The following is a 57,671-nucleotide window of genomic DNA, read 5'->3' on the forward strand; positions in this document are numbered from 1 at the left end:
CAGAGATAGTCTACAAAACCGACTAACTCCGGTGAAACGGAGCCAGTAGCCCAGAATCCCCTGCCGTCCCATGGCATCGCAAGGCGTTCAGCATTATTTCAGTTGATAAAATCATCAAAACGCAGTATCATTCATTAATAATGATTCTCAATCGCAATTGGTGATTTAAGGAGTGAAATGCGCATGGAAGAGAACGAATTGTTTGATGTAACGGTTATTGGCGGGGGTCCAGCGGGTCTGTACTCAGCTTTCTATAGTGGGCTTCGTGAAATGAAGACCAAAATTATCGAGTTTCAACCGCATCTTGGCGGAAAAATACATGTGTATCCGGAAAAAATGATTTGGGACGTAGGCGGCGTAACGCCGACTCCTGGAGCGAAGCTGATCAATCAGCTTGTCGAGCAAGGACTTACGTTCAGCCCGGAGGTTGTGTTGAATGAGAAAGTGGAAGCTATCGCTAAAAACGAAGAGGATATCTTCGTCATGCGCACAACATCAGGTCAAATGCACTATTCCAAAACCGTGATCGTCGCTGTCGGATCTGGCATCCTTAACCCGAAAAAGCTGGAGATCGAAGGCGCAGAGCGCTACGAAGTTTCGAATTTGAACTACACGGTGAAGTCGCTTGAGCGCTTCAAGAACAAGACTGTCGTCATCTCAGGTGGCGGTAACTCGGCTGTCGATTGGGCGAATGAATTGGAGCCTGTCGCCAAGCAGGTCATTCTCAGCTACCGCAAAGAGCAGCTAACGGGACACGAAGCCCAAGTGAAGCAGTTACAGAACAGCTCCGTGATCTGCCACTTAAATACCTCCATTACGAAGTTATTTGCTGCTGGTGAGGACGCCTCTATTGAACGTGTTGAGCTGACGAATCATGAAACGGAAGAAGTTTCATCTGTGTTGGTGGATGAAGTGATTATCAACCATGGCTATGATCGTGACACGACCTTGCTAGAAAATAGTGAAATCGAGATCGCAAGAGCGGAGAATTACTATATCGCGGGTAATGCGAACAGCGAATCCTCTGTGCCAGGACTATATGCAGCTGGCGACATTCTTCATCATCCAGGCAAAGTGCATCTGATCGCGGGAGCCTTCCAAGACGCGGCGAATGCGGTGAATAAAGCCAAACTGTACATTCAGCCTACAGCAGAGAAGTTCGGAATGGTTTCTTCGCATAATCAAGCCTTTAAGAAGCGCAATAAAGAGTTAGTGAAGCAAATGTTTCAATCGTAATCTGGATAAGCTACATACAGAAAGTTAAACAGGCACCCTGCGGGGTGCTTTTTATCGTTCAATCTCATTGTCGGTCTCCAGACGGAGGTAAATCCTGACGAGTGGCCGTATAATTTCTGTAGAACTTGTCATCGAAAGGGGCATTACGATATGAATGCTGAAACACTCATCGGTTATGGAATCGGTGCTGTCGTTATTATTTTAGTTATTTGGTTAAGAACGCGTGGGAAAGCGAAGCCAATTCGGAATAAAGGAAGAGGCATGCTGATTCCAGTTTTCCTGCTGCTCATTGTGTTTGGGATTAGTATTAACTCACTGACACATATACCGGATCATCCTTTTCATATACCGGCTATTTGGGAGCTGCTATGTGCAGGCGTGCTCGGCGTTGCGTTAGGCAGTATTATGCTGTATCACACAGGATATGAGAAGCGGGAGGACGGTTTGGTCTATTCGAAGCCTAACCCTAATTTCAAATATGTGATCATTGCTGTTATCGCGGTCCGTTTGATATTATCCCAGTATTTCAAGGGTTTGGATCCGTCGGAATTTGCTGTGTTAACGATGGTCATGGCGTATTTATACATTTGCGTGTGGCGGATTGGTAGCTTTCTCAAGTACAGGAGAGTTAGCGCTGGTTAAAAATACATGCGTTTAGGAGCACCCCTAGGGTGCTCTTTTCTCATATCGCAAAATTCCCTCGCGGCCATCGACTTTGCTATAATAAAAAGAACTACATAATAAGCAGGTGATGTCTCATGCTAGTGATCAAGTCAACTGAAGTGCAAGAGCTGCTTGCGATGCCAGCCTGTATTGAAATCATGGAAGCGGTCCTCGCCGATTTGGTGAATGGACATGCTGTGCAGGCATTACGATCCGTTGTTCCGCTGGAAGGCGGCAATGTGATGGGGCTGATGCCGACCTATTTAAAAAGAGATGAGAAGGTTGGCGCCAAAGTGATCACCGTGTTTCCGGGGAATCATGGCAAAGGCTTCCCTTCGCATCAAGGCTTTGTCTCACTGTTCAATTCGACCAATGGTCAATTGGAGGCGATTGTCGATGGCACCCGAATCACTGCCATCCGAACTGCAGCGGTCAGCGCAGCAGCAACGAAGTTGCTGGCGAAGCCCGAGGCCGCGACCCTTGCCGTGATCGGCACGGGCGAGCAAGCCCGCACGCACATCGAGGCGATGCTGCTCGTGCGCCCGATCACGAAGATCCAGGTATGGGGGCCGAACCCGGCCCATGCCGAGCGATTGAGAGCCGAGACGGTAAGCCGCTATCCGGCTGTCCTCGTCTCGATTGCATCCTCCGCAGAGGAAGCCGTGGCGGATGCGGATATCATCTGCACGGTGACGGCGTCGACGACGCCGATCGTGCAGGGGGCCTGGATCAAGGCAGGCGCGCATGTGAATGCCGTCGGCGCCTGCCGAGCCAAAGACCGCGAGCTCGATACCGCGCTGGTGCGCCGGGCTGAGCTGTTCGTGGATCGCACAGAGTCCGCTGTGAACGAAGCGGGTGATTACCTGATCCCTCTCCAGGAGGGAGCCATTAGTGATGATCATATTTTAGCTGAAATTGGTGAGATATTGGTGGGCTTGAAAGAAGGAAGACGCTCCGCCACGTCTATCACGCTGTTCAAATCATTAGGGCTTGCTTGCGAGGATCTGGCAGCGGCCACCTATATCTACAAGGAAGCGACACGCACGAACAAAGGAACCCACATTGACTTCTAGGAGTGAGCATCGATGAATTCGACAGAAGGATTATACCCATTTAACCTTACACCAGAACAAGAGGAACGCGCACGGGAGCTGCATGAGAGCTCGATAATTATTGATCTTTTGTTCCAGGGGCCATTGTCCCCTAAGGCGATTCCGGATGCAGTGTCTGAGAGTGTTCGCGAGGCGTGTGAGCCGTACAAAGAGGATGCATGGACATACAGCGCGATGCCAAGCAAAATCATTCACGACATGGCGGCTCGCGGAGAGATCTCCGAGTTCAAAGACGAGTGGTACCGTTCGGGTATCACGGCTGGTAATCGGCAGTTGGACGTGTCTAGTGTGGATAAGATCCTGATCAGCATGGGCGATATTCAGCGTCAATTCGATGCGAACGAGTGGCTTGTAAAGGCTGTGACGGCAGAGCAGATTCGCGCAGCGAAGGCAAGCGGGCTCAAAGCAGGGATCGTAACCGCTCAGGAAACAGACGGCCTAGGCAAAAATCTTGAGTTGCTCGAGGCGATGTACAATTTTGGGCTGAGAGTGCTGCAGCTAACGTATAACAATCAGAATTATATTGCTTCCGGCTGTATGGAAGAGGCGAACGGCGGTGTGAGCAAGTTCGGAACGCGTTTTATTAGCAAAATGAATGAGCTAGGCATCATTGTCGACACAAGTCATTGCGGTAAACAAACGACGCTGGACGCGTGCCGGCTTTCGAAGGCGCCAGTGATTGCTTCGCATACGGGTGTTGAAGCGATTTACGATCATAAGCGCTGCAAAAGCGATGAAGAATTCCAGGCCATTGCCGCAACGGGCGGCGTAATTGGCGTGTTTGCGATGCCGTGGTTCGTCCACGGGGATCCGAACGATACGACGATTGAGCATGTGCTCGATCATATGGATTACCTCGTCCGACTGGTCGGCGTGGACCATGTCGGCATTGGCACAGACTGGCCGATGAGTGATGTGGCGTGGTCGTTGGTCTATTTTAAAGAGCATATTGCGCCTCGTATCGGCTTTGCCAAAGGGGATGGACCCTCGACGGAAACGGTGAAGGGGCTTGAGAAGTATAGCTATTTTATTAATTTTACCCGTGGCTTAGTGGCAAGAGGTTATTCGGATGAGGATGTTCGCAAAATGATGGGCGGAAACTGGCTGCGCGTGTTTGAAGCGGTGTGCGGATAGGAGATGGCAGAGATGACTACGGGGACGACGGTTTATAAGCTGTATGCGGCGGGCGTGTATGAGGGGACGATTCGTTTTACAGAGAGTGCCATTATGCATGCCAAAGTGGATGCACGTCGGCGGACACAGATGCAGGAGAATGTGTTGGCGGAGCAGGCTGGGTTTATCCTTCCTTTGCACAAAATTAGTGTGAATCAGTCTCATTATGCGGGTGCGGAGTGGCAGGGTGAGGAGGTCGTGCTGGGAAATGGCGATGTGTTTCAGAAGCATATCCAATACACAGGTGAAGTAGCGGGCAGAGAGGTCGTTGGGCAAGTATGGGCATTGCGTAAGGATACTGCGCTCGATATCGTGACTGTGGATGGGGGCATCGTGGCTTATGTGGCACCTAACCGATACGGCATGGAAGTGCTGGTCGTGGAGGGTTATGAGGCATTGACACCGCTTGTGGAGTATGCGGATCCGTTATTATCTGCTGCGCAGTATGGTGTGGATGATCTGGGAACTGATCTGGTGCCGATGCGCGATGGCGTTCGTTTGGCAACGGATGTGTATTTGCCTGAGGGTGTGGCACCAGGTACGAAGCTGCCGACCATTCTGATTCGTACGTGCTATGACCGCAATCTGCGGAAGACGTTTTTTACGCGGTGGGCGAACAAAGGCTATGCCGTCGTCAATCAGGATGTTCGCGGGCGTGCGGATTCCGAAGGGGAGCTTGTGCCGTTCTTCTATGAGCGCGACGATAGCGCGGACACGATCGATTGGATCGTGGCGCAGGACTGGTCCGACGGAAATGTGGGCATGTGGGGCGCGTCGTACTTGGGGTATGTGGTCACCGCTGCTGCGACTAGCGGGCACCCGAATTTGAAGGCCGTCGTGAACGAAGTGAACGTCGGTTCTCCGTTCGTGGATACGGTGCGCAAGGGCGGCACCGTGTGTTCGTGGCCTTTGCTGTGCTGGACGTTGGCGCAGTCGGTGGGGACGCGGACGGATTTTGACATCTTCGGTGGGCGGACAGTTAGCCCCGAGAAGGCTGTCGACGCGAGACCGATCCGCGAAATTCCGCAGCAGATGATCGGGAAGGCTTCAGGTCCGTGGGACATTTGGAGTGAGCATCCAGAGTATGATGATTTCTGGCGCAATTGCACGTATAGCGAGCGCGGAGAGCATGTGAAAGCACCGATGTTTGTGATCTCCGGTTGGTACGATGGCGACAGTGCCGGCGTGTCGGAGACATGGCGGATGCTCACCAAGCATGATGTGCCGAACCGCAAAATCTGGCTCGGACCCTGGGAGCACGGCCCGAATCGTGCCCGTGATCTGCTGGATACCAGCTTCGGTAAGGATGCTGTTGTGTATAACTACGATGTGAACGTGCTGCGCTGGTTTGATCGGTTTTTGAAAGGCATAGCCAATGGCATCGAGCAGGAGCCGCGCGCTAGGTATTATGTGGTCGGCACCAACGAGTGGCGGACCTCCGATGATTGGACGCCGAGCGAGGCGACGGCGACGAAATGGTATCTGGGCAGCGGCGGACGAGCCAACTCGAGCCTTGGCGATGGCTTGCTGACACTCGGGGAACAGACGCAACAGGCTGAGTCGGACTCCTACGTGTACAACCCGGAGGAGCCTGTCGTGGACAGCGGTGAGCGCGAGCCGGAGAACATGCGGAAGCATGAGCTGCGCAGCGACATCCTCGTGTACACAAGCGAGGTGTTGGCGGAGGCCGTGACCGTGGCGGGCGAGCTGTCTTGCGAACTGTACGCGTCGAGTACAGGCGTGGACACGGACTGGGTTGTGACCTTGAGCGATGTGGACCCGAAGGGGAACTCCATCAAGCTGTCCAACTACATCGTGCGCGCGAAGTACCGTGGCGGCTTGGATGCGCCGGAGCTGCTCACGCCGGGGAAGGTCGAGAAGTTTGCGATTTTTATGCAAAATATCGCACATACCTTCCCGGTCGGGCATCGCTTACGATTTACGGTGACTTCGTCTAGTAAAATGATCGCGTTCCCGAACACGAATACCGGCTTGAATCCATATGAGGATCCGCAGCCGGTTGTGGTGACGCAGAAGATCTATCACTCGGAGACATATCCGAGCCATGTAAATCTGCCGATTTTGGCTAACTAGTAGAGAAGAAAAGACACCTTATTGGTATCTTTTTCTATTTCCTGAGGGTATGTTGTCTTAATCGAATAAATTCTAAAATTTGAGTAAGTTCACGAAAATGAGTATTAGGCCCTCTATATGTATTATTCTGAATATGGAACGGATCATGGACGGTAATGTGAGCTGGAGTACGAATCGTTCTAGCATCACTCGCAAGACCCTGTGCACCATTTCGAATTTCCTGAATGATATCTGCAAAGTTTTTTTCGATAAAAATAAAGTTACTCTTTGGTAATCCTAAACTCAAGTGTTTGCCTCCTTAGCAGGTGTTTCCAAACTTGAGCGTCTGTCTCTTCTTCAGGAGTAAGTTCATTTTTAGCGCCGAGAGTTGCTTCATATTCACCATTATATTTATGTTCATATATCGCGATTTGGCGTGTATAGTAGCTTAAATTGTCTTCTTGCTGATGCTGTTGTTCATGCTCTAGTTCTTGCTGTTCCCACATTTTAACCACATCGTCCACTTTGAGTTTTTTTCCGGCAGCTGTAATGTACAAGGTATCTCCAGAAATACGATTATGCTTGTGGTCACCTGCTCGTTCAATACCTTCAAAGCGTCCTTGATCTAACCAATTATGGATCGAAACGACGGAAACTCCGAAATATTTTGATAGCTCCTTTACGCTATAATCTTTCGTCGACTCTGTCATGACCTGTTTGTTTGTATAAGCCTGTGTTAGAGCATGCTGTAATAAGTTTGAAAATTGCTCTTTAAACACTTCTGTATTCTCAAAAATAGACTCATCCAGCGATTGCACGAGCGTAGCATTGTTCTGGACAGAATGTGCTAGGACTTTAAACAGCAGAACACTATTGTCATAACTACGATCAAGGAGCTCAACTACGATTTCTTGTGCATTCTTACTAAATAAGTTTTTTTCCGCATAGGTTATCGGCATTAACATCACCCCATACCTCCATATTAATGCTTTTAGCTATGTTTTCAATTAATTTAAATTAGATTTAAATTAATTTAAAGTTATTGGTTATTATTATTCAAAAAGGTTAAGTTTAAACCTATCTATTCATATTTAAATTGGAAACCTTCCCAGCCACCAACCCTGCCCGATGAACAATCGCAATATATACGATATCCGCAATCGTCACTAACACGCACATGATGGTAAGTAGAAAAGAGTCCGGGTACAACGAGTAGCAGAGGATAGATGCGCACAAGGTGCCGATCATTTTGTAGTAGGCGATGTAGATCGTCTGGCCTTTGAGGCCTTGTGTGAAAGGCAGTTTGATAAACAAGATCGACATCATCAGATTGATGCCAAAGGCCGTGTATTTCCCCTCCTGATCATGAAACTCGACGACCATGCCGACATGGAGCAGCAGAGAAATGACAAGTAAAGAGAAAATCGCAGGCAGGAGCAGACGTGGCGGAAACTGGCGTTTGGCAAAATAGACACCTTGAAACAGAATGACACAGTCCAGCAGAAACCAGACCAGCGAAATGACCATCTGCAGCGGGTGAAATGGCATCACGAATGCGAATAGAAACTCCCACGTGATATTGGCGCATATAGCTGCTAGTGGCATGCCGCAGGCGCGATCCTTGAACCCTTGGATAATGATGAGAATATAGGTGATGGTCCAGAAAATAGCTAGTCCATATTGCAAGAAAAGCTCCATTTGATTAGATAGCAAGTGCTGCATCGCCATAGTGGGAAAGCACATCCTTTCGCGGGTGTCTCTCTCCATTTCTATGTACAAGCATTGAGAAAAAGAAGGGGTCATTGTGGATAACTTTTACCTCAAACATTAATTTGTTATAAACAAGTCCACCGCAACATTCCGTCAATCCACCAACAGCTATCACTACCTCCATCATCTGCAGACCACCATAAACAAACTAGCTAGCTCTAACACCACTTATTCACCATATGCACCTATAAAAAGTAAAAATCCTGCTAGCTCGCATTGCCTCATCAAGCTGCATCCGGAGGATTAGATGGAAAAACTCCATCTAAATTCTCTCAAAAACACTGATTTTCTGTTTTAACTGTAAAATAGGTAGTTAATTTCACTGATATGGGCGAATTAGCGAGAAAAGACTGGAATTAACTGTAGGAAATCCAGTTGTTCTCTCAAATCGGCTAGTTTCTATGAAATTAACTGTAGGTTTTACAGTTAATCGTTCGGGGGTGGTGGTTGCCTCGCGCTCCCTGCCCCCATTTCTATGACCGTTTTGTGACTAAAAATGGAAAAGTGTTAGCTTAACTCATACTGTGTTAATAGATTCTATTGAATTCTCTTTACATTTTACCGATAAGATAGGCTTGGGATACAGAGAGAGAATACTCATAAATTGAAATTTCGGAGGACTTAGATGCAAGCGACAGCTAGATTAGAAGAGTGGATGAGACGTACACAGGTAAAAATGAATTTGAAACAAAAACTGATTGGTTCCTTTGCAGTCGTTCTACTGTTTATGGGTATTTTGGGTCTTACCGATATGGTAAGAATGAAAAATATGAAGCAGGATATGACGGATATTGCTCAGAATTGGATGGTTGGAACTCAGCTGATTCAGGAATTCAGTTATTTGACCGAGCATTTTGCGAAGGATTTAGTAGGTGTTAATAATCAGAAGGATGCTTCAGTGAAGCTAGAGTTAACGCGTGATATTCAAGCGACGATCGTCAAAGGGGACAAGACGATAGACAGCTACGGCAACTCGTTAGCTAATGAAGAAGATAAGAAGAATTACAACATGATTCTAGAACAATGGGGTAATCTAAAAAGCAACTACCTCAAGTACAGCAAGGCAACAGATGAGATTGAATTAATTAGACTCTATGACGAGCTCACACAAAGCTATAATTTCGTACAAACGATATGTCGCAAAATGGTTGCCTTCAACCAACAAGGCGCAGATGATAGTGTGGAAAAGAATGCAGTTGCCTATCGCAGCAGCATCATAAGCGGTATTAGTCTATTGATCGTTGCTGTATTGTTATCCGTTGCGATAACATGGGTGATTGTCCGTAACATTACGAGACCCGTTATTGCCGCATCTCACGTGCTGGATCGTATGGCAGAAGGGGATTTGACGGCTTCGGAGCTGCGTTTTAGTAATAAAGACGAAATTGGCGTCCTCGTTCAAGCGGTAAATGGGATGATACGTCAAATGCGCGAAGTTATGAGCCGTATGCAGGAATCCTCCAGCGCGGTGGCTTCTTCCTCGGAGCAGTTATATGCCAGCTCGGAGCAAAATAGCGAAGCCTCCCAGCATGTCGCTGTGGATATTCAGACCATTGCTACAGAAGCAGAAACGCAGCGCATCAACGCGCTGGAATGTGCTCGCGCAATGGATGAAATCACGATAGGCGTACAGCGTATTGCTGAAACGACGTCAGACGTTTCTGATTTGTCAGTCCATGCATCCGAGCAAGCACGCAACGGTCAAGCGGATGTTCAGCATGTGACGACGAGCATGAATGCCTTAAGTAGTGTGGTTACACAGGCGAATCAAACCATTCGCCAGCTAGCCGAGCACTCGCAGAATATCGGGAAAGTCTCGCAAATGATCGGCGAGGTTGCGACTCAGACGAACCTTCTGGCCTTGAATGCAGCCATTGAAGCCGCTCGTGCGGGTGAAGCAGGCAAAGGCTTCGCGGTTGTCGCAGAAGAGGTTCGCAAGCTAGCTACACAAACAGGGGAGTCGGTTGGTGCAATTAGAGGTGTGGTTACCAGCATTCAAAGGGATACACAAGAAGCGGTTAAAGCTATGGATGCCGGACTAGTTGAGGTGCAAAAAGGCCTTCAATCCGTCGATCGCACGGAACTCAGCTTCCAAGCCATTGTTCGCTCCGCAGACGAAGTGGCTTCCAAGATTCAGGAAACAGCAGCCGCTGCGCAGCAAATGGCGGCAAGCTCGCAGCAAGTCGCCGCAACGGTCACCAACATGGAGCACGTAGCGAAGATCACCTCGGAGTTGTCGCAGAGTGTTGCTGGGGCGACTGAAGAGCAGCTGGCTTCTTCACAGGAGGTTACGTCATCTTCCCAGATGCTCGCAAGCATCGCCCAAGACTTACAAGACGTGATCAATACATACAAAATGAGCTAATATACATACAACAGACACGAAAGACACCCAAGCGGTGTCTTTTCTCATCGCTGCATTTGCGTAGAGCGATCTCCATGATTTAAACTAGCAAGGCATGGAAAAATAACATTAACCAAGGATGGAATTCCATATGAATATGATTACGAATCAGTTTTCGATGAATGATTTGAAAAAGTTTAAGCACGAAATTACACGCTTTATGATGACTTATAAGTTTGCGCTGGATGAAATGGAGACGAGAATCGATATCCTCGTTCAAGAATTCGAGATGCTGCATGAATATAACCCAATTGAACACACGAAATCTCGGTTGAAATCGCCTGAAGGTATTTTTCAAAAGCTGATGAGAAAAGGCGGAGAGCTCTCTTTCGAAGGCATTAAGGGCAGCGTGAAGGACATTGCCGGACTGCGAATTACCTGCTCGTTCGTGTCCGATATTTATGTCATTTCCAAGATGCTGAGAAATCAGAATGACCTTCATATTTTGAGCGAAAAAGACTATATTAAAAATCCAAAGCCCAATGGCTACCAAAGCTTACATTTGCTCATTGAAGTGCCTGTACATATGTCGGACCGCGAAGAGCGCGTCTGTATGGAAGTGCAAATTCGTACGATTGCCATGGACTGTTGGGCGAGTCTGGAGCATAAAATATTTTATAAATTCAATGAAGGCAACCAAGCTGTACCCGCTCGTCTCTTAGAAGAGTTAAAGCAAGCAGCGGCTTCAGCGGCGGCACTCGATTCACAGATGGAACGGCTGCATGCGGAGATCAGTGTGATTAAGGAAGAGCAGGCGGATATCGCCGAAGATGCTTTGAATCAAATCATGATAAGCAATCAGAAATTTGCGTTGCCGAAAGCACTGCTGGCGCTCATGAGTGAAGAGGAGTCCTAGGTGGCAGATGAAGGTAATTGGGTGAAGTGGGTGTTTTCGTGCTATAATAGAAGGATCGGATTGAGAAGGGTGCGAAAACATGCAATCATTTGAAGACTGGAATCAAAAGGTGAAGACAACCTTCAACGCGACTAGCAATGAAGCGGTGCTCACGGTAATGGAAGCGGGTAAAATCTTAGGTTTGTCGAAAGATCAGATGAAGCAATATGTGGACAAAAACAATTTGACGAAAGTGCCGATCATGCGAAGTGTGCACCGTTATCTATTATTAGAGAGTGAGATTACTCAGATTGTGGGGAAATAAGTAGATGAAGGTTCAGAATTATGTCAATCATCGACGTATGCATCCGTTGTATCACTATTTCTTTTCGTTGTTGGCAGTAGGCTTAGTGGTTCTATCCATTATGCAGCTTGTTAGTGCCTTAAAGGCCAACGATCAGGTCCTGCCAGCAGTCATTTTTGTCCTCATAGCTGTTATTGTGGTTGTGATTTTTTTGCTTATCCGTACCTACCCAATCAAGGCTCAGGATCGGGCGATTCGGGCAGAAGAGAACCTTCGGCACTTTGTGCTGACACAGAAACTGTTAGATAAGAAGTTGACGATGGGACAAATTGCGGCTTTGCGTTTTGCATCGGATGAAGAGTTTCCTGCACTTTGTAAGAAGGCAGCTGCGGAGCGGATGACTCCGGATGCGATTAAGAAAGCAGTACGCAGCTGGAGAGGCGACAATTTCAGAATTTAATTAAATGTCTACTAGCGGAAGACACATCTACGGATGATGTCTTTTTTTGTGTGTTCTTACGTCATTTTGTTGAAAATGTAGTTATTTTTTCCTAGGACTTCTGGTACAATTTTAGGAAAGAGTCATGATCGTTTAATTTTTAGAATGAGGTGCCGTGTGAGCAGCAGTATTAGTAAAACGTATCGATCCTTTTTAAATAAAATGAGTGAGGATAAGAAGGAATACAGGAAAGTATTTCTGTTATTTGCCTATTTGTTCTTCGTGGTATCGGCATCAACAATCGGACGAACGGCGGCGGATACACTCTTCCTAAGTCGGTTCGACAATTCCTATTTGTCCCTGATGTACTTGCCACAGGCACTCGTTATGATTACAGCAGGTATCGTGTTCCAACGTTTCTCGCCTAAGGTACGTTTAGAAACTCTCCTCAAGCTGATGATTCCGCTGATCTCGGCTTTCGTGCTGATCTCTAGATTCGGTGTAGGACTCGAGCTGCGCTGGGTGTTTCCTGTCATTTACATCGGATACGATGTGTTCAATTTCCTGATGATTGTCTGCTTCTGGCAGTTCGCCACATCGGTAATGGACCAACGGAAAGCGAAGCAAATGATCGGCCTCGTAGGCAGCGGGGGGATTATGGGCGGGATTTTGAGCGGCTTCGGCCTCAAGGTTCTTGTTCCGCTCGTCGGAACGGCGAATTTAATCTATGTATATGCCGGACTGCAATTACTTGGTCTTGTCGTGGTATTTGTTATCTTGGGCATGACCAAAGATCAGGGTGATTCGAAGCCAGCGCAGGCACGCAAAGCCTCGTCTAAGTCGTCATCTGTCCAGCAAAAAGGCGGCCTTTTCGCGAGTGTGCCTCATCTCAAATATGTCGCGATTCTGGCTGCTGCACTCGTCGTTTCGCTAACCTTAATTGATTATCAGTTCAAGGTCATTCTGCGAGGCACCTTGCAAAATGAAGCATTAGCCGGCTTCATGGGAAGCTTCTACGGCTTCTCGGGGTTGATCGCCCTCTGTGTGCAATTGTTCGTTTCAGGGCGTGTGATTACACGATTCGGTGTGATGACGGCGCTGTTAATTTTCCCGATTGCTCTCTTCGCAGGAAGTCTGGGGATTCTGGTATTGCCGGTCCTGGCTATGGCGGTTGTGGTCAAAGGAAGCGATAAAGTCGTTGGTGACACGATTTACTCCTCCGTGAGCCAATTGGTGATGTTCCCCGTTCCTCCGGAATGGCGGAATAAAGCGAAGGGCTTCTTGGACGGGATCGTCCGTAATGGTGCCAAAGGACTTGCAGCCATCTGCCTTCTCCTCGTTACACGATTCGTAGCCCCTGAGAAGTTGAGTTATATCGTATTAGTTTTGCTCGTTGTGGGGATTTTTGCGGGCATCAAGGTAAAGAAAGCCTACTTAACAACGCTCTTATCCAATCTCAAAACAGGCGGCGACGACCTGCAAAAGGTCGAGCTTAACCTCATGGATTCCGTGACTCGGCAAATCCTGATCGATGCACTGAACGGTTCGGACAAGCAGCAAGCGCTGTATGCTTTCGGTCTTTTGAAGGAGACGAGCTCGTTTGATCTAACGCCGCATTTGGACGGTTTACTGCGTCATGCCATACCCGAAATTCGCTTAGAAGCCTTGGCGTATGTGGAGATGAAGGTGCCGGAAGGTTTTGAGCCTGTTTTGCAGGAACTGATTGCATCGGAACATGTACAAGTCAGAGCCAAGGCTATTATCGCGCTCTCTGCTTATGCGGAAGAAGATTATGTTGATGAGATTACTGTGTATTTGGAAGACCCTTCTGTCGAGGTTCAAGCAGCAACGATTGCGGGCTTAGTCAAATACTACAGTATTGAAGGCATGTTCCGCGCGGTTGGAAAGCTGAAAGACATGATGGAGAGCGGACACGAAGAGGAACGGATCGCCATGGCCGCGTTATTCGGACAAATCCGTGTGAAAAACTTCTACAAGCCACTTATCTCCCTTTTGCAGGATAACAGTCCGTTGGTTCGAATTCGTGCTTTGGAGTCCGCAGCGATCCTGCACGTGCCTCCATTACTTGTACCCATTATAGGTATGTTAAAAGATAGCAAAACCCGGCGCTACGCCATCGACGCGCTCGCTGCGTACGACGAAGATGATGTGCTGCCACAGCTGGCGCCCTATTTGGAGCAGCAGGAAATTAGCTTGTATTTGCCTGCAGTGTTTGAAAGGATCGCTACCCAACGTGCGATGGACATGTTGTTTGCTTGTTATGAGAAATCACCATACGCTTTGCGTGACCGAATCTTAGAGTCATTGCAACGCATGAGTAAGCAATTGCCTCAGCCGGATAGCCGCAAGGTGGAGGCGTACATTTTCCAAGAGCTTGCGCTGTATGCCCAGTTCGCTGAGCATGGCTCATGCGTTGTTGGTGAAGATGACTATGCGGAAATAGAGAAGATGATCGGCGAAATTCGTACGGCCATTACAAGACGTGTGTTTTTATTGTTGGCGCTTCTAAAAGATGGGCAAACCATGCAGGCCGTGTATCTGGACTGGTCGGAAGGAGATTCGCGTCAGCAGGCCAATGCCGAAGAGGTTATTGATCAGACGCTTCAAGGGACTTTGCGTACAGAGATGGCCAAATTCATGGCAGGCTCTCGCAAGCTGTCCAAGGTAGCCGCAAGCAAGGTTGAGCTGAATTTGCATATGAGCTGGCTAGCTGAACAAGGTGATGAATGGCTGACTCAAACGATCCAGTACCACACACTTCGGAAGTCGGATGCAGTGGTGAACGTCGAGCTCGCAGATCTCATGCATCGTGTGCAATTGCTTCGTCGTGTATCGTTATTCCAGGGACTCACGAGCAGAGACTTATCTGTTATCGCCAAGCGATTGCATAAATTGGCCGTCGAACAAGGCGATACGATCATTAAAGAGGGCGATCCAGGCGACTCGCTTATGCTGGTAGATGAGGGCAGAGCTGGTGTCTACCGCGACAAGCAGCTCCTCGGAGTGCTGAATCTCGGCGATTGTTTCGGTGAGATGGCGATTCTGACGAACAGTGCGCGTACAGCAACGATTAAAGCAGAAGAAGACATGGTGCTGTGGCGTCTAGATTCATCTGTGTTCTACGATATGATGTTCGATCAGACGAGCATTGCTGTTGAAATGATGAAGCTGCTTTCGCGCAGACTGCGCTCCGAGTTGGAACGTGGACAGGGGAAAGCGCAGGCTTCAGCGGTGAAGCAGGAGGAAGAGTTGGCTGGAGATCCGGGGCAAGCGCTGGTGGAAGGTCAAGGAGAAGAGCAGGAGCAAGGACTGGATCAAGGTCCAGATGGGGACGAAGGGGCTGCTCTTGCTCAGGTGGAGGCTGCAGCAGCAGCTGTGCAAGAGCCTCAGGCTGCGACAGAATTGACGAGGGATGAAGCGATATTACGCCGGATCCTCGTCTTGCAAAAGATCGACCTCTTCGCCCATCTGGGCCCGAATGACTTCATTTGGTTGGCTCAAATGGTCGACGAAGTTGCCTATGAGCCGGGTGAAGCGATCTGCCGCGCAGGAGACTTCGGAGATACGATGTATGGCATCATCGAAGGCAATATCCGCGTCCACCGCGGCAGTGAGGAGTACGCGCTGCTGGGCGAAGGCGCATTCTTCGGCGAAATGGCCATCATCGACAGCGGCCCTCGATCCGCGGATTGCACAGCGAAGGACCCAGCCGTGCTGCTCCAGCTGCACCGTGACCTTGTGCTGAGCTTCTGCTTCCAGAACATCGACGTACTGCGCAGCATGATGCGCGTCATTGCGGATCGCCTGCGTGGCATGATCTAGACTAGTAAACAGCAAAGGAGTCCAACCCTGGTAAGGGGTTGGACTCCTTTTTTTGGTATCGGGGGACACTTATCAGCACTAAGATAAACTCCCCATCCTTCAAACAATCAGTGAGCTAGAGTCGAACTCGCTGCCTCGTCCGAGCACACTTCCCTATTCATCTGGTTCATCCGCATCAGACACGCCTCCGAACCCCATCAACACCAAATTTCTCTCTTTAATCAGCAAATTAGACACACCCGATCCCCGTCTAGCCCCAACTTTCCCCATCCAATCAGCTCAACAGACACAAACTCGATTCCTCCAGTCCCCACTCCCAATCCAATCAGCGCTTCAGATACGTCCCAATCCCCATCCAGCCCCAATTGTCCCCATCCAATCAGCTCAACAGACACAAACTCGATTCCTCCAGTCCCCACTCCCCCATCCAATTAGCGCTTCAGACACGTCTCGACCCCCATCCAGCCCCAATTGTCCTCATCCAATCAGCTCAACAGACACAAACTCGATTCCTCCACTCCCCATCCAATCAGCGCTTCAGACACGAATAACTGGATTTTCTCCATCTAAATCAGCTCTGTTTCGCACATTCGAGGGATTAGATGTATTTCCTACAGTTAATTCCCGGGTTATTGCCCGATTCTTCCCAATCGGGATGAATTAGCTACATGTTTTCCAGTTATTTGTAAGAAATAGGCGAATACGGGAGAAATAACTGTAGTTTCTACAGTTGAATTCTGAGAAGGGTACTTAGGCATGGCAATTTGTCGCCCAAATCCATCTGAACAGAAGAGGCAACCAAAGTGAGTGCCTCTTCAAGATTAGCTAGTTTGACACAATAGGGGCATAAGAAGCGCAACGGACAATAGGTAGAACTGGGAGTTACTTAAGACACGAATAACTGGATTTCCTCCATCTAATTGAGCTCTGTTTCACATATTAGAAGGTTTAGATGTATTTCCTACAGCTAATTTTCGGGTTTTAGCCCGATTCCCCAAAAGCGCAACGAATTAGCTGGATGTTTTCCAGTTATTCGTCAGAAATAAGCGAATTCGCGAAAATTAACTGTAGGTTATACAGGTAAAGCCCATGAAGGGTACTTATGCACAGGCACTCTGTCGCCAGAGTCCGAACCCACCATAACCGAAGAGAGGCAATCGACGTGATTGCCTCTTCAAGATTAGCTAGTTTGACACAGTAGGAGCTTCTGAAGCACAAACGGATCCAAGGTAGCAATAGGAGTTAGTTATGGATCCTACCGCCGGCGCCGCTCGCGGCGCAGCAAATAAATGAAGTACGGCGTCCCGATGACCGCCGTCATAATCCCCACGGGGACCTCCCGTGGGAGAATAATGACGCGGCCGACTAAGTCGCCGAGCAGCAAGAGATCCGCGCCGATTAAGGCGGCGAGCGGGATCAACCACTGGTGCCGGCCGCCGACGAGGCTCCGCGCGATATGGGGCGCGATCAGGCCGATGAAGCCGATCGCCCCGACAGCCGACACGGAGATGCCGGCTAGCGCTACTGCGAGCAGCAGCAGCCAGAAGCGCTGCCGCCCGATCCGTACGCCGAGCGCGGCGGTCATTTCATCGCCAAGCTGAAACACATTCAGCTTGGCGAAGTTCGCCCATACGATGGGCAACAGCACGGCAATCCACGGCAGCAGACTGTACACGTTGTTCCAGCTGCGGTTCCATAGACTGCCGGAGAGCCAAAGCAGCGCCGCATTGATGTCACTGGGATGGCGAACGATCAGATACTGGATGCCAGCCTGAAAGATGGTCCCAATCGCAATGCCCACTAGGGCCAGATGGGAGGGACGAAGGGTTAACCGACGACTTAACAAGAGCAGCAAGAGGAAGGCAGCGAAGGCCCCAACGAAAGCCGCAATCGGTAAGTAATAGCTTGGCAGCTTAGGGAACAAGAAAATGACCCCTGCGGCCATAAAGCCAGCCCCTTTGGTAATCCCGATAACATCGGGGCTTGCCAAGGGGTTTCGAATGACACTTTGGAGAATGACACCGCCAACCGCCAGTCCAAAGCCAGCCAATATCGCAACCAATATACGGGGCAAGCGCAATTGGTGAACGATGAAATACGAAGGATGCTTCGCATCCGTAAGAGCTGCCCATACATCGCGATAAGGAATACGAACCGCTCCAACATGCGCGTAGATGATCGCTAAGACGATCATCAACACGAATGCAATGATCAACGAAATAATAGGGATCCGCACTGTTTTTAAAGTCATCATCGTGCCCTCCGTTGCTTCAGCGCTAGGTAGATGAAAAACGGAGCGCCAATCAATGAAGTGACGATCCCAACGGGTGACTCAAACGGAAAGGCAATAAAACGGCTTAGAAAATCAGCATATAACAGCAGAATACCGCCAAGTAAAGCCGTTAATGGTCCGAGAACGACCAAGTTCGTACCTACTAATGCCCGCGCAATATGCGGCACAATCAAGCAGACGAAGCCAATGGGACCACATAAGGCAACCGCAGAGCCAGCAAGTACAATGACGAGCAGGACACTGATACCGCGTACGAACGTGATGCGTTGGCCAAGCCCCGTCGCAATCTCATCATCGACAAGCAGCAGTTTAAACGAAGGGAGCATGAACGCAAATAGCAGCATGCCTCCTATAAAAAACGGAAGAATCACGCGCACTTCGGTCCAAGCGGCTTGACTAAGAGAGCCTACTAGCCAGAAAATCATGCTGTCTGTCGCATGCTGATTAAGAATAATGACCCCTTCTGTCAACGAGGACAGGAGGAAATGGATCGTGATGCCAGCTAGCGCAATGTAGACGTATTGTTTGCTGCCAGTTCCAGCGAGCGACCAGACGAGCAAAGCACCTAGCGCTGCGCCGACAAAGGCAAAAGCAATCAACCCCAGGTTGCCGAAATGTGGCAGAAACACAAGTCCAACGACAACCGCTAAAGCACCTCCTGCATTGATGCCAAAAATGTGAGGGGAAGCCAGCGGGTTTTTGGTCGTGAGCTGGGTGAGCAGCCCTGCCAAACCAAGCTGCATCCCGACGATGCAAGCCATGATGGCGCGCGGTAAGCGCAGCGTTTGGATATACAGATGAGCCTTATCACTGCCTTGATAGGTCACAGCTTCGTACAACGTGTGCCAGGACACGGGGGATTGGCCCCATTTTAAACTAGATATAATCCCAATTAGTATCGCTATTAGACTCGCAGAAAATAGGAAGAGCAGAGGCCATTTACGGCTCTGCTTCTCAAGGTTAATGGGTTGGTTCATCGAACTACTGCCCCAGATTCTTCACGATATCGTCGAGGATTTTCTCCGACCCGATCATACCACGGGATAAGGACCAGTCGCGTCTCTCAACAGTGAATACTTTTTTGTTAGCTACAGCATCAATTTTCTGCCACAGCGGGTTCTTTTCCCATTCTTGCACGATCGTTACTTTCTCAGTCGGCATTACGAATAGGACTTTTGGATTCGCTTCAACCAATTGTTCCAAGGTAATCTGTGGATAAGCTGTCGCATTTTTAACCGGATCATTGTACCCAAGCATAGCGAGGAAGGAGCCACTGTACGCATGATCCGAATGTGCGAAGAAGCCTTTTGGATTCACAACTGCAGGGAGAACGCTAATGTTCGCTGCAGCTAGCTTCTTTTTCATCGCTTCAACTTTCGTTTCGTGTTCAGCTAGGCGCTTTTTGCCTTCTTCAACTTTACCAACGGCTTGTGCGATAATGCCTACGTTCTTCAGCATTTGATTGTAGTCCGCTTGGAAGTCATCCAATACAAGGACAGGTGCAATACCTTTGAGCTGTGGAATCGCAGCTTTATGTTTATTAATATCAACGATAATCAGATCTGGTTTGAGGGATGAAATAAGTTCAATGTTAGGCTCGTATCGTGAACCGACGGACGTGTACGTTTTCAGCAAAGCTTTTACGGAGTCCATCAAAAGGTCTGGGGAGCTATCGTCCGCAACACCGATTGGCTGCACGCCAAGAGAGACAAGGATGTCTGTGAAGCCGAATTCCATGGCTACGATACGTTCAGGCTTTTTAGGCAATTCAACCGTGCCTACCGCATCTTGAACAGTTATCTTTCCATCTGCTTTGGCAGCAGGGGTTGGGCTAGCAGCTGCTGGTGTCGTTGTTGCAGCTGATTCGGTATTCGTCGTTTTGCCACAAGCAGCAAGGCTTAGTGCAAAAACGCTGATCAGTGCGATAAGGCTAATACGAGTAAAAAGGGATTTCATTTCAATTCCTCCGTGACAATGATTATTATTCTCAATGAGTATGATACCGAATAATAGAGGGATAGAACATGTCCAATATGCAGATTAGACATGTCTGAGTATTAGATTTTAGGGTGACTAATCATATATTCGGAGGGCGTATAGCCCGTCTTTTTCTTAAATACCTTACTAAAATGGAAGTAATCGATGAATCCAACGCGGCTTGCAATCTCTTTGGCCAGCAGATCTGTCTGCAGAAACATGATCTTGGCTTTCTCAATACGCAAGGCATACAAGTAGCTCATCAGCGTTGTTCCTGTCATATTTTTAAACAAAACCGTAAAATATCCCACACTCATTCCCGCACGACGGGCCAGCATAGGCAAAGTAAGCTCAAGCATGTAATGCTCGTTGATATAGGAGATCGTTCCCTCGATCGCTTCTGAAGCTGACTTTTTCTCATGGGTCAAATCGGATTCGTGCAGATATATAAATAGGATGCGCTCTAACATCATTCTCATTCGCATGATATGTGTCGTGTCTTCCCAGACAGTCAAAGGATCATGGTCCTGCGTTCTTCGGATAATTTCATCGAGCATATAGTGGATTTTGATTTCACTTAAGGTAGTGAGGTGTCCCTGCAAAGTCCAATGGTGATCCTCTGGCAGCATCGTATAGGTGATGATGACGTAATCGACGATCTTCGTTCTGGGTACTTGAATGGTGTAGTCACTTTGATCGGGATGACAAGCATAGGCTTGCGAGCAAATAATGGGTTCATGGCCGGCGAAGTGCAGCGTGAGATGACCTTGGCGGACGATAACGAGTTGATACTTTCTAGGTGAACTTGTAACGGCTAAGGCGGAAGAAGCCACCTGAATATGATCAATTAGCGGAACAAGCGAGATCATTTGATGGAAATTCACAGCACATGAACTCCTTTCTAAGCAGCGTAGGTCGTAGTCTCATAGTGACATAAAAGCAGGGCAGCAACAAGCTTTTCGCAACGAAAAAGCACCCTAAATAGGGTGCCGCGCGCGATTACATCGCATAAACACTTTTACTAATTATTTCTGGTAATTCAGCACGCTGTGCTAGATATTGCTCAGGTGTGATGCTGCCATTAAACAGTCGCAATTGCAGCTGCTCCGTTAGTTCCGCTAACTGGAGTTCAATGACTTTCTGTACATCAACTTGGTTAGCTTTCGCGATATCGGCTAATGAAAATCCGTTAACCTGTGCTAGATAAATATCTTCCTCTGACGATAGCTTGAGGACATGCAGTAAATCTTCTTTGATTGGTTTAGGATCTCGTCTACGAATATGAATCTCCACCCCTACAGATCATGTACTCTATTGTATTCAGATGAAAGCCAAGTGGAATGGGGGGATATCACAGAATTCGGAGGAGTCTAAATATAATGTTGGGATTTAGGTGACTATGGTACGAAAGTATACCATCGACTCCCACATAGGTAGCAGTAATAAACTACTCTTTAGGGCGAGGTCACATTTCGGATATGAAGATACAATATGTATGTAAGCAAGTAAACGCAGCGACGAAGGAGGTCAGGCAGTATCAATGAAACTATTGAAACGTAAAGTGATAATCGTCTCATTGAGCCTATCGACTTTCCTAGTTATGGGAACGGCCTATGCGTATTCAGAGGCTAGTGCACCACTGCAGGTGTGGTTTAAGTCACAGTTAAGTATCAATCAACAAGCGATTGATCATCAACTTCAACAAGATATGGTCATGGCTAGTCAAGCCTTGGACGAATCCAATGAGAAGTCAGTTGCAAGTGTTCGTGTTCATTTGGAGAAGGTGACGGAAGATGCAAGCTACACACTTGCAAGCAGCATTGACGCTACTCGGCAAACCTACTCAGATCAACTAGAAGGTGCAGCGGCAGCGCTTAGCAAGTCTAGTCTGGCGGGTTTCGATACCTATATCGATGCTTCAACCAAGCAAATGAGCAGTGACATCGAGCAATGGGCGGATGAGATGATTCAAGGTTTAACAGCAGCACTAGGTGACTAGTCAGTCAGAGTGATTAAATGGGTTCACTTAAGGTGAGCGCAATGAACAAATAAACTAATTCAAAGGGAGATTGATGAGAAATGAAAGCATTGAAAAGTAAATTAGCGATTGGTGTTATTGCAACAGGTTTAGTAGCGGGTATGGGTACAGCTTTTGCAGCAACGGATGCAGGTGTACAACTTCAAAACTGGTACAATACGGCTTCTACTGCAGCTAAATTAGCAGTTGCTGGTGATTTCGGAACGTATTATGCTACGAAAGCAAAAGCCCTGGATGATAATGTTGACAGCGGGTTAAATGCAGCGCGTGTGAACATTAAAACAACAGGTGAAGCAGAGCTGGCTGGCGTTAAAAGTGCAATTAATACACAAAACTCGGCATATTTGAACCAAATTTCAGATAAAAAAGCAAGCATTACAGGTAGCATTGGCGCTGAGTACGATGCGCTAGTAAATACAACTAACGCAGTAACGAATGCCAGCTTAACAGCAATTGGGATCGCAGACACAATTGAAATTACAAATGGTGTAAGAAACCATGAAGGTGTCTACACAACTAGATTAAATGATGGCGCTAAAACGACGAGCGATGCAGCAACAGCGGCATTGACTAAACAAATTGTGGATACGAAAGCTGCTTTAGAAGTGTTATTGGCTACAGAAAAAGCTACCGCTACAACAGAAGTGAAAGCGAATCTTGATACGAAAATTAGTGCACTTCAAACTAAGCTTACAGAGTTGACAACTCAGCTTCAAACAGCAGCTCAAGGGAGAATTGCAGACCGTGCGGATGTGCTTGAAACAAAAGCTTTGAGTGATTTGGAGAACATTGTAAAAAGCATCAACTAGTCAAATAGCTGGGGGTTCACCTTTGTGGATCTCCGGCTTCTCTTAATGAAACAGAAGGAGCTGCAGAATGAAACACATTAACGAGCGGAAACAGATAGGATCGAAGCGGAAAGTCGTCGCTGGAATTGTCTCTTTAACGGTTATCATTACGGCCTCAGCCGGGATTTCCTATGCCGATACGGATCTTGCTGGCTCTATGACTTCGTGGTTTGCGAAGAAAACAGGGCAAGTTATGCAAAGCTTGGATGTTTCCATACAATCCGAGACGGAAAAGCAAAAGGAATTGTTGAAGAAAGAATTGCAGCTTCGACTCGAAACGTCGGCTAAAAGTTTAGATGCTTTTAGTGAGGAACAGAAGCGATTGCGCATGGAAACGCTGGGCCAGTATGCCCAAAACTTGCTAGTCAAAGTAGATTTCCAATCCGTGCAGGACCGAGAGCAAGTTTTAAGCAAGCTTCAAGCGATTGTAGATAGCGCACAGGCAGGAATGGATGAGTTAGTGGGCAGTTATGTACCGCCAACACTTACCTTTGTACCTACAGCACCTATTGTACAAACTGTGCCGCCACAACAACCATCTTCAGTGACTGGAGATGTGTATGGACAACAGTCAACACCTACTACAGTGACTGAGGTTACCTACAACAACTAACGACAACAGAATTTAGTCATAGAGGTGAATTGATGTATGGAAGAAGTCGTGTCAGCTATACCGGCAACTAGTAAGAAGAAAAGTGAAGTGTGGGGTTGGATCCGATTTCTTTTACTCCTAGGACTTGCCTTTATTCTAATCAATAATATGATCGGGCTTACTAAGGTTTCAGGAAATTCAATGAATCCCTCATTACAGAATGGAAACATCTTGCTAATGAACAAAATTCCGCTTTTTTACTCATCACCCAAATATGGCGATGTCGTTGTTATTAAGGATCAGCGATTAGGTTTTTCCATTATTAAACGTGTAATCGGCGTTCCGGGCGACCATGTACTTATTGCTAATGGCATCATATATGTAAATGGCAGTCCACTGCCTGAGTTGTATACGGTAGGGAAGTCGGAAGATATGGGCGAGAAAATTGTGGAGAACGGGCATTTGTTTGTTGTTGGAGACAATCGGAATTTGGGAGAGAGTAAGGATAGTCGAGATCCTTCCTTAGGTCAGGTTCAATTGAAAGATGTGAAAGGCTATGCGGCCATTTCCTTATTGCCTATGTATCGTATTTCTAAGCCACTTAACTTGAAGTGACAAGAAAGATCCGGCGGAGTATCCCGACGGATCTTTCTTGTGTTAGCGCTGAAGTTCGAACTGAACTAATCCTTTGGAGAGAGCGTATAAGGCAGCTTGTGTACGATCTGATAAATCAAGCTTAGCCAAGACTTGACTCACATGTTTCTTAACCGTGAATTCTGTAATAAACAGCGCGTTGGCGATTTCTTTATTCGAAAATCCTTTACCAAGGGCGAGCAGGACCTCAAGCTCTTTGGGAGTCAGCTCAGAAAGTATTTGTTCCTGACTTGCTGAAGCATCCTCCATAAGGGAACTCACTAAATCAGAATCGTAGTATTTACGCCCACGAGAAACGACCTCAATAGCGTATAAGAGATCTTCGGGAAAGGCCTCCTTTAAGCAGATACCCTCGATCTGTTGGGATTGGGCAAGCTGAAGTTCGCTTCGTGTGATCGATGAGGTTAATATCATGAATTTGCAAGTATGTCCTGCACGGCGGGCTGCTTGGATCATGTCCAATCCATTTTCGCTCCCTAAATTCAAATCAACGAGGACGAGATCAGGTCTAGATTGTTCGAGGAGACGTAGTGCTTCTCTGGTGCTGGCCGCTTCTCCGAGCACATGAATGAGTGGGCTGGATGAGACGATCGTTCGAATACCTTGCCGAACAAGCGGATGATCATCGAGGATAATGATGTTAATCATGTAGTTAACCTCCTATATGAAACGTAACTGTGTTATAGTAATATGGTTCCAATTACCCATGACTTTTAGACTAATTAAAACGCTATTATATAACACATTCTTCCAAATTACCATTAAGATTATATTAAGTTTAGGAGAAGTTAGACATGTTTTTGCAAAGAAAAACGGGCTTATATGTATTCCTTGCCTTCAGATGGGCGTTGCTGCTGATCGGGCTCCTCATGTATGCCAAAAATAATCCAGTTACACCGGAGTTAGTGTTGACGGCTGTACTTTTCCAAACCCTATATAGCTTTGCTCAAATTAGAAACCTTCCGAAGGCAAAATTGCTAACAGCAATAATAGATGTATGTTTTAGTATTTATTTGATTAGCCAAACAGGAGGACTTTCGAGCCCAGTTCTTGTATACAGCTTCGCTGGCTTGATTACTTTCAAAAGGTTTGTAACTTGGAACGTATATTATTCCATCATACTCTTGTATTCGCTGCTTACTCCCCTGCTATTTTCCAGTGCAGCTTCATTGTCGATGCATGAGTATATGATCAAGCATCTTAATTATAGCTTTGTCGTGCTCATCTTCTTTATTTGCATGGGCACGATCCATTACGGGATTAAGGTTGTTCGTAACGAATACAGGAAGCTCATGTTGGTGTATGCAACTAGTTCTTATGCGGCATCAGCTAAAAATCAGGGTGTGATCCCTTATTCGGAAGGTGTGCTGAAGAAGGTGTTGGATGACCGCGAAGTCATTCTATGCTTAGTTGGTGCAAGCGATTCTGAAAAGCTTCAAAGCTGGAGACAGACTTACTATACGAATTATTTAAAACAAAATAGACCTTACTCTTTCAAAGTGTATGCGGACGTGCCTTCTCCGACAGGCGAGGTTTTGCCATTTTATATTGAAACACTTAAGGATCGTCAGGGGAATATCTACGGTTGGTTGCTTGTGCAAGCGGGGAAGGACGAATTGACTGTTCTACATAAACTGTATATTCACTTTCTACTCATCCGATTGGAAGCTGATCAATTTGTCAAAGGGGAATTGGCGCAAGCAGCAGAGACAGCAATTGGGAAAGAACGGGACATCATCGCGCAAAATATTCATGATGGTATCGCACAGGAACTATTCTTTATCTCTATCCAGCTGTTTCAACTAAAACAATCCCTTCCGGCAAATACACGTGAGGAGACACTTCCTTTTGTCATGGAAGTTGAGAAGAAAGTCAAAGAGAGTCACCGTGATATTAGGCGGTTCATTATTGAACTGAAGGATGAGAAAAGAAAAATTAATCTTCATCATGCCATAGAGAAACTGCTGCAACGGGTGACAGAGCACACAGAAGTAAAACCAACTTTTGAGAAGATAGGTTGGGTAGCACACGAACAGCTGGATATCGAGGAAGCGATTTATCATTTGGTCGAAGAAGCGGCGAATAACGTCATCAAGCATGCGCAAGCCAAACATATTTATGTGGAAATTGAGGTTACGAGTGTGCAATGGGCGATAACAATTAGGGATGATGGAGTTGGAATGAAGTCGTCTAATGGGAATTCAGGAGGGAGTTACGGACTGGGAGGCATGGAAAATCGAATTAAATCTTTGAATGGAGCGATCTCCTTTCACTCGGAACCTGGTAAGGGTACTACGATTATGGCTTATATTCCGCGAGAGAGGAGTATGGCTTATGTATAAAGTTGTCATAGCTGACGATCGGAAGATGATTAGGGCAGGCCTGCATATGCTGCTTGAAAGTTGTGGCTCGTACACCGTAGCGGGAGAGGCATCTGACGGTAATGAAGCCGTATTACAATCACTGGCCCTTGTGCCCGATTTACTTCTTACCGATCTCAAAATGCCGGGGCAATGCATCATCGAGGGTGTCCGAATATTAAAGGAGAGATTACCGAATATAAAAATTATTATTTTAACCGCATTCGACGAAAGTGAAGATATTTATCGTGCATGTAAAGCAGGTGTGGACGGATATTTGATGAAAGATACCTGTCCGGAGACGATTCTTACTACAATTCATGAAGTGATGAAGGGGACCTCCATGTTTCAACCAAAGGAGAATTTGCTATGAACATAGTGCAGCGATTCAGTAGACAACCAATTCATCAGCTATGTATGTTTATCATTGGCAGCATGGCTACATTATGCACATTGAGCGGTTTAGGCTATTGGCTGATTAGTCGAAATACAGAGTCTCACTTGTATATGATGGCATCGGCAACAGCCGCCGTATTTGGATGGGCGATGTATGGCTTGCAGCACCTGATGCCCGAACACAACCGGTACTCGAAGATGATTGCTCCCGCTTTAATATTTCTGGTTATCGTTATAACCACTTTATATAATCCGTTAGCGTTGCAACAAATGTGGGTGGCGCTTATTTTTTTTCCAGTTATGCTCAGTTTGTTGGTTGAATTCAGGATTTACATGTATGGCACGCTCTTATTCTTAGTTTACTTTATTAGTTTTCAAATATTGGGCCCAAGCTTTACGTCATATGGGGATACTTCATCTATTATCATGGCGACAACGAAAGGTGTTTATGCGCTTGGTTGTATCATTTTAGGTGTTATTATTCAAACCACCATGTTTCAATATAAACGCGATGCAGAAGCCTCCGCTTTTCAGAAACAGAAGCAGCAGGTGATTAATATGCTCCAATCCTTTATCTCGGTAGGAGAACGGAAAACGCAGACCTCACGCAAAGAAATTGGTGAAATGAGTACGTTGCTGAAGAAACTGGTTCATGCCTATGGCGGTCTAAGTGTTCAGGAGTGGGAGATTGATTTACTTTCACTCATGCATTTTGTGAGCAGGGTGAAATTGCCGGATTATATGTTTGAAAAAGAAGGTAAATTATCGGAATTTGAGTACGAAGTTGTACAGGAGCATTGCTATATGGCGAGGGAACTGTGCGAAGGTATTCCGGATTTCCAGGGAGTAGAGAGGGTATTCTTGTATCATCATGAAAAAATAGATGGCACCGGTTATCCATTTCGCCTAGAAGGAGCTCAAATTCCAGTCCTATCGCAGATGCTTGGTATTGTAGAAATGTATCTCGCGATGACAACGCCGCGTTCCTATAGGAAGGAAACCTCGAAACAGGAGTCCTATGCGGAAATTCAAAAACTGACTAATTTGTCGTTTCAAGCAGACATCGTCGAAGCGTTCGGTAAAGTGATTGATTGAGGATTTACACATAATCTCCTGCCGTGGTGTGGCATATTAGTAACAGTCACAATTGGCTGTAAATTGCCGCAACTCATTACACAAGGCAAGGAGTGCATGACATCCATATGAAAATCTTGCGCATTCTCCTATTTTCCCTAGCTCTTATGGCGAGTCAAATGACCATGGTCTCAGCGGATGGAACCTATCATTTTGGTTTCAAAAAGAGTGTCAACGGCCAGCCGCCATCGATCGATGAAGAGGGATTCAAGGGCCTCTTGAAGCAGCACGGCGCTGTTTTTACAGGCGATCAGACGCAAAAGGAATTGTACTTAACCTTCGATAACGGGTATGAACAAGGCTACACAGGTCGAATTCTGGATGTGCTCAAAGAGAAGCAGGTACCGGCTATCTTTTTCGTGACAGGCCACTATATTCGGACAGAATCAGAGTTGCTTAAGCGCATGGCCGCCGAGGGGCATCTGATTGGCAACCATTCATGGAGCCATCCCGATATGAGTCAGATTCCGGCGGAGCGCATTCAGAAAGAGCTTAATCAAGTGAAAGACGAGGTCGCCGCGGTGACGGGGCAAAAGGACATGCACTATCTGCGTGCGCCGCGTGGTATATTCAACGACCGTTCGCTGGCTGTCAGCCATGGGTTGAACTACACGAATGTGTTCTGGTCCGTTGCGTATCGCGACTGGGAACCTAAGAAGCAGAAGGGCTGGGAGTATGCGTATAAAAATGTGATGGCCCAGCTGCATCCAGGTGCCGTCATCCTGTTGCACTCCGTGTCCAGCGACAATACGGAGGCGCTGGGTAGAATCATTGACGCTGCGCGGGCGCAGGGCTACCAGTTCAAAAGCCTGGACGAGATGAAGCTTCGCACACCGTAAAAGGATAGGAAAACCCCCTTAGCTGCTGTAGCTAAGGGGGTTTTTGGGTTGAGGCTGTCCCTACGTCGCACAGGTTAGCTCAACGCTTGCATGACTCGCTTGGTAGTCCAACGCGCGCACGTCGCGCCTGTTAGCCCAAGTTCGCAGGTTTCGCCTAGTAACTCAACGCGCGCACGCCGCGCCTGTTAGCCCAACGCTCACGCGTCGCCACCGATTAGATGGATTTTATACAGCTATTTTTGCGATAATCCCGTGGATTTTCCAAATAGATGGATTTCATGTAGCTAATTCAAGCGATATTCCCGCCAAAGCCGAATTCCGTTAGAAATAACGGGATGTTTTCCATCTAAATCGAATTTCGAGTGGAAAAGGTTCAATTTAACTACGTATTTTACAGTTATTTCAGTCCGAGGGCATCCGCCGCACAGGACGCAGGTGGCTTTTCTCGCTCTATTCACCCGACGCCATCAGTCCCGCCGGATGCTCACCCGAATTCACACACGTCTCACTAAAGCTAAAACTAGGTTGTCTTAGTCAAATCAGCAAGATTGTTTTCGATCTTTGCTTCGGATTTCTTTTGCTCCAACCAAGTCTGGGAAAGCGTTGAAATCTTTTGATCGACTAACGATTGTTTAATTGTAGCTGTTTTGTCTGCAAGTGTTGGTGTTGAAGCTGCTTTATGATCCGTTACTTTAATGACATCGTAACCTGTTGCTGTTTGTACCGCCGAGCTAACACCGCCTGTTTCCAAAGCAAATGCCGCGGCTTCAAACACCGGATCTCCTTGTCCTGCCGAGATATAGCCTAGATCTCCGCCTTTATCCTTGGTTGCTGCATCCGTGGAACTTTCCTTCGCAAGTGCTGCGAAATCCCCGCCGCTTTTCAACTTCGCTATTATTGCATTAGCCTCAGCTTCCGTTGCTACAGAGATATGAGAAGCTTTGACTTGTGCAGGTACTTTTAATGATTCTAAATTTTCATCATAATATTTTTTGATTTCATCGTCTGTGACCGTGACTTGTGGCTCCAAAATCTTTTTCAACGTCACTTGCGATTGCATGTTTTTCTTCAAATCGTCCAGTGTCATGCCGTAGTTGGCAAGTGCTTGGTTAAATTCATCCTCAGAGCCATATGTTGCTTTGATCGTTTGAATCTCGTTCGTCACATCGGCATCTGTGATCTGAATTCCCGCTTTTTTACTCTCTTGGCTGATAAGCTCTTCTGTGATCATCGAGTCTAACGTTTGTGCCCCGCCACTTGCTACCAACGCGTTATACAGCTTCGTCGTGCTTATTTCAACTCCATTGACCTTGGCAACAGCTTTCTCATCGTTATTTTTAGAAACGGGTGGGAAAACCGAAGCATAAGCGATCAAGACGACCAGTAGGGCGGATGATGTCCACACCCATGTGCGATTATTTTTTGAATTCATGTATATACGTCCTCTCGTGATGTGACTGTTGGTGTCGTTCTCGTTCTGAATCTCATTATGCCTGACCAAGCTGAAGGAAGTATGAGTGGAAGCTGAACGTGAGCTTAATACATAATAGGTACACATCATTTAATTGTACACAATTTAATTGTTGACAAAGTTGATCGTGATTGGTATGATTCATTCATAAGGTTTGCTACAAATTTAATTGTACACAATGTTAATTGAATGGCATCAGCAACTCGGTAGTAAAAAAGGAGGAATTCCTATGCATCACAAAGCAATCATTATCGGAACAGGACCCGCGGGACTAACCGCAGCCATCTACTTAGCAAGAGCGAACATCTCACCGCTTGTTATAGAGGGTATACAGCCAGGTGGTCAACTGACCACAACAACAGAAGTCGATAACTTCCCAGGTTTCCCTGATGGGATTACAGGACCTGAGCTAATGGACAACATGCGGAAACAAGCGCTTCGCTTCGGGGCAACGATTCAGTCGGGGCGCGTAACGGAAGTGGATTTCTCTAGGCGTCCATTTACCTTATTTCTCGAGGATGGCGGGCAATTGACCGCGGACTCGCTAATTATTTCAACAGGTGCAACAGCTAAGAAATTGGGGATACCTGGTGAAGCCGACAATATTGGCAAAGGGGTAAGTACTTGCGCAACATGTGACGGATTTTTCTTCCGTAACAAAAAAATCATCGTTATCGGCGGCGGTGACACAGCAATGGAAGAGGCACAGTTTTTGACTCGATTCGCTTCCGAAGTGCGTGTGGTTCATCGCAGAGATGATCTCAAAGCTTCGAAAATCATGCAGGATCACGCTCGCGGCAATAGCAAAGTAGCTTGGAGCTTAAACCGTACACCACTTGAAGTGGTGGCAGGGCCGATGGGTGTGACAGGACTGAAAGTCCATAACAACGCTACAGGTGAAGAAGAGCTACTTGAGGCGGACGGGATTTTCCTAGCGATTGGGCATACCCCGAATACCGGTTTCTTAGGCGGGCAGCTGCCAACCGATGAGCTTGGTTACTTGCAAGTAATCCCAGGTACGTCCCAAACGTCGATCCCAGGGGTGTTTGCTTGTGGCGATGTACAAGATCGGATCTATCGCCAAGCGATAACTTCAGCAGGAAGCGGTTGTATGGCCGCACTTGATGCCGAACGTTTTATTTCGGAGCATGCTTCACAAGAGCAAGTACTACAAGGAGGAATGAGCTATGTCCGTTAATCATATATCTGATGCTACTTTTCAAAATGAAACAAGTACCGGTACCGTCCTCGTCGATTTCTGGGCGCCATGGTGCGGCCCTTGTAAAATGATCGCTCCGATCCTAGACGAACTATCAGCTGAAGTCGGTGACTCCGCGAAAATCGTTAAAATCAACGTCGATGACAACCCAGAGTCTGCTGCGAAATATAACGTGATGAGCATCCCAACCTTACTTGTTTTTAAAGATGGGCAAGTGGTCGATCAGTTGGTTGGGTTGCAAAGCAAAGAGAAGTTGAAGGCTGTTATTGCAGCGGTTTAAGCTAGGTCGAAATACTACGAAAAACAAACCATTCACATATACCTTAGGAGGACTATGATATGACACAGACACAACTACAAGAACGCACAGGCATCGCTACCCTTGGCGGCAATCCAATTACTTTACTGGGGCCAGAAATCAAAGTAGGGGATCAAGCGCCTGATTTTAAAGTGAATAAGGATCTGATGACTGAAGTTAGCCTGGCGGATTATGCGGGTAAAGTGAAGCTCATTTCCGTTGTGCCATCCGTCGATACAGGGACATGTGACGCTCAGACGCGCCGCTTCAATGTGGAAGCCGACAAACTTGGTGACGACGTCGTTATTTTGACGATATCGGTGGATTTGCCTTTTGCACAAAGCCGTTTCTGTGGTGCTGCGGGGATTGATAAAGTCGTCACCCTTTCCGATTACAAAAATCGCTCGTTCGGTCAAGCATATGGCGTGCTTATCAAAGAGATTCAGTTGGATCAGCGTGCGATCTTCATCGTGGATGCGAATGATACAGTTCGCTATGTGGAGTATTTGACTGAAATGAGTCACCATCCGGATTATGAGGCAGCTTTGAAGGCGTTGAGAGCGTTAGTGTAAATGCGTTAGTGTAAAATGTCGAGATGAAAGAAAAGAGCAGTCATCCCTTGTGGGATGGCTGCTCTTTAGCGTTGGAGATAACTGTGCGCAAGGGCATCAGTCTGGCCGGCGACGGTACGCTAGCGCACAAAAATTGTGCGCAAGGGCATCAGCGTGGTCTGTGGCGGCACGCTAGCGCACAAAAATTGTGCGCAAGGGCATCAGCGTGGTCGGCGGCGGCACGCTAGCGCACAAAAACTGTGCGCAAGGGCGTTAGCCCGGCCGGCGACGGCACGCTAGCGCACAAAAATTGTGCGCAAGGGCATCAAGCCGGTCGGCGATGGCACGCATAGCGCACAAAAATTGTGCGCAAGGACATTAGCCCGGCCGGCGACGGCAAGCCTAGCGCACAAAAGTACAAAAGAATGTTGTATGTACAATATTCTTTTGTTTGACGGCGCATGTAGTAGGGTAATGTTGTATGCTGTACAACATTTGTTTTCGCCGGGAACGACACAATCTAAAGCAGCAGATCAAAATAGCCGCTACCGCCGCGCCAGCGCGATCTCGCGGCTGCCCTTGACCATGCCCGCGCCGCACAGCGGGCACGCCTTCGCCGCGAGTCGTGCCTCCTGCGGCGAAGAGATCCGCGACCAGGCTTTGCAGCCGGTCGCGCTGCACAACCACGCCGCGACCCGCTCGGTCGCGGTCGCAGCACTGCTGCCAGCCACGGCTCTGCCAGTGGCTGACCGCCCGGCCGCAGCTCCGCCAGCGGCCGAGAACCCACCAGCCGGCTTGCTGCGGCTGGTGACAGCTCCTGCGTCCGCGCCAGGGAACGCGGACAGCAAGAAGCGGGAAGGCTCCGCCTTCTTCCCGCGGTAGAACGCCGGCGAGCTGATCAGAAGCTCGCCCTTCGCCCTTGTCACGGCGACATAAGCCAGTCGCCGTTCTTCCTCGAGCGCGGCAGTTCCCTTGTCGCGCCCCGCAACGCCGGCCATTTTGACATCGTCCAAATGGCTTGCATCGAGTGCCGAGGAATGCGGCATATTGCCTTCAATCGCACAGAGCAGGTACACAATCGGGAACTCGAGTCCCTTCGATTTATGAATCGTCATCAGCGAGATTTTATCCGCGAATTGTTCTTTGCTTTGCATCCGCATTTCCGTGCGTTTTTCCGCTACTTCATGGATAAAATAAAGGAACTGCTCGACCGTGTTGAACCTTTTCGCAGAGGATTCCAGTTCGTCCAGCGTTTCCTTCAGCATCTCACGATGCTGTGTAAGCTTACTGCGCTTGTTCGTCTCGAGAAATGCATCGTAGAAATCTTTGCGAATCGCCTGAATGGCTGCGAGCGGTGTCATCTCCACGAGGGATTTGATCAGACGAATGCGGGCTTTCAGCTTTTCTTTCTGAAATTCCTTTAACTGTGGGAGACCCAGCAGATGGATTAAAGGCCACTTTTTCGCCTGAATCGCTTCTTGATCTTGAATAATACGCATGCCTTGGTCTCGTCCAATATATAATGAGGGGAGGACCCCTTCGATCGCTTCGAAATTCCGACGCTCATGCGCAATCCGCAAATGGTCAATAATCGGCTTCACCATCCACTGTTCATAGAAGGAATCATTCGTACCGTAATCGACAAAAGGGAGGTTATGCAGGATTAACGCCTCAATAATAGCCCGACTGTTACTCGCCGTCCGATACAAAATTGCGAAGTCTCCATACTGCCTGCCGCCCTCAGCAACCTTAAGCCGCAGATCGTCGATTAACCAGTCCGCCTCGTCATCACTGTTCGCAGGCTTCACATAGTGCGGCTTAAGTGTGCTTTCCTTGGTGGCCAGAAGTGTTTTCGATTTCCGCTGCACATTATGCTTAATGATCGCATTGCCTAAGCCAACAATACTCGAGGTCGAGCGATAGTTGATATCTAGTGTTACGGTTGTTGCCGTAGGGTACTGCTCATGGAATTGCAAAATAAACTCATTTCTCGCCCCATTGAACGAGTAAATCGTCTGGTCATCGTCACCAACAACCATCAGATTCTGATGAACTGCCGCAATCATTTTAATGATTTCATACTGAACGGTATTCGTATCTTGGAACTCATCGACACTGATGTACGTAAATTTGCGCTGCATCGAGCGGAGAATGTCGGGATTGTGGAGGAGCAGTTGGTACGCCTTGATCAAAATATCATCGAAATCGATCTTCTGTTGTTCCATTTTCCACTGTTCATACTGCAAGAAAATTTTCTTTGCTTCCCGTTCCTCTTCGGTGCCTTCTGGGAGATCTTCGACCTCGATGAGCTGCATTTTGTAAGAGGAAAGCAGGGAAATGAGCACCTCAGGCTGATACGTATCCTGCAAGCCCATACTAAGCATGATCCGCTTGAAAACAATTTGCTGAAAGCGGCCATCGCTCAGAATCTCCTGCTGCAGTCCGTTCATCCGCAGTAATCGCAGGCAAAAAGCATGAAACGTCCGCACCTGCATCACGTTAGCCATACTTGCATGAAGACCAGGCATCGTCGTGAGACGTTCCCGCATTTCTTCAGCGGCTTTTTTGGAAAATGTGATAAGAAGCAGATTCGCAGGCTGTACCTGATGGACTCGGAGCAAGTAGGCGACGCGGCACACAAGTACCGTCGTTTTTCCTGAACCTGCGCCAGCTAGCGTGAGAAGAGGGCCTTTGAAGTGCCTGACAGCCTTGATCTGAGCTTCATTGAGCAGGATACCGTGTTCCTCTAAGTCGCGGAAGAAATAACTATCGGCATCACCATCGGGAACAAGCTTTGTGCTATTCGTAAGAAGCGCCATTTGGGCATGAGGGATCGGGCGTTCTGTAGTTGGTTTTGAGCCTAACGGCGTTGTATACATAGGCATGGTATTCATGTGTCGACCACCTGTTTCATAACATTGTTTCATGCAAGACTGAACCACCTATTTTACCACAATTATAGCCGTATGAAAGGAAAAATAGCCGTATGGTTAAATCTTACGTTAAATTGCTGTGGGGAAAGTTCAATGATCACGATGCCACCGGGCTGGCCGCGCAGTGCGCATACTATTTTTTGCTATCTCTTTTTCCATTATTGCTTTTCGTAATGAGCTTACTCGGCTACTTGCCGTTCTCCTCCGATGATGTCGTCGGCTTGATTCGGGAGTACATTCCGGGGGCTGTGGCAGGGTGGCTCGAGGAAACACTCAGTAACCTGCTCAATGTCAAAAGAGGCGGCACACTCTCCTTCGGTTTAATCTTGGCCTTAGTGAGTGCCAGCGCGGCGATGAACGCCATTGTCCGAGCAGTCAATAAAGCGTACGGGTTGCCGGCTCGTAAAAGCTTCATTCACTCTCGTTTTTTAGCTATCATGCTTACGTTAGGTATGTTAGTCGTGATCATCTCGGCGCTGTTGCTTAGCGTGTTCGGTCACTGGATTGGGGATTGGTTAGCGGAGCACGTGCATGTGGCGGCTGCCCATATCGAGCTGTGGAATCACCTTCGCTGGATTATTAACTTTGTCATCATTTTTGTCGTATTCATCGGCATTTACTATATCGCACCCAACACTTGCTTAACGTGTAAAAGCGTGCTGCCAGGCGCATTGTTCGCCTCCATTGGTTGGCAAGGAACGTCGCTAGCGTTCTCCTTCTATGTCAACAGCTTCACCAACTACAGCGCGACGTACGGCAGTATTGGCGGGATCATCGTGCTGATGACCTGGTTCTACATCTCAGCGCTCATTATCATTATCGGCGGCGAAATTAACGCTTTGCGTCATGTGAAAAATATACACCAGGCCAATGCAGCCCTTGATACGACGGAAAAGAACCGGATCTGAGATTTGAAGTGCACCCCTTATAATGAACATTGGAAAAACCCCCTGGGTAAACCGATGAATTATAAGGGGTGTATTTTTTATGGCGATCAAAGGACAAACGTTTAAGCATTATCCAGAATCCATCAAAACAGAGGCCATTCGGTTACATATGGTGGAGGGATGGAGCTACAGAGAGATCACAAAACATTTGGATATACATGACAAGGGTCGGGTCAAGAAGTGGATGAGGAAGTACCGCGAGTGCGGTGAAGAAAGCTTCAAGGACAAGCGTGGAGTACCGTTTCGGACAGAGACAGAGCAGGAGCGCCTGATTCGACAGTTGCAGCTAGAGGTAAATGTGCTAAAAAAGTGGTTACAAATCTTGAATCGGGAGGTGCGCAAAAGAGATACTACGTCGTTGATGAACTGAAGGAAGAGCAAAGTGTAAAGGGTCTATGCTCTTACTTGGGAATAAGCAGAGGTGGTTACTACGCCTATGTAAAACGTAGCAAGGCAGATCCTGACGGAGAACTGAAGCTCAAAATCCTAGCAATTTATGAGCAACGCAAGAAGATCCTAGGATACCGCCGTATTCAAGATGAGTTGTATCGTCAATACAACCTTATCGTCAATCATAAGAAGGTTCTACGCCTCATGCAGAGCCTAGGAATCAAGTCAATTATCCGACGTAAATATGTTCACCGAACGAGTCATGAGGCAGCTGTATCCGACGGGAGAATCGCTGAGAACTTGCTACAACGAGACTTCCATGCTGATGGTCCAAATCAAAAGTGGGTTACCGATGTTACGCAGTATCGTGTATTTGATGATCGCCTTTATTTGTCCGCCGTAAAGGATCTGTGGAACGGAGAAATCGTGGCTTATCACATCAGTAACCGTAATGATAATCCGCTTGTACTAGAAACGTTTAGAAAGGCATTTGAAACGCAAACAGACGTGACAGGCAACATCCCGGGATTGATCGTTCACAGCGATCAGGGATACCAGTACACGTCTCATGCCTACCACGACATGCTGCCAAAGGTTGGCGCCCGAATCAGCATGTCTCGCCGAGGAAATTGTTATGACAACGCCTCAATCGAAAGCTTCTTCTCTCATCTAAAAGTAGAAGCTCTCTATCCCTATGATATCCGAAGTATCGAGGAAGCACAAAGGAGAATTGAGGAATTCATTCAATTTTATAACGAGGAAAGAGCACAGAGAAAACTAAACAAGCTGACGCCGGTTGAGTACCGACGCCAGCTTGCAGCCTAGGGCTTTTTTTAGTGTCCATTAAATGGGGTCTTGACCAATTATCAGATCCGGTTCTTTTTGATCTCACCAGCTCAAAACCCCACCCTCCAACCGCTTCACACCGCGGATTTTGCCAAGTTGCTCCGCAAGACGAAACAAAGCCAAATCCTTCACCTTCGCTTCAATCATGACGTCGATGCGGGGGAGATCAATCTCTTTGCAGCTTTTGAGAAAAGCCGTGAGCATCTCCGGCTCGATGTAATCCGCGTGGGAGCGAAATTCCTTCTCGCTCTTGGGTGAGGAGACGTGGATCTTCATTGGCAGATCTCCCCATGTCTGTGCGATCTGGGGAAGCAGATCAATGGGGGAGAGGGTGGATGGATTACACCAGTCGTGATGCAAATCCAGCATGCACGGACGCTGCAGCCTCTGACTTACGGCGAGCGTTTCTTCGAGCGTGTACGTTTTGTCATCGTTCTCAAACGTCAGCCGCCGCATTGCAGACTCGGGCACCTTCGGCGCGTTGTCGAAAAGCTTCTGCGTCGCGGCCTCCTTATCACCATACACACCGCCAACATGGATGTTAATGATGGCCGCCTCGTCCAGTCCCATGCCATCCAGAATGGCCGCATGATAATTCAAATCCTCAATCGCCGCAGCAACGACCTTATCGCTTCCGTTGAGCAAGGTAAATTGATTCGGATGCATGCTGAGCCGGATATCGTGCGCCTTCGCGAATTCGCCGAGCTTACGAAGCTCGGCGGCATACTCCCCGGCAACATCAATCCGCACATCCGGATGCGTGGCTAGGGGGATTAGTGCGGACGAAAGTCGAAACAAACGAATGCCATGAGCGGCATTATAATAGAGAATTCGCTGCGTCGCTTGGAGGTTTTTGCGGCCAATTTCAATAGCGCGCTGCATAGCCTCTTCGCGCGGCCGCTCGGAGAATAGCTTGTATGTAAACGTCGAACTCGGCGTGTTATTATAAATCGCCATTGCCGTAGATACGAATCCAAGTCGAATAATCACATGCATCCTCCGTTACTCGAAAGTTAATAGTTACTCTAGTGTACCCCTTTTTCTAGTTAGCTTTCTAACAAATTTCATCTTGGTCAGTAGGCCCACAAAAAATCTCCGACTCCACTAGACAAGTACACTTCTAAAAACTCCCACTCTACTCCAACAGGCCAAGTGAAAATCTACCCCCATCACTCAACAGGATAGGTAAACATCTAACCCATCACTCAACAAGATCTACCCTCCACCACTCAACAGGGACAGATACACATCTAAAAACTCCCACTCTACTCCAACAGGCCAAGTAAACATCTACCCTCCACCACTCAACAGGGACAGGTACACATCTAAAAACTCCCACTCTACTCCAACAGGCCAAGTAAACATCTACCCTCCACCAAACAACAGGATAGGTACACATCTAACCTGCCACTCCACAACACAGGTACAATCTAACCCCCCCTCCACAGGATACAAGCGGAAGGGAGGTTAGTGGTCAGTGTTACGCAGGCATTATAACTGTAAAAAGTACATCTATTTCGTCGGAAATTAGCCGGGAATCGCAAATAGATGGAAAACATCCATCTATTTCTCGCCATTTTGCCGATTATCTCGTTCTTACTCGAAAATAACGGGAGTTTTTCCAGTTATTTCGCTACATGAGCCGTTATCGCCTGAATTAGATGGAGGTTTTCCATCTAATCACTCAGGAGGCTACAGGGAGGCGGGGGCTACGGCAAGGTATCTGCTGATTGCAGTGATGTTGGTGCTGTGCCATCAAAAAACCTCCCAATCCACTGGACAATGGTGGAGGGGAGGCTAGTGGCCTGCGCTAAGTGGCAGTTTAACTGTAAAAAGTACATCTATTTCGCCGGGAATTAGCCGAAAATCGCAAATAGATGGAAAAAATCCATCTATTTATCGCTATTTCGCGGATTATCACGTAATTCCTAGAAAATAACAGGAGTTTTTCCAGTTATTTTGCTATACCAGCACTTATCGCCGGAAATAGATGGAGGTTTTCCATCTAATCGTTCAGTGGGGTGGGGAGAGGCACGGTTTCCCGTTATTTCTCTTCGCCAGTCATAACTGCCGGAAATAGATGGAGGTTTTCCATCTAATCGTTTAGTGGGGCGGGGAGAGACACGGTTTCCCGTTATTTCTCTTCACCAGCCCATAACTGCCGGAAATAGATGGAGGTTCTCCTGCTTTGCAAACCCCTAAACCCGCTCAACCTTCAACAGGTTAGTCGTACCGGACTTCCCAACTGGAATACCTGCGGAGACGACGGTGAGGTCGCCTTTCTTCACATAACCAAGCGTCTCTGCTTGGTTGATCGCGGAGCGAATCATTGCATCCGTAGATTCGCAGAACTCACCAAGAACAGGGATGACACCCTGCACCATGCTCAACTGGCTGATCGCGTGCTGGCTGTTCGTTACCGCGATGATCGGTGCTTCTGGGCGATATTTGGCGATCATTCGCGCTGTGAAGCCCGTCTCTGTTGGTGTTAGAATCGCCGCAGCATGCAGCTTGTTCGCGGAGGATACAACTGCTTGGCACAACACTTCGGTGATCTCGTTATTGGATTGCAGCTGTGCATCAACCAAGGAGCTGCGCACCATGGTTTGCTCGACACGCTCAGCGATGGTTGCCATCATCGTCACGGACTCGACCGGATACTTGCCAGCGGCTGTCTCGCCGGAAAGCATCACAACGTCACTGCCGTCAAGCACGGCATTGGCCACGTCACTCACTTCAGCGCGAGTCGGACGCGGGTTGCGCTGCATGGAATCCAGCATTTGCGTAGCTGTAATAACCGGTTTACCAGCTAAGTTACAAGCGCGGATCATATCTTTTTGTGCAATAGGAACTTCCTCGGTTGGAATTTCAACCCCAAGGTCACCACGGGCAACCATGATACCGTCTGAAGCTTCCAGGATGCCAGCGAAGTTCGTCATGCCTTCTTCGTTCTCGATTTTCGAGATGATCGGTGTCAATCCTGCGCCATACTGCTCTAGAAGGGCGCGAACCTCACGAACATCGTTTCCGTTACGAACGAAGGACATCGCGACGATCGAAATATTTTCCTCAACGCCGAATTTGATGTGCATGACATCGCGCTCCGTCACACCCGGTAAGGATGTGCGTACACCTGGTAAGTTAACACCCTTGCGTTGCTTCAACTGAGCAGGGTTCAAGACGCTGCAAGTCACTTCTGTGCCATCGATCATTTCAACACGCAGCTCGATGGAACCATCGTCGATCAATACGAGATTGCCAGGCTTAACATCCTGCGGCAAACCTGGGTAGTTCACCGATACACGGCTGGAATCGCCGATAATTTGTTCAGTTGTCAAGACGATGCGATCGCCCGTTTGCAAGTCATAGGAAGCATCTTTCAATTGACCGATGCGGATTTCTGGACCTTTGATATCCATAAGAATCGGGATAATAACACCCATTTCTTGCGCAGCTTGGCGAACACGCTGAATACGACCGCGGTGCTCATCCAAATCGCCATGTGCCATATTTAAACGCGCAACGCTCATGCCGGCGCTAATTAATTCTTTCAGGGTTGGGACGGAGTCACACGCAGGACCCATTGTACAAATGATTTTCGTTTTACGCATTGTGAAGGACTTCCTTTCGAATGTAAGAGATTAGTTGGCTTCATTATATGCCTTATCTATGCGATTTTCTATGAACTATAGTATGATATATGTAATATAGTATGATACAAGGAGGCGAGGATTTTATGCAGCTAACTGGCTTTCACTATGATAAAAGCAGTACATGGAACGAGGAACAGCCCATTATGCGTCCGGACTGGACACTTGTTTTCGTGATCTATGGCCGCTGTGTGTACTGGGTCAATGAGAAGAAACAAGTGCTAGAGAAAGGGCAATGGCTCCTCGTCCCGAGAGAAACTCCCTTCTATGGCCGGAGTGTGCCAACGAAAATTCATGAGAAATTTGTGCTGCAATTTGACGCACAAGCAGCACAAGACATCTTTCCGCTGCTGCAACAATCGTCCTACACTTGCCGCCAGACCGGCAAATTCGACATCATCGCTGATCGGCTGCGTTTGATCCATCGTGGTTGGCAAGACAAACAGCCCTATTACATGGCGCTATGTGAAGCGCATCTGCAAGAGCTGTTTGTGTTTCTCCAAAGAGAGTGGGATCAGGCAGCCACAACCTCGGCAACCGCACTTCTCGTGGAGCAAATGAAAAGCTATATCCAGAATCATTACCGCGAGCATGTCACCAAGGACGAGTTAGGCACCTGTATCAGCCGCTCGCCGAATTATGCAGCTTCGCTTTTTCGCCAAGTCACGGGTCAAACGATCAGTGAATTCGTTCACGTCACGCGGATCAAAACAGCCGTCTACATGCTGCGTCACTCCGCCCTGACCGTCACCGAAATTGCCGAGTTTATTGGCTATAACGATCCGTCTTATTTCTATCGTGTATTCCGAAGAATGACAGGTTTAGTACCAACCGAACTAGTTTCAGATCGTGAAACGATTCGGAAATAATTCGCAAATAATTACATCGTTCCGCCGCCCAGACGCACGTTAGCAGGAATTTGCTCGGGGCCTTTGTTGATATAGTCGTGAATGAACGTACCAACACTAGCTTCATCGAATTTGGCGAGTGACATTGTTTTCGTCCAAGCCGTAACCACGACCTCTTGATCGGCCGGCACATCGACATTGGGAACTGCTAGCACACCAGCACCAGCCGTCTTGAAGTGGGTCAAGTAGTCAAGGCGATCTTTCAGTTCCTTCGGTGCATCGGGATGGTAATGGATGATGATATCCCCATGCTCCAAGTTGTGGACAAGCATCTCGTAACCAGGTCTTTCCTTATAGAAACCGAATTTCAAATCATGAGGACTATGCGTACCTGAAGTAGGGATTTTCATCTCGTACATCAAAGTGCCATCTTTATGATCGCGTCCGTAATCCTTATCTGTTGTGACCTGAATGTTGGCATGGAAATTAAGCTTATCTAGGCTATACTTGCCTGCGGAGCTTTGAATAAGTGAAGTACCGACGCTGCCGAGAGCGATAATGAGCAAGGCGTGTGAAAGAAGAAGCCAAGTTTTATGTTTCTTTTTTAAGGCTTGCTTTTCAGCCTTTTTCAACCGCGAGGTGTTGTCTTTGTTTATTCTTGCTGCGAGTACATAACCAATGATAGCTGCAATGAATAGAGCTAGTCCGATATAGAGCAATATGGTCATCATTTCAATCCCTTTCTGCATGTGGAATCATCCACCCTGAATAAGTTTCTTTGTTAAAAAATAATGAGGACACTACAAATTGTAGTTTTTCTATGGGGTGGAAGTCAACTTCTAATGTTATCCTGATTTTGGCATGTTACTAGTGCAGACTGAGCATGGGGAAGCTTCTCTGTTTCTTTGGGAAAAAAAGGATTGCCAAAGAGCAGATAATCCGCTACAGTTAAGCCAAATGAATAGCAACACGGGTGCTTGATGAAGTCAGGCTGAGATAGTGGCCCAATGCCACTGACCGTTAATCTGATCTGGATAATGCCAGCGTAGAGACCTGATGTGCTTTTTTATGCACAAATGTTCAAGCCTGCCGGTATTCCGGCGGGCTTTTTTTGTCCTTAAGGGGCAAAAGAGACCATGTATCCAAGGTTGGCGTGTTCGCCTATCTCATTGACAAATACGAATTGGGAAAAAGGAGTCGAGAAGAAGATGGAGCAAAAGGAAGCAAGTAAAAAAGGGTTGAAGCTGACAGATATTTTGATCACGATTGTCATTTCAGCCGTGTTTGGCGTGATTTATCGGATATGGGGACCGATCTATGATCTTATGAAGCCGCTAGGGTTACATGCGGAACAGTTGAGCTATGGCATGTGGTTCATGGCTGCGACGTTCGCGTTCCTCGTGATTCGTAAACCAGGTGTTGCCCTGTTGGCTGAAGCTGCAGCCGCAACGATTGAGGCCTTGTATGGCGGTCATTGGGGCGTGTCGACACTCGTCTTTGGATTGCTGCAAGGGCTTGGTGCTGAGCTGGTGTTCGCGGCTTTCCGTTATCGTCGCACCAATGTGGGAGTGACGATTCTTGCCGCTTTCGCTTCCGCGATCATGTCCATTTTTGTGGATACGTACTATGGCTATATCGATCAGCTGGCATTTTGGAATTATATATTATTCATTGGTCTACGGTTACTGGGCAGTGCTTTGATCGCAGGTGTATTCGCCTACTATTTGACAGGTGCTTTATCCCGCACAGGTGTATTGAATCTGATTCGTCCAGTTTCCAAAAAAGATTACGACGTACTGGGGTAACGAGATGAGCGAAGGAATGAGCGTTACGAATCTACGGTTAAAATATCCCGGCGATGACGCCCCCCTGATCTTTCAGGGGGTTTCCTTTTCCATCGAGCGGGGTGAGAAGGTACTGCTGTTGGGACCTAGCGGTTGTGGCAAATCGACCCTGCTTCAGGTGTTGAGCGGAATTGTCCCGGACATGATTGAGCTACCGCTCAAAGCGGATGAAATTCGCAGGCCTAGCCGGTGGGGGTATGTGTTTCAAGATCCGGATACACAGTTCTGTATGCCTTATATTGACGAAGAAATCGCATTCGTGTTGGAAAATCAGGAGGTGCCGCGGGAAGATATGCCTGCGCGCATCCGGTATTACTTGGATTTGGTCGGGTTGTATGTGCCTGATGCGCATACGTTGATTAGTACGCTGTCCCAAGGGATGAAGCAGCGGTTAGCGATTGCAAGTGTGCTGGCGCTTGAGCCAGAGGTGCTCTTTCTCGATGAGCCGACGGCTCTGTTGGATGATGAGGGTACGAAGCAGGTATGGGACACGATTCGAGCCATTAGCGGGGACAAAACGCTCCTCATTGTCGAGCACAAAATTAGCGGGATGCTGGATTTGCTCGATCGTTTGATCATCCTGACACCAGAAGGCAAGGTACTGGCCGATGGACCGCCGCTTGCCATGTTTGAGGCTTACAAAGAGCAAATGAGGGAATACGGCATTTGGTATCCCGAGGTATGGGAGGATTACGCCAAGGCGAATCCGCAGGCGACAGTGAAGGGAGACGATGAAGGGAATAGCCAGCCCACAAGTGGGGCAACGCTGACACCCGTTATGGTCTTCCAGGATTTCGTCGGTGTTCGCGGGGGGCAGATCAGGACCTCTGTGGATAACTTTAGCGTTTATCCAGGGGAATGGATCACCGTTGTCGGTGCCAACGGTGCTGGCAAAAGCTCGCTCCTCCTCGCGATCATGCGGCTCATCCCAACCCGCGGAAGCTGTCTGATCGCGGGCGTGAAGGGCAACAAAGTCGAGCACCTTGCGGAGCAAGTCGGCTTTGTGTTCCAGAACCCTGAGTTCCAGTTCGTCACGAACTCCGTGGAGGAAGAGCTGACCTACGGCTTGCCAGAGGGTCAGCCGAGGAACGGGCAGTGGGCAGCGGCTGAGCTGCTGCTCCGGGAATACGACCTGCTCGCGCTGCGCGAGCGGCACCCGTTCCAGCTCTCGCTGGGCCAGAAGCGCAGGCTTAGCGTGGCGTCCGCGATGGTTCGCGGGCCACGCATCCTGCTGCTGGATGAGCCCACCTTCGGGCTCGATGCGCGCGGCACGCTGCGCATGCTCGAGCAGCTGGAGCGGCTGCGTGCCAGCGGGACTGTGATCGTGATGGTGACACACGATCACGAGATCGTCCAGCGCTGGGCAACGCGCGTCTGGCAGGTCGAGGCCGGGCGCGTAACGGAAGTCGCGCACGTACCCACTGTTCATGCTGTCCCAGGAGGTGAGCCGCTGCTATGCAAATAACGTTCAGCTTTCGTGAAACGTGGCTGCATCGGGTAAACCCAGGTGTGAAGCTTATCTTGTCGATTCTGCTATTTATTGTGGTTGTCTTCACCCATAATCTCAACATGATGCTATTCCTGACGATAGGCGCCTTGCTTCCACTGGCGCTATTATCCGGACATCCTACGAAGAGACTGCTGCTCTATGCGTCGCCATTTCTGCTGATTTTCGTGTCCTCCACAGCGGGCATGATGATGTTCGGTATCGGGGAGACGGAATGGTTTCATCTTGGGATCATTCGAATTACCGAGGAAAGCTTCTACCGCGGGATCCATCTTGGTTTGCGCGGCATCCAGGTTGCCTCCGTCGGCTTGCTGTTCAGCTTGACCACGCGGCCTGTCGCGTTGTTCTATGCGATGATGCAGCACTGGAAGGTCGCGCCGAAGTATGCGTACAGCTTCCTGGCAGCGCTGCGCATGCTGCCGGTCATCCTAGAGGAGCTGCAGACGCTTCGCTATGCGCTCAAGGTTAGGGGCAAGCGTCAACAGCAGAATCCGCTGACATCGTGGTATACCACGATGCGGATGATCGCCATTCCGCTGCTGGCTCAAAGCATTCGCCGTGCCCACCGGACGGCGGTGGCGATGGAAGCGAAGCGTTTTTCGATGAGTCGTAAACGCACGTATTATTATGTATCTTCCTACTCGATGTTAGATATATATTACATTCTCTACTGGGTCATGCTCATTGCAGCATCCTATTGGCTCGCGGTTACGTGGCCGCTGCTTAACAGTGTAGATGTGCGTTGAAAGAAGAGCAACCCTACTCGCGGTAACGAGGCGGGTTGCTTTTTTTATTCGCCCCATTTGAGCATGAGCGTGACTCGGCAGCATTGATTTGCGGTTATGCGGGGACCAACCACGAATTGTATGGCACTGGGGGAGTAGCTAGTTTCGATGGTGGAATCACTACCGAAGGTTTTAACAATACGATCGACTTCTTTTTGGTTGCCGTTCTGAGCATTCGTCATTAATTGACGAGCGATCTCTGGGTCTGTGAGCTTTTTGACGACGATAGAAGCATCTTTTAACAGGTGCTCCGAGGCAACGACGGAGGTAGAAAGCATTTTGGTATTAACTGGGGGAAAGTTGCGGTCCCACGCCCAGTAAGGTGCATAGTGGTAGGGGTGAGCAGGATATAAATGATACTGAGCTGGGGGATAGGTATAAAAGGTTGGGTCGTTGTACATCGAGACCGACCCCTTTCTGTAAAATGATGAGCACTAGCAATATATGTAAGAGATGGGCTAGTGTGCGTCCCCATACAAAAAAGCTCCCCGGAAGGGGAGCTGCTGCATTCGTTCAACTTATCTTGTTAGTGTAACGTAGCTTGTCACTTTGACGCCCGATGCTGAAACGGCAGTAAGTTCAAAACTGGTTACATTACCCGTTACCTTTACAGTACCATCAGGATCGACCGAGACCGAGCCAACCGTGGAGCCGGCTTCCCCGCGCACATCATTCGTAATAAATAAAGTGCCTAGAGCAAAGTTATAATTGCGGATGTCGAGGTCTTCATATTTGTTTCCATAGTTATCTGTAGCCGTAAGATCCATGGCTGTGTATGCGTCGAAATTAGCTTTGTACACATTGTCACCAACACTCATTGTCATAGGTTCAGTAATGGAAGTTTCACCCGCTGTCAATGTCTTCACACTCACAGAAGTGCTTTCGACAGTTACGCTAACATGCAGTTGTTTGGCTTCCCCATTCCCAACTTGCACAATAAGACTTACGTCCGTAGTACCGGGTTTGTTACCCAGCACGTAGGCACGATGATCAGAGGTAAGGCCTACTTTAGCAATGCTAGGATCTAAGGAGACAACAGACTGTACAATGCCAGGAGTCGCAATTTCTTCACCAGCAGAGTTTGTTAATTTGATTTTGATCTCTTTGGCAAATTTACTTAGCGTAGGATCTTCGGCAATCGTTTTGGTGATAGTACCTGTAGCGGAGCTAGTCAATCCACTATCAATAACGCTGCCCAAACGGTAATCACCTACAACCGAAACATTGCTTGGGTTAGACGGTGTTACAACAGGCGGTTTCTGAGCGTTGAAAGCATCTTGAGCCCCGTACGAGCTAACTACGAGATCCTCACGTGTCGCGGCTTGATCGCCAGCTTTGCTAGTTGGATGAATACCAAGTGCAGTTGCCTGCTTAACCGCATCGGTGTACCAAGGCGAGCTTGCCATCGAAACCGTTTTTCCTAATCCTTTAAGAAGAACGGTATCTAATTGAGCCGCTGTAACCGATTCACCAGGCTGGAAAGTTGTATCTGTCACGCCGTCGATCAGACCAGCTTTTTTGGCCGCTTCAATATAAGGGATCGCCCAACCGTTAGCCGCGTCGTCTGCATGAACATCCGTGAAGCTGGACACGTTAAGCGTAAGATCAACCGGGATATTGTAGATTTTCGTAGCTACTTTAGCGAATTGCGCACGCGTCATATTTTGTGAGATTCCGAAAGTTGTACCCGAAACGCCTTCAAAAATGCCATCAGCGATCATACGATCGATTTTCGTTTTCAAAGCTGCGTTACTTCCAGCCAAATCTGTAAAATCAGCGCTTGTTTTAACCGCAGCGGAGGCAGGTTGAACAAGTGTCAAAGAAGCGAATAATGAAAATGCCATGGCAGTCGTGGAGATGAGTGTAAGTTTTTTGTTTGATTTCATATAGGAATGGCCCCCTTGGCATAATTAGAATTTTGTGTTCTAGCAATCTAGTGGACTAGTATTTCACGTGCTTGTCTTGTTGCTATAACTATAGCTTGCCTGATCATCTACGTCATTGTCAAATTTCTGGCAGTCTCGATAGAAGAGTGCTAAATTTATGTTGAATTTAAATAAAGAATAGAAAAACAATTCGCGTCTGTGTTATACTCGCCATACAGGAGATGATCAGATGAATGCGAAGGTTTCTTTCCAAACACTCCGCCGTCCCAAACTTGTGGATGATGTTGTGACCCAGCTGCAGAAGAAAATTTCAGATGGCGAGCTGAAAATGGGCGATAAGATTCCGACGGAGCCGGAATTAATGGAACAGTTCGGCGTCGGCCGCTCCACCATTCGTGAAGCTGTGAGGGTTCTTGTGCATGCGGGATTGCTGGAGAAGAAGCAAGGCTTCGGCACCTTTCTAACGGGGCATTCCGATGCAGCGATGCAAGAACCGCTAGTTCACCGACTGCGTCGAGCGGAAATTTTGGAAGTCTACGAAGTCAGAAAAATGCTCGAGCTCGAAATATCCAGACTAGCTGCAGAACGTCGCGACGAAGCCGATTTGGCTCAGATGAGTGAAGCGTTGGATCAACGGTTGCAGGCGCTGGATCGAGGGGATACGAATGCTTATTTAGCTGCTGACATGGTTTTTCATCAGGCAGTCGCGGTTGCGAGCAAAAATAGCATTGTTGTCGATTTGTATCGCTCATTTTCAGCAGTCATGTTGGAAGCTCTGACGAATTTAGTAAAGGATGAGCAGGTTCACGATCACCATCATCTTTATCATGTGAATGTGTATCAAGCGATCCGAGATAAGGATGTTGCCGCTGCGGAGCATTGGACACTTCAGAATCTGGAGAGCACCGTTCAGCAGGTCAAAAAGTTTCTTCAGCAGGACAATTAGATTAAACGTAAAGAGTAAGATTATGAAGAAGAGGGGAGCGGGAGTCATCCTTGCCTTTCCCATGATTTTAAACGTCAGATGATATGATGATAAGGAGTAATGTTCATGCAAACAGCAACAGGTACAGTTTCTGCTACAAATTCAGCACAGACACAGGCACGTACGGTATATGCCATTTTATTTTCGATCAGCTTAGTGCATTTATTAAATGATGCGATTCAATCGGTTATTCCCGCGATTTTCCCGATTTTGCATGACTCCTTGCAGTTAAGCTTTACGCAAATCGGTTGGATCGCCTTCACACTCAACGTGACAGCTTCCTTGTTCCAGCCCTTAATCGGGTTGTATACCGACGCGAGGCCGAAGCCCTATTTACTGCCAATTGGCGTGATTTTCTCGCTATTTGGTATTGTCGTACTGGCCTATGCGGGAACATTCTCGCATGTGATCATGGCCGTAATTCTGGTTGGCCTAGGCTCATCCGTGCTGCATCCAGAGTCTTCGCGGGTCGCCTTCTTAGCTGCGGGTCCTCGTAGAGGGCTGGCGCAGTCGATTTTCCAAACAGGCGGGAACATTGGTCAGGCTTTGGCACCTATTTTTACAGCACTTATTTTTGTACCGTTAGGTCAGTTCGGGATTATTTGGTTTACTTTTGCAGCGGCAGCGGGGATCGTAGTTCAGATATTTGTGGCAAAATGGTACCAAGGCGCGTTAGTCGCACGTTCCGCTGTTCGTAAAACGGCTTCGGTGAAGAAGCCTTTGCCAAAGAAAACAGTCGCCTACGCGCTAGGTATTCTGATCATGCTGCTCTTTTCCAAATTCGTTTATGTGGCGAGTATGACAGGGTTCTACGCGTTTTATTTGATGGACCATTTTGGAGTCACGACAGGGAAAGCGCAGCTCATTATTTTCACCCTATTGGCAGCTGGGGCTGTGGGGACATTTATGGGTGGCCCTTTGGCGGACCGATTCGGTAGACGAAATATGATCTGGTTCTCCATCTTGGGAACAGCGCCGTTCTCTTTGCTGCTTCCATTTGTAAACTTGTTCTGGTCAGCGGTTCTATGTGCATGCATCGGATTCATTCTGTTGTCCGGTTTCTCCGTAATCGTGGTCTATGCGCAGGAGTTGCTGCCTGGCAAGGTTGGTACGGTATCAGGATTATTCTTCGGACTAGCGTTTGGTCTAGGCGGCATTGGTTCGGCGGTGTTGGGGACGTTGGCGGATGCGACAAGTATCGGTTTCGTGATTCGGCTTTGCGCGTACTTGCCGTTGCTCGGACTATTTGCAGCCTTCCTACCTACGGATAAAAAACTAAATATGACGAGCTAGTCGCGAAGAAGCAGTGCCCCATTGAGAATGATAATTATCCTCATTTACTAACTTTTAATTAACTACTTTACAAATGTAAGTGAGTTGGATATAATAAACCCAACAAGATTACATTTGGAGGAGGCAGCGATTATGGGTAAATGTGCATGCGGAAACACACAAAACGGTGAGGGCAACTGCGACGGTTCACACGCTAAAAAAGACAAATAAGGTTTGGCACACATAGAGGATTTACATAAAGACTCCGACGAGGTTAGACTCGTTGGGGTCTTTTTTGTGCGTTTTTTAGGGGGAGGAAATTTTTGGGAGAGCAAGCTTCCCGCGGGTGCTGCACCGTATGCGAGTTGTAGCGGCTGAAGGGAATTGGCGAGGTGAGGATGAGCGAGTGGGCTCCTCGTTTAACTGGAAAATCTACAGCTAATTTCACGTTCTGCAGGTAAAAATCATGATTAGATGGAAAAAGGGTAGTTAATTTTGACATATCCGCCATTTTCGCTGGAAACGAGTGGAATTACCTACATGTTATCCAGCTATTTCGTAAAATCGGGGGAACCGTGCTGATTTAACTGTACGTTTTCCATCTATCCTCGAGGGAGTTCAAATACTAGCTACTTGGACACCATCCCCCCTTGCAACTATCACTCGCACAAGCTAGCTAGGTTATTGACGCATCATGTTGACTATTTAAAGGGAGGCTTATCAAAAATTGAAAATAGCCATGGGAACATGTACATTAGATTTAGATATGAATGGAATGGGAGTGGAACACATGGATGTGAAAGAAGCGATTCGCCAGCGGCGCAGTATTGGGAAACTCAAGCAGGATCCCATCGAGCACGCACTGATTGAAGAGATTTTGGAAGCTGCTGTCTGGGCACCGAATCACGCGAATACGGAACCTTGGCGGTTCTGGGTGATGTCGGGCGAGGGCAGAAAGCTGTTGGGACGAGGCTATGCCGAAGTCGCCATTGCGGAAGCGAAGTCAGGCGCAGATGCTGAGCTGTCTGAGGAAGAAGAAGAGCAGCTGCGCAGCAACAATGAGAAAAAAGCCTTGCGAGCTCCGCTCGTAATTGCAGTAGCCGTTTCACCGGCGGAGAAGCCAGTTGTACCCGTGATAGAGGAATATGCAGCTGTTCACTGCGCCGTACAGAATATGATGCTAGCCGCACACGCACTGGGCTTAGGCACCATCTGGCGGACTGGCGATCCGACGTATCATCCGAAAATGCAAGAGAACTTCGGTCTCTCAGGCAAAGAAGAGATGGTCGGCTTTATCTACATTGGTTATCCGGAAGTTATTCCAACGAAGGCAGCGCGTGTCCCTTTTGCCTTAAAAACGCAATGGGTAACGGAGTAACTACTCCGAAGCAGTACGCTTGTTGAAGGGAAGTGAAACTGTGAATACAGAGCCTTCCCCCAGCTGGCTGCTCACTTCGATGGTCCCTTCATGGGCCAAAATCAATTGTTTGGCGATAGCGAGACCAAGCCCCATACCGCCGCTATTACGGGCACGCGCTTCATCCATCCGGTAGAAACGCTCAAATAGGAAGGGCAGATGCGAAGCATCGATGCCCATACCTGTATCGCGAACGGAGAAATGAAGGTGCTGGTCGCCTTGCCTTTCAATAAGGACTTCGACCTCACCACCCTCCGCATACCGAATGGCATTGGTCAGCAGGTTATAGAACACTTGGGTCATGCGATGAGAATCGACCCACAGCACGGTATTCTCAGCAGTACTATGAAGCGAGAGTTTCACATCTTTACGCTGTGCATCCGGCGCGAAATGGTCAACGACGCGCTCAAGAAGACGAAGCATATCAACAGGCTTCCGCTCTAGCGGAAGCTTTTTGGCTTCTGCCAGCGATAGCTGATGCAGGTCATCAACGAGCCGTGTTAAGCGTATGAGCTCATCCTGCAGCGGTAGTAACTCCTCTGGTGGAAGGGGCCGCGCCTCCTGCTGGAGTAGTTCAAGTTTACCGCTGATGATGGTCAGCGGTGTTCGCAGCTCATGTGCCACATCAGCGGCCATGTTCCGGCGCAAAGACTCTGCTTGCTCTAGCTGTGCAGACATCACATTAAAAGATTCAGCCACCTTGCCATACTCATCCTGACTAGTCACAGGCGCTTGAATGCCGTATTCTCCTTTGCCCAATCGATCCAGCACAGGAATGAGCGCCCGAAGAGGGGCTGTTAGCCGGTGAGCGAGCCAATAGATCAGGAACAGGGAAACTAGCACGAAGACGAAGGTCCCGATGATGAGGAGAAAACGGGTGGAGCTGAGAACGCCGATGCGCAACTGAGATATCACTTCAGCACCTGCATCATGATAAATCAGCGTACCAATCCGCCTTCCGCCCAACATGAGGGTGCTTCGAATCCCGAATGTCTGAACTCTTTTGGAAGGAGTATCCCCACTCGTTAACACAACATGGGAATCGGCAGCCATCAGAATCACACTCACATCTTTTTCCCCCATCATCTTCGGAAGGTGAGCCGCCCAATAAGTTTCAATACCTGTCCAAGTGTCTCCGTTCGTTTGGTAGAACTGTTGGAGAGACTGGGAGATTTCCCCGATCTCATCCTGACGTGAGGCTTCAACCATCACCTGCAGCACATCCCGCATCAAGAACTGCGTGACCACCGCAAAGATGACGCCCATCCCCACAATAAAGGTAATCATCATGATAAATAGCTTACGCCGTACACTCATAGCCGATCACCGAATCGATACCCAAACCCATATACCGTTTGCACAAAAAGAGGGGAAGAGGGATTGTCCTCTATTTTCTTTCTCAGATGACTAATGTGCGCATCTACTGTACGTTCATCATTTAGAAAATCATCCGCCAATGCGCTTTGCAGCAATTGTAGGCGACTGTATACGATCCCTGGTCTTGCGGCCAGAGTAAGGAGCAGCTTAAACTCCGTTGGTGTGAGTGAGATCTCTTGGCCCCGTTTACGTACTAAGCATTTCGCTTCATGAATCGCCAAATCGCCACGTTGAAGCTCTTCGACTTCGCCCTCTTCATGGACTGCGAGCCTTCTCAGCACCGAACGAATTCGCGCAGTTAGCTCACGCAAGGAAAAAGGTTTCGTTAAATAGTCATCGGCGCCGACCTCTAGCCCCACGATTTTGTCCGTTTCATCCGTTCTCGCTGTCACCATGATAATTCCAATATGACTGGATCCGCTGCGCAAACGTCGACAAACCTCGATTCCACTCATTTCTGGCAGCATCCAATCTAGCACCACGAGTGCAGGTTTATGTTCATTGGCAAGTGCCAAAGCTTGCATTCCTGTTGTAGCTGTAACAATATGAAAGCCTTCCTGACGTAAGTAGGGCTCCATGAATTCAAGCACCTGCCGCTCATCATCGACGAGTAAAAGCGTGTGTGTCATGCGAATAATCCTCATTTCCGTAACGAAGTAAGCTTAGTATACCTTTACTCTACCTGCTTGTGGGGACATTCATCCAAATCGCAACGCATCTTCACAAGTTCGCAACATGATGCAGGTATAATGCTCCTTAGTTAACCACTTAGGGAGGATTATTGATGAAAAAATTAAGTCCAGTCGGCATGAAATGGTTGAAAATTGTGCATATATCGCTTGTTGCCTTATTTTTTGGCGGCATTATGAGTTCCTTAGCTTTGAATATGGGCATCCGTCTTGCGACATATGAAGATACGTTAGCTACGTACAAAAAGATTATTGTTCTTAGCGACATGATTATCCGAACAGGGGCGGTGGGGACGCTGCTTGTAGGTTTTCTGTATGGCTTTCTAACGAGCTGGGGATTTTTCAAGCATCGGTGGGTCACTGTGAAATGGATTCTTTTTGTCGGACAGACCATCATTGGCATATTCGTTGTGGATAAGTTGATGCTGGCCAATATGACACTCTTAGAGACAGAGAAAGCGCTGGCACTGACCAATCCGGAGTTTCTGCATAACCAGACGCTGCGTCAATATGCGATCTACTTCCAAGTCGCTGTCACGGTGTTCATACTTTGTATTTCGGTGTTCCGGCCTTGGAAAAAGAAGAGGCAGGCTGTTGCAAGCTAATGTAGCAACCGTCTGAAGGACAGTATGCTAGAGATACGGAACGAGAGGACGCTATTTGTGGAAAAACAGATGTTTTCCTGAAGTTGCGGAACGAGGTTCTGCTATTTCACCACAAACATGCTTAATTAGCCGAAAAAGCTCACAATAAAGCCCTGACGTTCCTTAACTTTCGGAAAAGGACTCATTGTGATCAAATAGCGGAGCTACGTTCCGTTAGATCCCCAGAATTACAAAAAAAACTCGCCCCCCCACACGGGGAGCGAGTCTATTCTAGTTCTTCAGCGCAACCGCAATCCTTGCGGCGGTTTGCGCATTGTGATAAACGAGCGCGATGTTCGTCTCCAGGCTGCGCCCCTCCGTCAGCTGCTTAATCCGCGCTAGCAAGAACGGCGTGACCTTCTTCCCGGTCACGTTCTGCTCTTTGGCCTCATTCAGCGCCTGCTGGATGACGGCCTCGATTTCAGCATGGTCCATGGCGGATTCCGCCGGGACCGGGTTGGCGATGATGGCGCCGCCATTCAGGCCTAGCTCCCACTTCGTGCGGAGCATAGCGGCTACGTCAGCCGCCTCATCGAGGCGGAAGTCTACGCCATAGCCGCTTTCGCGGGCGTAGAAGGACGGGAACTCGCTCGTTTGGTAACCAACCACGGGCACGCCGTGGGTTTCCAAGTACTCGAGCGTGCGTCCAATGTCGAGGATCGATTTCACGCCGGCGCAGACGACAGCGACGTTGGTCGCCGCCAGCTCCGTCAAATCAGCGGAGACGTCCATGGAGCTTTCTCCCTCGCGGTGGACACCGCCAATGCCGCCGGTAGCGAATACTTCGATGCCAGCAAGGGCAGCGCCGATCATCGTCGCAGATACCGTGGTCGCACCGATTTTGCCAGAGGAGAGGATGTACGGGAAGTCGCGGCGGCTTACTTTTTCCACATGGCCGTTCGTTGCAAAAGCTTCAAGCTCCTGCTCGTTTAAGCCAATCTTGATTTTACCATCCATAATGCCGATTGTTGCCGGTACAGCACCGTTATCGCGGATAATTTGCTCCACTTTTTTAGCCATTTCAATATTTTGCGGGTAAGGCATGCCATGAGAAATAATCGTCGTTTCCAATGCCACGATCGGTTTATTGTTCGCGAGAGCTTCCTTCACTTCATCGGTAAAAGTTAAATATGAGTTCATGTGTTTAGTCTCCTTTAGTCATGGTGTTAATCGTAAGGTGTAAGCGTTCCTCGTTCAGTTCACTGGACGTGGATTGACTAGTTTGAAGCGTAATGTGCGCAGCTGCAAGGCCGAATTCACAGGATTTCATAAACGAATGTTGATGGCTAACCCCATAGACAATACCCGCTAAGAAGGCATCACCTGCGCCTGTAACCTCAACCACCTGGGTTGGAATTGAAGGAAAGAAATGTTCGCCTTCTTCTCCAGAATAGTAGACCCCTCGGCTCCCGAGTGTAATGAAAACATGCTGTACGCCGCGGTCTCGAATCGTATTCGCAATTTTGCCATGATCAGGTTCTACATAGAACATATCAATAACGTCCTGATTCATGGATAGTGGTGTGTGGGTGAGTTGGATGGCCTCTTCTAAATTCGGGAAAATAGCCGTTACACCAGACAGATCGGTTGGAAGCTTCTTCGATTTCTCCGAGGAGACAGGATCAATGAAGAGGGGGATATTCTCCTCCTGACATCGACGAATCAGCTCTTCCAAGGTATCGCTCGGTAGATTCGTATCTGCAATCACGAGCTTGGCAGCAGCAATATGGGACCATTTATCCCGAAGCATCGCGGGTGACAATTTATCGTAGATGTCCATATTGGCAAAAGCGAGAAACATCTCCCCCGACGTATCGAGGAGTGCCGTGTAAGTTCCGGTATTCTCGCCATTCAATACGATGGCTTGGCTGACATCGACGCCTCGGCGCCTCGTTTCCTCCAGCACCCATTGGCCTGCTTTGTCGTCTCCAACTACAGTGAGGAGCGACGTTTGACAAGCTAATCCGGCCAAAGCATCAGCAATGTTGCGAGCAACGCCGCCACAAGACTCGGTTACGGTTACAGGGTTAGAGGAAGCTAGGCGGATCGCATGCTTGCTAGTGGCTTTACTGTCGAGATTGGCTCCGCCGATGCAGAAAATCATATGTTCATCAGAGGTGACATACGCTCTGCCGCGAATCGTTCCCTTTTTGGTTAAAGAGGCTATATAACCAGCAACGGCAGAGCGGGAGATCCCGATGATACCGGCCATTTCATGCTGGGAAATGAATGGATTTTGACGGATAAGCGCTAGGATTTGCTGTTCACGATCCATGCAAAGCGTCCCTCCTTCGTCGTTCTCTCCTTATTTTAACGTACAGTAAAACAAAAGTCTATCATGTAAACAAATGTTTGTTTTTCCATGCCGAAAAGCCCGTTCCCCATCAGGAACTAGGCTTCTTTCTTGGCCCAAACAAACTATTTCGAATACGAAGAGTTGGAGCGTGAACCTAGTCCGAGCAAGCCGAGTAGGCCTAATAAACCGAGGTAGCTATACCAAGGTCTCGTTTTATTTTTTGGCGTAGCAGCGACGGATTGAGCTTGCAAGGTTGTAACGTTAAACGCTGTTGGCGGTGTAATCCCATAAGCAGCAGCGTAGCCATTCAAGTTGTTAGAGGGGAGTAACCTTGTTTCCGCCCCTGGCATACCAAAGGGATTGGTTTGATACATCGTGGCAGAGCCACTCTTTAGATGCTGCAGATTGTCGGTCTGTGACACCTGTGTATTGTGATCATGGGCATGCAGGCGATATTGATGTGCACCGAGCAGCAGCGAAAAAGTAAGAAAAGAGATCGAAGCTAATTTGACAGAGCGGGTAACCATTATCCATGCCTCCAAGTATTTTGTAGATAGGGGTCATTCCGTGTAGGTAAGCATATATTCCCCTGTGAATGAGAAGTTATGCATGGAGGAGTAGGCGTGACGTTGGATGCTTTAAAAAGCAAAAAAACCGTTACCCCTAGATAACTAGGAGCAACGGTTCTGAGCATGGATTACTTCGTGACCGTCACTTGAACGGTCGTTTTCATGTTGGCAAAAGTAACGGTAATGCGTGCAGTCCCTTTGCCAGTTGCTTTAATCGTACCATCCTTGACGTCTGCATTCATGATGTTGGAAGTTGTCCAGAGT

56 protein-coding genes and 1 riboswitch (1 of these 57 running past the window's edge) are annotated in these 57,671 nt (G+C 48.1%); of the genes, 32 read left to right on the plus strand and 24 right to left on the minus strand.

All coding sequences use genetic code 11. The features are described from left to right. Nucleotides 1-183 precede the first annotated feature (183 nt). The 5 genes from GC096_RS08710 (at nt 184) to GC096_RS08730 (ending at nt 6,278) form a co-directional block, all read left to right on the plus strand. A complete protein-coding gene (locus tag GC096_RS08710; protein WP_171629858.1) occupies nt 184-1,236 on the plus strand; it encodes an NAD(P)/FAD-dependent oxidoreductase in 1,053 nt (350 codons plus the stop codon). Nucleotides 1,237-1,386: 150 nt separating this feature from the next. Further along, nucleotides 1,387-1,878, plus strand: coding sequence for a CcdC protein domain-containing protein (locus tag GC096_RS08715; protein ID WP_171629859.1), 492 nt, complete (start codon nt 1,387-1,389; stop codon nt 1,876-1,878). 116 nt (nt 1,879-1,994) lie between these two features. Further along, nucleotides 1,995-2,972, plus strand: coding sequence for an ornithine cyclodeaminase family protein (locus tag GC096_RS08720; RefSeq protein WP_171629860.1), 978 nt, complete (start codon nt 1,995-1,997; stop codon nt 2,970-2,972). A gap of 12 nt (nt 2,973-2,984) precedes the next feature. Next, entirely contained in the window at nt 2,985-4,145 is a 1,161-nt protein-coding gene (locus GC096_RS08725; protein WP_171629861.1) for a dipeptidase, read from the plus strand. 12 nt (nt 4,146-4,157) lie between these two features. After that, nucleotides 4,158-6,278: a CocE/NonD family hydrolase gene (locus tag GC096_RS08730; protein WP_171629862.1), complete on the plus strand. Its 2,121-nt coding sequence runs from the start codon at nt 4,158-4,160 to the stop codon at nt 6,276-6,278. Between the two features lie 34 nt (nt 6,279-6,312). On the opposite strand, the gene GC096_RS08735 is transcribed toward GC096_RS08730, so the two are convergent. The 4 genes from GC096_RS08735 to GC096_RS08750 all read right to left on the minus strand — a co-directional run bounded on the left by GC096_RS08735 (nt 6,313) and on the right by GC096_RS08750 (nt 8,154). Continuing rightward, entirely contained in the window at nt 6,313-6,564 is a 252-nt protein-coding gene (locus GC096_RS08735) for a hypothetical protein (protein ID WP_171629863.1), read from the minus strand. After that, a complete protein-coding gene (locus tag GC096_RS08740) occupies nt 6,539-7,222 on the minus strand; it encodes a helix-turn-helix domain-containing protein (RefSeq protein ID WP_171629864.1) in 684 nt (227 codons plus the stop codon). The genes GC096_RS08735 and GC096_RS08740 overlap by 26 nt, the downstream gene beginning before the upstream one ends. 112 nt (nt 7,223-7,334) lie before the next feature. Continuing rightward, complete coding sequence (locus tag GC096_RS08745) at nt 7,335-7,985, minus strand: transmembrane-type terpene cyclase (protein WP_171629865.1); 651 nt, start codon at nt 7,983-7,985, stop codon at nt 7,335-7,337. Next, a complete protein-coding gene (locus tag GC096_RS08750; protein ID WP_171629866.1) occupies nt 7,960-8,154 on the minus strand; it encodes a hypothetical protein in 195 nt (64 codons plus the stop codon). The genes GC096_RS08745 and GC096_RS08750 overlap by 26 nt, the downstream gene beginning before the upstream one ends. A 498-nt stretch (nt 8,155-8,652) precedes the next feature. Between GC096_RS08750 and GC096_RS08755 the strand changes: the two genes are divergently transcribed. From GC096_RS08755 to GC096_RS08775, 5 genes are all read left to right on the plus strand, one after another. After that, nucleotides 8,653-10,392, plus strand: a complete 1,740-nt coding sequence (locus GC096_RS08755; RefSeq protein ID WP_171629867.1) for a methyl-accepting chemotaxis protein — start codon at nt 8,653-8,655, stop codon at nt 10,390-10,392. A 136-nt stretch (nt 10,393-10,528) separates the two neighbouring features. Beyond that, complete coding sequence (locus GC096_RS08760) at nt 10,529-11,287, plus strand: GTP pyrophosphokinase (RefSeq protein WP_171629961.1); 759 nt, start codon at nt 10,529-10,531, stop codon at nt 11,285-11,287. Between the two features lie 79 nt (nt 11,288-11,366). Continuing rightward, a complete protein-coding gene (locus tag GC096_RS08765) occupies nt 11,367-11,591 on the plus strand; it encodes a hypothetical protein (protein WP_056611059.1) in 225 nt (74 codons plus the stop codon). 4 nt (nt 11,592-11,595) lie between these two features. After that, a complete protein-coding gene (locus GC096_RS08770) occupies nt 11,596-12,030 on the plus strand; it encodes a DUF6526 family protein (RefSeq protein ID WP_171629868.1) in 435 nt (144 codons plus the stop codon). Nucleotides 12,031-12,186: 156 nt separating this feature from the next. Next, a complete protein-coding gene (locus GC096_RS08775) occupies nt 12,187-15,852 on the plus strand; it encodes an Npt1/Npt2 family nucleotide transporter (RefSeq protein WP_171629869.1) in 3,666 nt (1,221 codons plus the stop codon). Between the two features lie 221 nt (nt 15,853-16,073). Here GC096_RS08775 and GC096_RS08780 read toward each other — a convergent pair whose 3' ends face one another. The 6 genes from GC096_RS08780 to GC096_RS08805 all read right to left on the minus strand — a co-directional run bounded on the left by GC096_RS08780 (nt 16,074) and on the right by GC096_RS08805 (nt 21,415). Further along, nucleotides 16,074-16,247 (minus strand): hypothetical protein, encoded by a 174-nt coding sequence (locus tag GC096_RS08780; protein WP_171629870.1) that lies wholly within the window; start codon nt 16,245-16,247, stop codon nt 16,074-16,076. Between the two features lie 860 nt (nt 16,248-17,107). Continuing rightward, nucleotides 17,108-18,106, minus strand: coding sequence for a FecCD family ABC transporter permease (locus GC096_RS08785; protein ID WP_246302653.1), 999 nt, complete (start codon nt 18,104-18,106; stop codon nt 17,108-17,110). Further along, nucleotides 18,103-19,122: a FecCD family ABC transporter permease gene (locus GC096_RS08790; protein ID WP_171629871.1), complete on the minus strand. Its 1,020-nt coding sequence runs from the start codon at nt 19,120-19,122 to the stop codon at nt 18,103-18,105. Before GC096_RS08790 ends, GC096_RS08785 begins: the two co-directional genes overlap by 4 nt. Before the next feature lie 4 nt (nt 19,123-19,126). Beyond that, nucleotides 19,127-20,101, minus strand: coding sequence for an ABC transporter substrate-binding protein (locus GC096_RS08795; protein WP_171629872.1), 975 nt, complete (start codon nt 20,099-20,101; stop codon nt 19,127-19,129). A gap of 101 nt (nt 20,102-20,202) precedes the next feature. After that, nucleotides 20,203-21,006, minus strand: a complete 804-nt coding sequence (locus tag GC096_RS08800; RefSeq protein ID WP_312886225.1) for a helix-turn-helix transcriptional regulator — start codon at nt 21,004-21,006, stop codon at nt 20,203-20,205. A gap of 115 nt (nt 21,007-21,121) precedes the next feature. Beyond that, nucleotides 21,122-21,415 carry a hypothetical protein gene (locus GC096_RS08805; protein WP_171629873.1) on the minus strand — a complete coding sequence of 98 codons (294 nt, stop codon included), beginning with the start codon at nt 21,413-21,415 and terminating at the stop codon, nt 21,122-21,124. 247 nt (nt 21,416-21,662) lie between these two features. Here GC096_RS08805 and GC096_RS08810 point away from each other — a divergent pair, with 247 nt between their 5' ends. The 4 genes from GC096_RS08810 (at nt 21,663) to lepB (ending at nt 24,215) form a co-directional block, all read left to right on the plus strand. Beyond that, the gene (locus GC096_RS08810; RefSeq protein ID WP_171629874.1) at nt 21,663-22,121 is read left to right on the plus strand and encodes a hypothetical protein; all 459 of its coding nucleotides are present in this window, start codon (nt 21,663-21,665) and stop codon (nt 22,119-22,121) included. 80 nt (nt 22,122-22,201) lie between these two features. Beyond that, nucleotides 22,202-22,969 carry a hypothetical protein gene (locus GC096_RS08815; RefSeq protein WP_171629875.1) on the plus strand — a complete coding sequence of 256 codons (768 nt, stop codon included), beginning with the start codon at nt 22,202-22,204 and terminating at the stop codon, nt 22,967-22,969. A gap of 67 nt (nt 22,970-23,036) precedes the next feature. Then, nucleotides 23,037-23,621, plus strand: coding sequence for a hypothetical protein (locus tag GC096_RS08820; protein WP_171629876.1), 585 nt, complete (start codon nt 23,037-23,039; stop codon nt 23,619-23,621). A 36-nt stretch (nt 23,622-23,657) separates the two neighbouring features. After that, nucleotides 23,658-24,215: a signal peptidase I gene (gene lepB, locus GC096_RS08825; protein WP_171629877.1), complete on the plus strand. Its 558-nt coding sequence runs from the start codon at nt 23,658-23,660 to the stop codon at nt 24,213-24,215. Nucleotides 24,216-24,257: 42 nt separating this feature from the next. On the opposite strand, the gene GC096_RS08830 is transcribed toward lepB, so the two are convergent. Further along, a complete protein-coding gene (locus GC096_RS08830) occupies nt 24,258-24,902 on the minus strand; it encodes a response regulator (protein ID WP_216626071.1) in 645 nt (214 codons plus the stop codon). A gap of 146 nt (nt 24,903-25,048) precedes the next feature. Between GC096_RS08830 and GC096_RS08835 the strand changes: the two genes are divergently transcribed. The 4 genes from GC096_RS08835 to pdaA all read left to right on the plus strand — a co-directional run bounded on the left by GC096_RS08835 (nt 25,049) and on the right by pdaA (nt 28,983). Beyond that, on the plus strand, nt 25,049-26,596 hold the full coding sequence (locus GC096_RS08835) for a sensor histidine kinase (RefSeq protein WP_171629878.1): 1,548 nt from the start codon (nt 25,049-25,051) through the stop codon (nt 26,594-26,596). Beyond that, the gene (locus GC096_RS08840) at nt 26,589-26,987 is read left to right on the plus strand and encodes a response regulator (RefSeq protein WP_171629879.1); all 399 of its coding nucleotides are present in this window, start codon (nt 26,589-26,591) and stop codon (nt 26,985-26,987) included. The genes GC096_RS08835 and GC096_RS08840 overlap by 8 nt, the downstream gene beginning before the upstream one ends. Then, entirely contained in the window at nt 26,984-28,105 is a 1,122-nt protein-coding gene (locus tag GC096_RS08845; protein ID WP_171629880.1) for an HD-GYP domain-containing protein, read from the plus strand. Before GC096_RS08840 ends, GC096_RS08845 begins: the two co-directional genes overlap by 4 nt. A gap of 107 nt (nt 28,106-28,212) precedes the next feature. Further along, nucleotides 28,213-28,983 carry a delta-lactam-biosynthetic de-N-acetylase gene (gene pdaA / locus GC096_RS08850; protein ID WP_171629881.1) on the plus strand — a complete coding sequence of 257 codons (771 nt, stop codon included), beginning with the start codon at nt 28,213-28,215 and terminating at the stop codon, nt 28,981-28,983. A 520-nt stretch (nt 28,984-29,503) separates the two neighbouring features. Here pdaA and GC096_RS08855 read toward each other — a convergent pair. Continuing rightward, a complete protein-coding gene (locus GC096_RS08855; protein WP_171629882.1) occupies nt 29,504-30,415 on the minus strand; it encodes a peptidylprolyl isomerase in 912 nt (303 codons plus the stop codon). 268 nt (nt 30,416-30,683) lie between these two features. Here GC096_RS08855 and trxB point away from each other — a divergent pair, with 268 nt between their 5' ends. From trxB to tpx, 3 genes are read left to right on the plus strand one after another with little or no spacing between them, the layout of a single operon-like run. Beyond that, the gene (gene trxB, locus GC096_RS08860) at nt 30,684-31,652 is read left to right on the plus strand and encodes a thioredoxin-disulfide reductase (RefSeq protein ID WP_171629883.1); all 969 of its coding nucleotides are present in this window, start codon (nt 30,684-30,686) and stop codon (nt 31,650-31,652) included. Further along, nucleotides 31,642-31,953, plus strand: coding sequence for a thioredoxin (trxA, locus tag GC096_RS08865; protein ID WP_171629884.1), 312 nt, complete (start codon nt 31,642-31,644; stop codon nt 31,951-31,953). Before trxB ends, trxA begins: the two co-directional genes overlap by 11 nt. Before the next feature lie 59 nt (nt 31,954-32,012). Then, on the plus strand, nt 32,013-32,543 hold the full coding sequence (gene tpx, locus GC096_RS08870; protein ID WP_171629885.1) for a thiol peroxidase: 531 nt from the start codon (nt 32,013-32,015) through the stop codon (nt 32,541-32,543). A 524-nt stretch (nt 32,544-33,067) separates the two neighbouring features. On the opposite strand, the gene GC096_RS08875 is transcribed toward tpx, so the two are convergent. Beyond that, nucleotides 33,068-35,416 carry a UvrD-helicase domain-containing protein gene (locus GC096_RS08875; RefSeq protein ID WP_171629886.1) on the minus strand — a complete coding sequence of 783 codons (2,349 nt, stop codon included), beginning with the start codon at nt 35,414-35,416 and terminating at the stop codon, nt 33,068-33,070. 92 nt (nt 35,417-35,508) lie between these two features. Between GC096_RS08875 and GC096_RS08880 the strand changes: the two genes are divergently transcribed. The 3 genes from GC096_RS08880 to GC096_RS08890 all read left to right on the plus strand — a co-directional run bounded on the left by GC096_RS08880 (nt 35,509) and on the right by GC096_RS08890 (nt 37,617). Then, complete coding sequence (locus GC096_RS08880; RefSeq protein ID WP_171629887.1) at nt 35,509-36,363, plus strand: YihY/virulence factor BrkB family protein; 855 nt, start codon at nt 35,509-35,511, stop codon at nt 36,361-36,363. 79 nt (nt 36,364-36,442) lie between these two features. After that, nucleotides 36,443-36,772, plus strand: a complete 330-nt coding sequence (locus GC096_RS08885) for a helix-turn-helix domain-containing protein (RefSeq protein ID WP_171629888.1) — start codon at nt 36,443-36,445, stop codon at nt 36,770-36,772. Then, nucleotides 36,712-37,617: an IS3 family transposase gene (locus GC096_RS08890; protein WP_171629889.1), complete on the plus strand. Its 906-nt coding sequence runs from the start codon at nt 36,712-36,714 to the stop codon at nt 37,615-37,617. The genes GC096_RS08885 and GC096_RS08890 overlap by 61 nt, the downstream gene beginning before the upstream one ends. Nucleotides 37,618-37,680: 63 nt before the next feature. Here GC096_RS08890 and uvsE read toward each other — a convergent pair whose 3' ends face one another. Together uvsE and pyk are read right to left on the minus strand one after the other, a co-directional pair. Continuing rightward, entirely contained in the window at nt 37,681-38,628 is a 948-nt protein-coding gene (uvsE, locus tag GC096_RS08895; protein ID WP_171629890.1) for a UV DNA damage repair endonuclease UvsE, read from the minus strand. A 1,208-nt stretch (nt 38,629-39,836) separates the two neighbouring features. Further along, nucleotides 39,837-41,249: a pyruvate kinase gene (gene pyk / locus GC096_RS08900; protein WP_171629891.1), complete on the minus strand. Its 1,413-nt coding sequence runs from the start codon at nt 41,247-41,249 to the stop codon at nt 39,837-39,839. A 125-nt stretch (nt 41,250-41,374) separates the two neighbouring features. On the opposite strand from pyk, the gene GC096_RS08905 reads away from it, so the two are divergent. After that, a complete protein-coding gene (locus GC096_RS08905; RefSeq protein ID WP_171629892.1) occupies nt 41,375-42,157 on the plus strand; it encodes a helix-turn-helix transcriptional regulator in 783 nt (260 codons plus the stop codon). Nucleotides 42,158-42,168: 11 nt separating this feature from the next. Here GC096_RS08905 and GC096_RS08910 read toward each other — a convergent pair whose 3' ends face one another. Further along, complete coding sequence (locus GC096_RS08910) at nt 42,169-42,885, minus strand: DUF3105 domain-containing protein (RefSeq protein ID WP_171629893.1); 717 nt, start codon at nt 42,883-42,885, stop codon at nt 42,169-42,171. Nucleotides 42,886-43,095: 210 nt separating this feature from the next. Then, nucleotides 43,096-43,205: riboswitch (TPP riboswitch) on the plus strand. Nucleotides 43,206-43,344: 139 nt separating this feature from the next. Here GC096_RS08910 and GC096_RS08915 point away from each other — a divergent pair. The 3 genes from GC096_RS08915 to GC096_RS08925 are packed head-to-tail and all read left to right on the plus strand — an operon-like array spanning nt 43,345 to nt 46,233. Next, complete coding sequence (locus GC096_RS08915; protein WP_171629894.1) at nt 43,345-43,941, plus strand: ECF transporter S component; 597 nt, start codon at nt 43,345-43,347, stop codon at nt 43,939-43,941. Nucleotides 43,942-43,945: 4 nt separating this feature from the next. Continuing rightward, a complete protein-coding gene (locus GC096_RS08920) occupies nt 43,946-45,445 on the plus strand; it encodes an ABC transporter ATP-binding protein (protein WP_171629895.1) in 1,500 nt (499 codons plus the stop codon). Further along, entirely contained in the window at nt 45,436-46,233 is a 798-nt protein-coding gene (locus tag GC096_RS08925) for an energy-coupling factor transporter transmembrane component T family protein (RefSeq protein ID WP_171629896.1), read from the plus strand. Before GC096_RS08920 ends, GC096_RS08925 begins: the two co-directional genes overlap by 10 nt. Before the next feature lie 44 nt (nt 46,234-46,277). Here GC096_RS08925 and GC096_RS08930 read toward each other — a convergent pair whose 3' ends face one another. Both GC096_RS08930 and GC096_RS08935 read right to left on the minus strand, forming a co-directional pair. Then, nucleotides 46,278-46,673, minus strand: coding sequence for a YuzC family spore coat inner layer protein (locus tag GC096_RS08930; RefSeq protein WP_171629897.1), 396 nt, complete (start codon nt 46,671-46,673; stop codon nt 46,278-46,280). 117 nt (nt 46,674-46,790) lie between these two features. Then, nucleotides 46,791-48,158, minus strand: coding sequence for an S-layer homology domain-containing protein (locus GC096_RS08935; RefSeq protein WP_171629898.1), 1,368 nt, complete (start codon nt 48,156-48,158; stop codon nt 46,791-46,793). 229 nt (nt 48,159-48,387) lie between these two features. Between GC096_RS08935 and GC096_RS08940 the strand changes: the two genes are divergently transcribed. The 3 genes from GC096_RS08940 to GC096_RS08950 all read left to right on the plus strand — a co-directional run bounded on the left by GC096_RS08940 (nt 48,388) and on the right by GC096_RS08950 (nt 51,793). Continuing rightward, the gene (locus tag GC096_RS08940; protein WP_171629899.1) at nt 48,388-49,104 is read left to right on the plus strand and encodes a FadR/GntR family transcriptional regulator; all 717 of its coding nucleotides are present in this window, start codon (nt 48,388-48,390) and stop codon (nt 49,102-49,104) included. A gap of 105 nt (nt 49,105-49,209) precedes the next feature. Then, nucleotides 49,210-50,436 (plus strand): MFS transporter, encoded by a 1,227-nt coding sequence (locus tag GC096_RS08945; RefSeq protein WP_246302654.1) that lies wholly within the window; start codon nt 49,210-49,212, stop codon nt 50,434-50,436. Between the two features lie 706 nt (nt 50,437-51,142). Continuing rightward, complete coding sequence (locus GC096_RS08950; RefSeq protein WP_312886226.1) at nt 51,143-51,793, plus strand: nitroreductase family protein; 651 nt, start codon at nt 51,143-51,145, stop codon at nt 51,791-51,793. Here GC096_RS08950 and GC096_RS08955 read toward each other — a convergent pair whose 3' ends face one another. Then, on the minus strand, nt 51,794-53,149 hold the full coding sequence (locus GC096_RS08955; RefSeq protein ID WP_171629901.1) for a sensor histidine kinase: 1,356 nt from the start codon (nt 53,147-53,149) through the stop codon (nt 51,794-51,796). Continuing rightward, nucleotides 53,146-53,838 (minus strand): response regulator transcription factor, encoded by a 693-nt coding sequence (locus GC096_RS08960; RefSeq protein WP_171629902.1) that lies wholly within the window; start codon nt 53,836-53,838, stop codon nt 53,146-53,148. The genes GC096_RS08955 and GC096_RS08960 overlap by 4 nt, the downstream gene beginning before the upstream one ends. A 155-nt stretch (nt 53,839-53,993) precedes the next feature. On the opposite strand from GC096_RS08960, the gene GC096_RS08965 reads away from it, so the two are divergent. Next, on the plus strand, nt 53,994-54,503 hold the full coding sequence (locus tag GC096_RS08965; RefSeq protein WP_171629903.1) for a DUF2269 family protein: 510 nt from the start codon (nt 53,994-53,996) through the stop codon (nt 54,501-54,503). Nucleotides 54,504-54,773: 270 nt separating this feature from the next. Here the strand turns inward: GC096_RS08965 and GC096_RS08970 are convergent, their stop codons facing one another. From GC096_RS08970 to GC096_RS08985, 4 genes are all read right to left on the minus strand, one after another. Beyond that, on the minus strand, nt 54,774-55,682 hold the full coding sequence (locus GC096_RS08970; protein WP_171629904.1) for a pseudouridine-5'-phosphate glycosidase: 909 nt from the start codon (nt 55,680-55,682) through the stop codon (nt 54,774-54,776). Between the two features lie 4 nt (nt 55,683-55,686). Further along, nucleotides 55,687-56,817: a carbohydrate kinase gene (locus GC096_RS08975; RefSeq protein WP_171629905.1), complete on the minus strand. Its 1,131-nt coding sequence runs from the start codon at nt 56,815-56,817 to the stop codon at nt 55,687-55,689. Between the two features lie 143 nt (nt 56,818-56,960). After that, the gene (locus tag GC096_RS08980) at nt 56,961-57,365 is read right to left on the minus strand and encodes a hypothetical protein (protein ID WP_171629906.1); all 405 of its coding nucleotides are present in this window, start codon (nt 57,363-57,365) and stop codon (nt 56,961-56,963) included. Between the two features lie 170 nt (nt 57,366-57,535). Then, on the minus strand, nt 57,536-57,671 hold the end of the coding sequence (locus tag GC096_RS08985) for an Ig-like domain-containing protein (RefSeq protein WP_171629907.1). It continues 2,465 nt past the right edge of the window; only the last 136 of its 2,601 coding nucleotides appear in the window; the start codon falls outside the window, past its right edge; its stop codon occupies nt 57,536-57,538.

Source organism: Paenibacillus plantarum, from assembly GCF_013141695.1.
Taxonomy (GTDB): Bacteria; Bacillota; Bacilli; order Paenibacillales; family NBRC-103111; genus Paenibacillus_E; species Paenibacillus_E plantarum.

Coding starts and splice junctions, on each gene's coding strand:
- GC096_RS08710 (WP_171629858.1), top strand. CDS start 184: ATGGAAGAGAACGAATTGTTTGATGTAACGGTTATTGGCGGGGGTCCA.
- GC096_RS08715 (WP_171629859.1), top strand. CDS start 1,387: ATGAATGCTGAAACACTCATCGGTTATGGAATCGGTGCTGTCGTTATT.
- GC096_RS08720 (WP_171629860.1), top strand. CDS start 1,995: ATGCTAGTGATCAAGTCAACTGAAGTGCAAGAGCTGCTTGCGATGCCA.
- GC096_RS08725 (WP_171629861.1), top strand. CDS start 2,985: ATGAATTCGACAGAAGGATTATACCCATTTAACCTTACACCAGAACAA.
- GC096_RS08730 (WP_171629862.1), top strand. CDS start 4,158: ATGACTACGGGGACGACGGTTTATAAGCTGTATGCGGCGGGCGTGTAT.
- GC096_RS08740 (WP_171629864.1), bottom strand. CDS start 7,222: ATGTTAATGCCGATAACCTATGCGGAAAAAAACTTATTTAGTAAGAAT.
- GC096_RS08745 (WP_171629865.1), bottom strand. CDS start 7,985: ATGGCGATGCAGCACTTGCTATCTAATCAAATGGAGCTTTTCTTGCAA.
- GC096_RS08750 (WP_171629866.1), bottom strand. CDS start 8,154: ATGATGGAGGTAGTGATAGCTGTTGGTGGATTGACGGAATGTTGCGGT.
- GC096_RS08755 (WP_171629867.1), top strand. CDS start 8,653: ATGCAAGCGACAGCTAGATTAGAAGAGTGGATGAGACGTACACAGGTA.
- GC096_RS08760 (WP_171629961.1), top strand. CDS start 10,529: ATGATTACGAATCAGTTTTCGATGAATGATTTGAAAAAGTTTAAGCAC.
- GC096_RS08765 (WP_056611059.1), top strand. CDS start 11,367: ATGCAATCATTTGAAGACTGGAATCAAAAGGTGAAGACAACCTTCAAC.
- GC096_RS08770 (WP_171629868.1), top strand. CDS start 11,596: ATGAAGGTTCAGAATTATGTCAATCATCGACGTATGCATCCGTTGTAT.
- GC096_RS08785 (WP_246302653.1), bottom strand. CDS start 18,106: ATGATGACTTTAAAAACAGTGCGGATCCCTATTATTTCGTTGATCATT.
- GC096_RS08790 (WP_171629871.1), bottom strand. CDS start 19,122: ATGAACCAACCCATTAACCTTGAGAAGCAGAGCCGTAAATGGCCTCTG.
- GC096_RS08795 (WP_171629872.1), bottom strand. CDS start 20,101: ATGAAATCCCTTTTTACTCGTATTAGCCTTATCGCACTGATCAGCGTT.
- GC096_RS08810 (WP_171629874.1), top strand. CDS start 21,663: ATGAAACTATTGAAACGTAAAGTGATAATCGTCTCATTGAGCCTATCG.
- GC096_RS08815 (WP_171629875.1), top strand. CDS start 22,202: ATGAAAGCATTGAAAAGTAAATTAGCGATTGGTGTTATTGCAACAGGT.
- GC096_RS08820 (WP_171629876.1), top strand. CDS start 23,037: ATGAAACACATTAACGAGCGGAAACAGATAGGATCGAAGCGGAAAGTC.
- lepB (WP_171629877.1), top strand. CDS start 23,658: ATGGAAGAAGTCGTGTCAGCTATACCGGCAACTAGTAAGAAGAAAAGT.
- GC096_RS08830 (WP_216626071.1), bottom strand. CDS start 24,902: ATGATTAACATCATTATCCTCGATGATCATCCGCTTGTTCGGCAAGGT.
- GC096_RS08835 (WP_171629878.1), top strand. CDS start 25,049: ATGTTTTTGCAAAGAAAAACGGGCTTATATGTATTCCTTGCCTTCAGA.
- GC096_RS08840 (WP_171629879.1), top strand. CDS start 26,589: ATGTATAAAGTTGTCATAGCTGACGATCGGAAGATGATTAGGGCAGGC.
- GC096_RS08845 (WP_171629880.1), top strand. CDS start 26,984: ATGAACATAGTGCAGCGATTCAGTAGACAACCAATTCATCAGCTATGT.
- pdaA (WP_171629881.1), top strand. CDS start 28,213: ATGAAAATCTTGCGCATTCTCCTATTTTCCCTAGCTCTTATGGCGAGT.
- GC096_RS08855 (WP_171629882.1), bottom strand. CDS start 30,415: ATGAATTCAAAAAATAATCGCACATGGGTGTGGACATCATCCGCCCTA.
- trxB (WP_171629883.1), top strand. CDS start 30,684: ATGCATCACAAAGCAATCATTATCGGAACAGGACCCGCGGGACTAACC.
- trxA (WP_171629884.1), top strand. CDS start 31,642: ATGTCCGTTAATCATATATCTGATGCTACTTTTCAAAATGAAACAAGT.
- tpx (WP_171629885.1), top strand. CDS start 32,013: ATGACACAGACACAACTACAAGAACGCACAGGCATCGCTACCCTTGGC.
- GC096_RS08875 (WP_171629886.1), bottom strand. CDS start 35,416: ATGAATACCATGCCTATGTATACAACGCCGTTAGGCTCAAAACCAACT.
- GC096_RS08880 (WP_171629887.1), top strand. CDS start 35,509: ATGGTTAAATCTTACGTTAAATTGCTGTGGGGAAAGTTCAATGATCAC.
- GC096_RS08885 (WP_171629888.1), top strand. CDS start 36,443: ATGGCGATCAAAGGACAAACGTTTAAGCATTATCCAGAATCCATCAAA.
- pyk (WP_171629891.1), bottom strand. CDS start 41,249: ATGCGTAAAACGAAAATCATTTGTACAATGGGTCCTGCGTGTGACTCC.
- GC096_RS08905 (WP_171629892.1), top strand. CDS start 41,375: ATGCAGCTAACTGGCTTTCACTATGATAAAAGCAGTACATGGAACGAG.
- GC096_RS08910 (WP_171629893.1), bottom strand. CDS start 42,885: ATGCAGAAAGGGATTGAAATGATGACCATATTGCTCTATATCGGACTA.
- GC096_RS08915 (WP_171629894.1), top strand. CDS start 43,345: ATGGAGCAAAAGGAAGCAAGTAAAAAAGGGTTGAAGCTGACAGATATT.
- GC096_RS08920 (WP_171629895.1), top strand. CDS start 43,946: ATGAGCGAAGGAATGAGCGTTACGAATCTACGGTTAAAATATCCCGGC.
- GC096_RS08925 (WP_171629896.1), top strand. CDS start 45,436: ATGCAAATAACGTTCAGCTTTCGTGAAACGTGGCTGCATCGGGTAAAC.
- GC096_RS08930 (WP_171629897.1), bottom strand. CDS start 46,673: ATGTACAACGACCCAACCTTTTATACCTATCCCCCAGCTCAGTATCAT.
- GC096_RS08935 (WP_171629898.1), bottom strand. CDS start 48,158: ATGAAATCAAACAAAAAACTTACACTCATCTCCACGACTGCCATGGCA.
- GC096_RS08940 (WP_171629899.1), top strand. CDS start 48,388: ATGAATGCGAAGGTTTCTTTCCAAACACTCCGCCGTCCCAAACTTGTG.
- GC096_RS08945 (WP_246302654.1), top strand. CDS start 49,210: ATGCAAACAGCAACAGGTACAGTTTCTGCTACAAATTCAGCACAGACA.
- GC096_RS08955 (WP_171629901.1), bottom strand. CDS start 53,149: ATGAGTGTACGGCGTAAGCTATTTATCATGATGATTACCTTTATTGTG.
- GC096_RS08960 (WP_171629902.1), bottom strand. CDS start 53,838: ATGACACACACGCTTTTACTCGTCGATGATGAGCGGCAGGTGCTTGAA.
- GC096_RS08965 (WP_171629903.1), top strand. CDS start 53,994: ATGAAAAAATTAAGTCCAGTCGGCATGAAATGGTTGAAAATTGTGCAT.
- GC096_RS08970 (WP_171629904.1), bottom strand. CDS start 55,682: ATGAACTCATATTTAACTTTTACCGATGAAGTGAAGGAAGCTCTCGCG.
- GC096_RS08975 (WP_171629905.1), bottom strand. CDS start 56,817: ATGGATCGTGAACAGCAAATCCTAGCGCTTATCCGTCAAAATCCATTC.
- GC096_RS08980 (WP_171629906.1), bottom strand. CDS start 57,365: ATGGTTACCCGCTCTGTCAAATTAGCTTCGATCTCTTTTCTTACTTTT.